Here is a 57,037-nt window from a genome sequence, read left to right as displayed (position 1 = left end):
ACGTCGGGATCACTGTGGGGCCGTGGGTGGGCGGCCTGGCGATCGGAGCGGGGTTCGGGTATCCGGTGGTGGCCTGGATCGGAGCCGGGCTTGGGGTCGCCGCGCTCGGGACCGTGGGGCTGTCCGCTGTACTGGACAAGAGGCTGATGCGTATGAGCGCCCCGGCCGCCCCCGAAGCCGTCAGCCGATTCGGTCGGTGACTACGCCGTCGGTTTCGCCGCCCCAGACGTCGTCGTCCTCGGTCAACCAGGTGCCGCCCTCACTGGTGCTCTCCTGGGCACCGGCGCCGGCGCCGCCCATGGGCATGAACGGCATGCCCATCCCGTTCCCGGCGCCTGCCTTGAGCCCGGCCTGGGCGTTCGGCACGGCAGAGGCCATGCCGCCGCTGCCCCCGGTGCTCGTGAGGGGACCACCCGATGAAGGAGAGGAGGAGTTCGGGGAGCTCGGGAAGTTGGCGTTGGGGCTGGTGCTCGTGGGGTTGGAAGTGGGGGTGGGGGTGTTGGTCGGGTTCCAGTCCGAGGGGCGCTGGAAGTCCTCCAGTTGGGTGGAGGTGGGGGTGTTCAGGCCCTTGGTGGGATCGGTCAGCCCCTTGGTGGGGTCTGTCATGCCCTTCGTCGGGTCTGTCATGCCCTTGGTGGGGTCCGTGACGCCGCCCGTGGGGACATTGGCACCATTTGTCGGATCTGTCGCCCCTGGGTCCGTGGCGCCCTTGGTCGGGTCCGTGGTGCCGTTGCCGTTCGGGTCGGGGGTCTGCGTGTCGGTCGGCAGCCTGGGTGTGGTGGGGGTGTCGACGCCGTTGCGGTTCGAGCCGTCAGAGCCGATGCCGCCGTTGTCGCCCAGGCTGCCGTTGTCACCCGTGCCGTTGTAGCCGCCGGTGCCGTTGTAGCCGTTTCCCGATCCGCTGCCCGGGCCCCCGGGGTTGGAGAAGTCCGTGTTCAGGGGCGTGACGGGAGGGGGTACGCCGGCGGGGTCCTTGATGTCGGGGACCTCTTTGTGGAAGGAGTCCGGCAGTTGCTGGTAGGTCAGCGTGAGGTCGTCGTTCAGGAGGCGCAGGTGCTTGCCGGCGAGTTCGTCCTGGGAACCCCACTCGACGCCTTTGTCCATGGTGCGATACCAGCCGGGGCTGGAGTCGTCGAAGGTGAAGGTGTTGTCGCTCCAGGCCAAGCCCGACTTGTCCATGAACTCCTGGTGCTCGACGAGCCTGTCACCGAGGGACTGCAGCGGGCGGCCCATCCAGTTGAGCTTGTCCGACAGCTCGCGGACCGTCGCGTGCAACACCCGGAGGGCCTCCTGCGCCTCGACCGACGCCTTGCCGTCCCAGCACTTGGCCATCTCGACGTTGATCTGCTCGATGACCTTCTGAGCGCCGGCCAGGGTCGAGCAGGCGTCGAGGTAGGCGTTGCCCGCCTGCTTGACGGCCGTCGCGTCCAGGGACTTGACGAAGTTCTTGACCTCGGCGACGCTCCTGCCGTCGTCGTCCACCTCAAGAGGCGGGCACGACGTCTTGATCATGTGCGTCTTCTTCTGGACCTTGAGCTGCTTGTCCTCGGCCATGGGGGCTCCTACACGTCCTTCGAGCCGATGTGCGCGATGTCGACGCGCTCATAGTTGCCCGCGCCCGCGTTGATCAGCTCGATGGCGATCCGCGTCTTCTCAGCGACCTCGCGGTATGCCTCGGTGAATTCCTTGTGACCGTTCTGGAGCGTGGCGACGAAGGTCTGGCCGCCTTCCCAGCGCTTGATCTGCTCGACGGCCACCTTCATGCCGACGAGGTTGGCCTTCATGTCCAGGTCGTTGACGGACCCGGGCTTGTCCCCGGCGAACTTGGCGAATTCCTCGGTGAGCTGCTCGGCGAGCTTCTTGAGCTTGCTGGCGCTGTACGTGACGCCCTCGCGCTCGGGATCGAGCCCGGCCCAATCCGACTCCAGACGCCAGCCCTGGGCCGGCGGCGGACTCAACTTATCGGGATCTGACACAGCAACCTCCCCGAACACCACTGGCCACAAACTTTACTCGTATATCACGATCTCATGCCCCATTTGGGACATAACCCCCCGCCGCTTTCATGCTCCTATGCTGTCCTCAGGCCGGACCGAAACGGAGTGGCATGCAGACCCGCAAGGATCTCTACCAGGCACATCGGCTCATGACCCAGCGCCTGGGTATGGCCCTGTTGCAGGGCGAGCCAGACCTGCCCGAGTCGCCGATGCGGCGGCACAACGTGGCGACGTTCGCCGGGATCATGGTCGGCGTTCTCATCATCGCGGGTTTCGGCATCTGGGGCATGCTCAAACCGGGCGGGGCGACCAACCTGAGGGACGCCGGTCAGCTCATCGTCGAGGAGGAGACCGGCGCCGCCTACGTCTACAGCCAGCAGACCGGCCGGCTGCTGCCCGTGGCCAACTATGTCTCGGCCCGACTCCTGCTGGACAGCGACGCCATCAAGGTCAAGACGGTGTCCGCGGAGTCGCTGGCCGGGTTCGCGCGCGGCGGGCAGGTGGGCATCGTGGGTGCTCCCGACTCGCTGCCCAAGCCCGAGCGGCTCATCAAGTCGCCCTGGTCCGCCTGCGTGGTGGAGGCGACGGACCCCTCAGGGGGGCGCAGGTCGTACGTGACGCTGGTGGGCGGGACCGACGTCGGCGGCAGACCCGCCGGGAACGACGCGCTAATCGTCAGCGACGGACGGCAGAACTGGGCGCTCTGGGGCAACCAGCGCATGGCCGTGCGGAACGTGGACCGGCTCACCGACCAGACGCCCCGGCGGGTGCCGATCTCGTGGATCAACGCCATCGCCGAGGGATCGGACTTCGCCGCGCCGCCGATCCCCCAGCGCGGCCGCAACATCCACGGCCCCGGCGGCACGACGTTCAAGGTCGGGCAGGTCTTCAAGGTCGCGGCGGTCGCGGGGGCGCCCGCGCGCTGGTACGTCATGCTCGCGGACGGCCTCGCGCCGATCACCCAGACGCAGGCCACGCTGCTGATCCAGGATCCGGCCAGCCAGACGGCGTACGGCAAGCAGCACGTACGGGAGATCCTGATCGACGCGGCGAACGCCAACGCGGCGAAAGTCTCGGCCCAGCGGATCACCGGCGGCGGCATGCCGGCGACGATGCCGCGTTTCCAGGTGCCCGCCGGCTCGGCACCGCTGTGCATGGTCTACGCCAACACCGTGAAGGGATCCGTGAAGGGCACGCTCACGGTCGGGAGCCGGATCGACATCCCGACGCCGGGGTCGAGCGGCAACCCGGAGCGGTTCGACCAGGTGATGCTGCCCCCGGGCGCGGCGGCCCTGGCGGGGCTGCTGCCCGGCGAGAACCAGCTCTCCAACGTGCAGCAGTTCTACCTGGTCACCGACCAGGGGAAGAAGTACCGGCTGGCCACGCCCGACGTGCTGACCAAGCTGGGCTACGACGCCTCGAACGTGGCCCCGCTGCCCGCCCACCTCCTGCGCCTGATCCCCGAAGGACCGACGCTCGACCCGGCGGCCGCCAGGACGCCGGTCTCGGACACCCCGGCCATCCGCCCGACGGGCTCCTGAACAGGAGCCCAACCGGCTCGTAAACAGGGGGTTTCCTGGACGCAAATACTTGTAAACATTAGTATCAAAGGTGCAGTTAGTACTTTGTGATACCTGGGGGGCTCATGGGGGACAAGGCCGATGGATATGAGGTCATACCGCCGGACCTGAAGAAGGCCATGGAGACCTGCGCCCAGCAGGCCCCGATCGTCCGCAACGCCATGATCGCCTTCGGGCCCGCGAAGCTGCACAAGAGCGACTTCGGCCTCGCGCCCGGCGCCGACGAGCTGGGCGCCGCGTACGTCGACGGCACCGCGGAGAACGAGCATAAGGACAAGCGGTACGAGTCCGTCTACGGCTACCTCGGCGACCTGGCCGATGCCCTGGAGTTCATCGCCACGGCCCTTGAGGTCTCGGCGTACAACTACAAGGCGGCTCACCAGGCCAGCGACGTCGGAGGCACCAGATGAGCCAACACGGCAGCATCAACCCGCTCGAATGGGACTGGACGGCCTGGCACTTCGAGATCAACTGGGGCTCGCTGCTCAACCCCGCCCCACTGCTCGACACCATCAGGTCCATGTGGCGCGCGCTCCCCACGCTCATCGGCGGTGATGAGACCGAAGGACGCCTCAAGGCCGCCGCCGCGGCGCACGACAACCTCGCCACCAACCTGAACAAGGTGTTCGAGGTCCTTGACGCGCGCGCCCATGGCCAGCACGACGGCTACGTCGACAAGATCGTGAAGGAGTGGAAGGGCAAGGCCGCCGACGACTTCAGGAAGGTCTGGGGCCTCGTACTCAGGCACGACAACCGCGTCGCGCTCATAAAGAGCTGCACGGAGATCGCCAACATCCTGAGAATGGTCGCCGAATCGGCCGCCCACACCAGGAAGGCCATCATCGAGCTGCTCAAGACGGCGATCATCTGGTACGTCGCCTTCTATGCCCTTCGGTGGGCGGCCGGCATGTGGGGCGGCTGGCTGGCCGCGGGGGCCGCCTACATGCGGACGACGAAGATCGTGCTGCTGGCGGCCCAGGTCCTCACCAGGTTCGCGTCCGTCCTCAGGGTCTGCGCCGGCGCCCTGAGAGTCCTGCCCGTGGTCGGCCGGCTGAAGTGGGTGGCCAAGCTCGGCAGCGCGACACGTACCGCCACGGCCATGACGAAGACGGAGTTGACGGTCGCGAAGTTCAAGAAGTACTCGGCCTACGCCGAGAAGTTCGGCGCGGCGAGCTTCAAGACGTACGCCAAGACCTCCGGCAGCGTGTACGGCGGAGTCATCGGCACGCAGATGGCGGGCCAGGGCATCAGCGGCCACAGCATCTTCAACCTCAGCCCCATGACCTTCACCCAGGCGGCCCGCATCAGCGCGGGCGCCACGCTGGCGGGCACCTTCGCCCCCATGTCCGGTTTCTTCGGCAAGGGATTCGTTCAGGGCGAATCGGCGGCGAGTTGGGCGGCGACCCTGACCAAGTCCGGCGCCGCCGTCGGAGAGTCCGGCATGGCCTTCGGCGGTTTCGTCGCGATGCGGAACTGGGCGTACGAGCAGGTCAAGCACAAGCTGCCCGGAGCCAAGATCGCGGGGAAGCCGGGCAACTTCCACAAGCAGCTCTGGGGCGCTATCCCCACCTCCGCTTTCCGCGTGTGGCGGTCCCTGGCCACCAACCCGGACTACGGCGACCTGCCCAAGTCGGATGTGCCCGTCGCCAACGGCCACGCGACTCCGCCCGCGCGGGTCGGCACGGCGAAGGTCGGCTATTGGCCGGTCGACAACGGCTCGCTGGCCGACATCGCCAAGAAGGTGTACGGGGACCCGAACCGGTGGCCGGAGATCTACAACGCCAACAGGGACATCATCGGTGACGACCCGCGCAAGCTGAGGCCCGGCCAGGTGCTGCGGATCCCGCTGGACGAGTGAGAGTCAGACCTCGGCCGTCTTGCCGGAGCCGCCGGGCAGCTTCCCGGTCAGGGAGTCGTCCATCTTCACGGTGAGGCCGCCCATCTTCTCGTCGTACGCCATGCCGGCGTCGGAGAAGGGCGGCATGCCACCTGACTTCATCGCGCTCATCTCGGTGGGGATGGAAGCCTCCAGCATGGGGAAGAGCTTCCCGGTCATCTCGGTCTGCTGCATGGACATGTAGAGGACCATGCCGAGGCCTGCGACGATCAAGCCCTGCTTGGCGATCAGCTTCCTGATGGACTGCAGGGTGAGGGAGCCCCGCACGGCTACCAGCGCCTCGCCCACGGCCTTGGTAAACGGGGTGGCGGACGAGAGCAGCTTGTACACAGCAAAGCCCATCATGCCGACGGCCGCCAGCATGACTACCCCGGAGCCGACGTAGTAAGCCTTGGACGCCGAGTGGACGGCCTCCCCAGTGTCGTTACGCGTCTCCTTGAGGGACTTGACCCCATTCTTGAAGGCCGTGTGGATGCCCTCGAAGGTGTCGAAGGCCCCGCCTTCCCACTTGCCCGAGGTCTTCAGCTGCTTCTTGAGCTGGTCCAGCCCGTCGTCCAGCTCGTCCAGCTCGGACATCAGGCCAGCGTGGTCGACACTCTGCCAAGCCTTGGCGGCGTCCGCCATCGCCCCGGGGTTCGACACCAGCGTGCCGATGCCGGCGGCGGCGTAGAAGGCCCATGGCTGCTGGATCACGAAGGCGGCGGAGGACGCCATGGCCGCCGCCGCCAGGTAGAGCCCCGCGCCTAGCTCACTCATCTGGAATCCCGCCCAATCACTTCAGGTGCGATCTCATCGTCGCCGCCCCAGACGCCCTCGTCCTCGCCGAGCAGCGCGTTCTGGCGCTCGTTCTCCTTGTCGCCCCCGGTCCCGGCGCCGCTCATGGGCATCATCGGCATCATGGGCATCCCGCTCGTACCGTTCACACCTCGCAGACCGGCCGGTACGGCACCCGCACCCGCACCCACGCCTCCGCCGATGCCCGTGCCGAACCCGGTACCAGTGCCGGTGCCGCCGCCGCTGCCGACGCCCGAGCCGGGGCCGGTCCTGGTGGCGGAACCGTTCAGGTCCGGGGACAGGGTGCTGAGGTCCGGGTTCTTGACCTGCGGGGTGTTCAGCGAGTTGGGGTCGAACTGGGACAGCTGCGTCCCGTCGGGGAGCTTGCTGTCGACGTCGGGCAGCTTCGGGTCGGGGATTTGCGGCTGGCCGTTGAGCGCCGAGTCGATACTCGGGACCTTCATGTCGGGCTGGTTCCCCAGGGAAGCCGACGGCAGGTCCGTCTTGGGCAGGTTCGTCGAGGGGAGGTCGCTCGACGGCAAATCAGTCTTCGGAAGGTCGGTCTTCGGAAGGTCGGTCGAGGGAAGGTCCGTCTTGGGCAGACCGGTATCGATCCCCGGCGGCTTGCCTCCGCCGGACATGTCAGGCAGCCCGGCGCCGGTGTTCGGCAGGCCGGAGTTGCCGAGGTTCCCGAGATTGCCGAGGCCGTTGGGCCCGCCGCCGAGGCTGTTCGGGTCGAAGCCGATGTTCTTGACCCCGTCGCCGTTGGCATCATCGGCCGTCTGGTAGTTCCTGGCGGCCTGCTTGAGCGCGGTCTTCCAGCTCTGCAGCGCCTTGCGCCCCTTGGCCAGCGCATCCGCCTGCCGTTCGATCGCCTTTTCGTGGACGCTGCTGGCGCCGATGCCGATCACCCCGAAGTGCGGCCACTGGACGCGAAGGTTTTCTGTCTTGCCCTCTAGCTGGGAGAAGAACCCAGCGTGTTCGTCTATCGACTCGCTGTTTCTATCGAGCGCACTGGCCTTGAACGAGACGCCGGACGTCATCGACGGCAGTTGCCCACCGTTCTGCAGCTGCGCCAGCGCGGCCGCCTGGCTGGAGTTCTGCGTCGAGTCGCCCATCCCACTCCCTCTAGCCTGGTCAGCAGATGACCGGGTCGGTCACGTCGTGCGCTGAGTTCCAGTCGTCCTTGTCCGCGGGGAGCCAGGTCATCCGCTCGAAGTCCCCCTGGTCCTGGCCCGCGCCGGCGCCGGACATCGGCATGAACGGCATGCCGGACATGCCGTTGCCCGAGGTCCGCATGGCCGCCGTGAGCCCTTGGCCCGGGGCGCCCATGGCGCCGTTCGGCGAGCCGAGCACCGAGGGGACGCTGGGCGGCGTGCCAGTGGGTGAGAGGACGCCCACCGGGTTGGGGGCGATGGTGCTCACCGGATTGCCGGTCGGGCCGATGCCGGTCGGGGTGATGACCGGCGTGGTCGGCGAGTAGGACGACACTTCCGTCCCGTTCGGGTCCAGGCCGCCCTTGGGGTTGTCGCTGCTGGTCTTGTCGTCCTGGCCGAGCACCGGCGGGACCGTCTGGTCCTGCTTGCCGGAGTCACCGGTCTGCGAGGGGTCCTGGCTGCCGGTGCCGTCGCCCGGCGTGGTGCCGCTCTGGTCGCCGGTGCCGTTACCGCTCTGGTCGCCACCGTTCTGGTCGCTGCCGGGCTGGCCGTTACCGTTCTGACCGTTGCCGGTGTCCGAGCCAGGCTTGCCGCCCGAGTCGGAGCCGCTGTGGTCACCGGAGCTCGAGCCGCCCGTGCTGCCGCCGCGCGAGCCGTCGGAGCCCGTACCACCGCTGCCCGTGGAGCCCGTACCTCCGGAAGAACCGCCGTAGCCGTCCGACGACCCGTTCCCGCCGCTCCCGGTTCCGCCGGCGTTGATGCCCGCGCCGGTCGGGTATCCGGGGTCGCGGTACGTACCCGTACCGCCCGGAATCGAGACGGCGGGCAGTTCGTAGGACACGTCGTGCGGGACCTGCACGTTGTAGAGATCAACGATCTTCTTGTTGAGCTCCTGCATCGCCTTCTGGGCTTCGCGGTCCGCGGCGGCCTTCGCGGCCTTCGCGTTGGCGGCCTCGTCCACCATGATCTCGGAGCTGGGAACGTCGTTCCCGGAGCTCTTGTTCGCCGAGATGCCCTCGACCTTCGCGATCGTCTCGGGGAGGTAGCTCGCGTACTGGCGCAGGGCGGAGCCCATCATCTCCAGCTTGGTGGACAGCTCGCCGCCGGAAGCGTGCAGCATCTGCAGCGCGTGGCGCGCCTTGCTGGCGTCGGGGCCCTTCCACACAGTGAGGATCTTGCCCGCGTGCTCTTCCAGCGCGTTGACGGCCGACTCGATCGCGCTCGACGCCTTGTCGTACGCGAACCCGGCATCCTCGATCTGGCTGGGCTGGGTGTTGTTCAGCATCGTCAGGATCTCGTCCTTGGATGCGTTTACCGTCCCGCCCTCTGGCATCTTGTCGAACGACAGGATGACGACGACCTGCCGGCCGCCCTTGCCCTCGGCCATCAGCCCTTGCCCTCGTTGGCCTTGTCGCCGGCGCCATGGTTGGCGGCGCTCGCCTCGACGGCGGCGATCACGTCCTTGTAGGCGTCGACGAATTCCTTATAAACCTGTGCGAACTTCTTGCCGCCGCTGTTGGCGCCGACGGTCTGGCTGAAGGCACTGGCGTCGTGCCACGTGCCGATCTGCGCCTCGGACAACTGGCAGTGGTCCAGCAGGCCGTTCACGGAGCCGTTGGTGTAGCCCTCCGCCGAGCCGGGTCCCGTCATGCCGCCGAGGTACGACTTGAGCTCTTCGGCGATCGCCCGCATCTGGGTGGGGGAATGCTCCCGCCCCGCTCCCGAGTCGAACAGATCAGGATCGATGTACAGAGGGTCTTGGCCCTCCATTGCGTCCTTCTGGGTCATCCCCATCCCCCTTAGAAAAAGGAACCCGGCCGGCGCTTCGAGGCACCGGCCGAGGGAGGCACGATCGCCGCGACGAACTGCTAGTCGGTCCAGATGTTGATGTTGCGCCGCTCAGCGGTCTCGTAGTTACCCTTGGCGATGCTGACGGCCTTGGCGGCTTCGAACAGCTGCTTGCCCATCTCCACCTCAAGGGCGTCCCACTGGGCCTTCTTGCCGTCGAAGAACGTCTTCGCCTCACCCTCCCAGTCGGTGCCGAGGGTGGTCCTGACGTCGTTGTAGAGGTCGTCCGTCGCCTTGTCCAACTCGGTGACGATCGACTTCAGCTGCTCGTACGCCGCTTCCATGTTGGGGAAGTGGGCGTAGGTGTAGTCCTCTGGGGTGAACGTGTCGGCCATGAGTGTCTCCGTCCTACCTACGTACTGGGGGCTTAGCGCGACGCGTTGATCAGCGAGTCGATACGACCGCCGACGCCGGCGGAGTTGAGCCCGCTGGAGATGTCCATGTTCTGCTGCGCGGCGTTGGAGTACACGCCCGCGTTGATGTTCAGCTTGTCGTAGATGTCCTCGAGGATCTTGATCACCTGGCGGAAGTCGACGTCCCAGGCGTCGAGAGCCTTGCCGAACTGCCCGGCGGCGCCACCCTTCCAGCCCGCGGCCATCAGGTCGCCCTTGATGGTCTGCACCCGCTGGCGCATGCCCTCGATGTACTGGGCAGTGACCTCACACTGGCCGGCGGCTTTGGTGAGCTTCGACGGAGCGGTACCCATAAGTGTTGCCATTGGACCTCCAGGTCAACAAGGTCTGGTTCTGTACGGCGGCGCCGTAGGTCCGGTCAACCCGGGTACCCCCGCAAACAACATCAAATGGCATGCTAGCCCCCATCTGCCCCAGAAATAACAGATACTTAACATAACGGCTAGATCACTGTTAGGCGACTTTTAGGTAAACGCGCAGGTAGGCAGCTCGGCGATTTCTGACTCCGGCCGCTGGCCTGCGGTCGCGGCTGGTCGTAAACCTCACAACCTGTACGGCTCAGCAGCCTCACGGCTACGCTTTTGTCGCTTCTGTGTTGATTGCTGGGAGGGCGACAGGGTGGCCGATTTCGGGAGTATGGGGCGGCCGAGCATCGACAGTCTGCTCAACTGGAGCTCTCCCCCGCCGCAGGACGGGCCGGGTGAGGTTGAGGTGGGCGGCGCGCCCCCAGGCTCCGTCGACGGCAATACGACCGTCCTTATCGCGGGTGGCGGCGACTCTCCGCGGCCGGATCAGGCGGGTCCCGTCGACGATCCGTCGATCCCGCCCGACCAGGTAGGGCCGGCCAACGACCAGATCCCGCCGGATCAGGTGGGGCCGGCCGACGGTCAGGGCGATCCGACGGTGGCCGAGATCCAGTCCGACCAGCTGAGCTTCGGGCCCGAGTCGGTCGACGACGTGACCGACGGCGAGCCCGGCTCGGTCGATCCGCAGGCCGCCGAAGGTGACCCGGCGTGGGAGCCCTCGGACGCCGACGAGAGCGGAGACCCGAACGATCCCGACGCGTCGGACGACGCGACCGAGGACCCAGATGCGCCGCAGAGCCAGGACGACACCGGGAACCCGGACAACCCGAGCGACCAGGACGGCACGGACACCGGCGATCAGGGCGACACCTCGGACCCGCAGCAGACCGACCCCGGCACCTCCGACGGCCAGCAGGACCCCTCCGGCTCCGAGACCGACCCCCAAGACCAGACGGACCCGAACGGCCAGCAAGACCCCGCAGACCCACAGACCGACCCGAGCCAGACCGATCCCGGCCAGACCGACCCCAGCCAGCCCGGCGGCCAGGACGACACGACCGTCCCCGAGACTCCCTCGACGGACCCGCCGGCCGACGGCGGCGCCGAAGACCCCAGCTCCAGCCTCCCGGAAACACCGGAAACACCCACTCCCGAGACGCCGAGCACCGAAACGCCCACCCCCGAAACGCCGAGCACTGACATGCCGGCTACCCCGACCCCGGAAACGCCCAGCGCCGAGACCCCCGGCACCGGAGGCGCCGACACACCGTCCATCCCCTCTCCCGGCTCCTCCGGAGGCGGCGGTGGCGGAGGCGACCAGGGCGACGGCAAAACAGACGGCAAAACAGACGGCAAGACAGACGGCAAGGACGGTAAGACAGGCGACAAGGACACCGGCGGCACCGCGAAGGACGACAAGTTCGCCGGAAGCGAGCTCGGCGGCGGCTGGCGCAAGGCCCGCCCCGAGGTCATGGAGAAGCTCGGCAAGCAGATCGGCCCCAGCAAAGACGGCGACGGCGACACCCCGGGGGACCACATGGGCGCCGCGGAGAACACCGCCCGGAACATCGACATCGGCTTCCCGGGCTTCGGCCTGATGGGCGCGATGGCGTTCACCCCCGCGTACCATTCGGCCCGCACGTCGGCCGCCGACTATCTCAAGAGCGCCAAGAACCAACTGGGTGTCTGGGACGAGCAGCTCCACCTGGGAGCCGACGTCGTCCGTCAGGCCAACGACAAGAGCACCGCGAAGAATTGATCTCAGGGGCGACATGGATCTCTACTCGAACGGGTCGACCTACTACTCCATGGCGATGGGTTTGTGCCTCTATGGCGCGGTCCTGCCGTCCAATCCCGCACTGAAAATGATCTGCAAGTACACCGGGACGATAATCGGCACGATGTACTCCAGCCCCAGCGACATCCGCGAAGCGGCCAGGAACACCCGCGGCATGACCACGACGGTCAACAACGCGGCGGCGTCCATCAAATCGGCCCTGGACACCATCGACCATGACGACTGGGAGAAGATGGCGCGTCCGGACGTCGACAGCGCGGTGAAGAAGTTCACCGCCGAGGCCGAGAACAGCTCGCAGTCCTACGAAGGGCTCGCGGGAGCGCTCGACCAGCTCGCCAAGCATTCCTTCCAGATGTCCGTGGCCAGCGTGTCCGTAGCCACAGTTCTGGTCGCCCTCTCCCATGCCAGCGCCGCGGGCAAGCTCTTCCCTCCCGCCACCGCGGCGACGGAGCTCGCCACCACCGCCTCTGGCGGGGCGGCGCTCGCCACGCTGAGGACGATCGCGGGCAACGCCATGAAGGTCTTCGTGGCGGCCGCGAGCGTCGCCGGAGCGGCGGCCATGTACCTGGGCCAGAGCGCCTCGCAGAACATGAGCAAGGCCGTCACGCCCACGGATCCCAAGTCGGTGCCGGCGTTCGAGCAGGTCTACATCCCCAACCTGCCGACCTTCGGCAAGGACGGCCAGCCCCTCGGCATGAAGAAGGACGCCTAAAGGTCAGAGGTCCAGGCGGCGGCGGATGCGGTCGAGCTCGCCCATGACGTCCTCGAACGTCCGGTTGTAGGCGGACTCGGCCTCCTTGATCTTGCTCAGGGCGGCGTCGGGGTCCTCGACGTACTTCATCGGGTTGTCCTCGTCGCCGAACGCCTGGCCCATGGCCTCGGTGACCTGGTGCTGCAGGTCCGCGGTCGCGGCCTGGAGCTGCTCCTTGATGAGCTCGGCGAGCTCGCCCGAGCTCAGCCGCATCGCCTTGGGATGCAGCTGGAGCTCGCGCAGCCCCTCACTGCCGTACTCGATCGTGACCAGGCCGTCGTCGTCCTGGGCCCGCCCGACGAGGTCGGTCATGTTCTTCTGGAGCTCTTCGATGCGCGCGAACTGCTCGTCCGCGCCCTTGAGAAGCTTCTCGATGTCGATGTTCGCGAAGTCCCCAAACTCCTGCATCTTCACTCCACTCTCACAACACTGTTAAATCGCGCAGCAACCTATCACCCGGACAAACCCCGCACCCAGGAATAGACCTCGAGAACGCCCAGCGCCAGCGGGAAGAGCTCGACGATCAGGATGACGTCCACGATGTCCGCCGCGCGGCCCCAGAACGGCGACGGCTTGCCCGTGGGCAGCCAGAGGCCGATGCCGACGGCGGTCAGTGCCAGCCACAGCATGCCGATCGCCACGGCCACGGCGCCGATGACGCCGGATTTCGGGCCGAGTGTCACCGCGAGCAGGCCGAACGCGGCAAGACCGACGGTGATCAGCCACAGCCGCTGGCGCACCCCACGGAAGACCCGGGCCCGCATCATCAGCGTCAACCCGAGCGTCCCGGTCATGAGGGAGGCGATCCAGCCGCCGTACGTGGCCAGCAGCACCTCGGAGACCAGCGCCACCAGACCGACCGCGATGATCATCCCGGTGGCGTAGCGCTGGGCGATGACGGTCCGCTCCTGGATGGCCGCGCTGTTCAGGCGCTGGTTGTCGGCCCGCAGCTCCTCCGCGGTGGTGGGCATGGCCGGGAGCGGCACCTTGGCCAGGCGGAACGACAGCGTGGGGACCAGCGGGCTCAACGCCAGCAGGATCGACACCGTCACCGCGGCCACTCCGGCGGGTGGCGGTCCCCACACCATGACCACGGCCGCGCCTATCGCCCCGAACGTCGTGGCGATGGCCGTACCGAGGAATCCCGGTACGCCGTCGGAGATCAGCGCGCCCGCGACGGTGGCCACCAGCGCGGTGCAGGCGAGCGCGGCCAGCAGGTGGGGAGCGCCGACACCGGCCAGGGTGCCGCCGCTGGCCGGCGCGAACAGGCCCGCGATGAAGCCGTACGGCAGCGCCCCGTGCCCGATCAGGGCGCCCGCCAGGGAGTCGCCCACCGCTCTCGACAGGGCCGCGCCGGTGGCCACGACCACGAGCGCCATCAGCCCGGCCACCACCGTGACGACCAGCGCGGGCGCTCCGGACAGAGCCAGGGCGATCGCGCCGAGGACCAGCAACCCGAGCGCGCCGCTCGCGCCCATCATCCGGGTGTGCCTGGTCTCCCAGGTGCCCGACGAATTCTTGACGCCGGTCGCGACCACGTCGGCCACGTCGTCGTACAGCGCGGGCGGCAGGATCGCCTCGCGCGGCCTCAGGTAGAGCACCTCGCCGTCGAGAATGCCCAGCGCGCCGAGGCTCTGGCCCAGGTCGAGCGGGGAGCCGCCGAGCCGCTGCAGCGTCCAGCCGGGCGCGGCGGCGGACTCGCCGCCCAGCTCGTCCAGGGCGCGCAGCAGGCCGGGCAGTACGTGCGGCAGCGGGATGTCGGCGGGCAGCGCCAGGTCGGCCTTGCGCCGCGGTCCCACGATCGTCACGTGGCACAGCGCGGGCAGCGGCACGTGCACCTGGGCGAGCGAGCTCACCTGCATCGGCCCCTGCGGATGCGGGGGTCCCTGCGGGTGCGGCGGGCCTGGCAGGCGCGGGGGACCCTGCGGATACGGCCCTTGAACGGCCGGTCCGTGGACCATCGATCCCATGGCTGGTCTCCGTCCCACGAGCATCATGGACAAGAGAGAACATATCGGGTCGCTTCTGGTAAGAAGGTCAGCAACCGATACGGAGGACCATCCCACGGTGAGCATTGTCGTTGTCCGGCGGCCCGAACGCCGTCCCAGCCCCAAGCCGCCACGCGGGGAGATCCTGCTCGAATCGCCGCCTGAGATCCCCGAGGTCCAGGGGCAGGGCTTCATGCTGGTGCTCACGTACCTGCCCATGGTGGCGGGCGCCGCGGCGATGGCCCTGATGTTCACCGCGGGCGGCAACGCCAACCCGATCATGTACGTGGCGAGCGGCATGTTCGCGGTGTCCATGCTCGGCATGACGCTGGGACAGATGGGCCGCCAGTCGGGCGAGCGCAAGCACAAACTCAACGGGGCCCGCCGCGACTACTTCCGCTACCTGTCGCAGGTGCGCAAGAAGGTCAGGCGGGCGGCCAAGCAGCAGCGCGAGGCGCTGGAGTGGAGCGGCCCCGAGCCCGACGCGCTCTGGTGGATCGCGATGGGCCCCCGCCTGTGGGAACGCCGGCCGCGCGACGACGACTTCAGCACGGTACGGCTCGGCACCGGCGTACAGAAGCTGGCCATCCAGCTCATCCCACCGGACTCCAAGCCGGTCGAGGACCTCGACGCGCTGTCCGCCGGCGCGCTGCGCAGGTTCGTCAGGGCGCACGCGACCGTGTCGGAGCTGCCCGTGGCCGTGGCGCTGGGCTCGTTCGCGCGCATCAAGCTCAGCGGCGACCCGGCGGCCATGCGGGAGCTGGTGCGGGCCATGATCGGCCAGATGGCGGTGTTCCACTCGCCGGACGACCTGCGGATCATGGTGTGCGCCGGTCAGGAGTGGATGGGCCACTGGGACTGGGTCAAGTGGCTGCCCCATGCGCTGCACCCCGACGAGGTCGACGCCGCCGGGCCGGTGCGGCTGATGGCCGAGAACATGAGCGAGCTGGACCGCCTGGTGGGCGCCGAGCTCAAGGAGCGGGCCAGGTTCCGGCCCGGCTCGCCCGCGGACGCTCTGCCGTACCACGTGCTCATCGTCGACGGCGGGCACGTGCCCCACGACTCGCAGCTCGGCACGGACGCCATCCAGGGCGTCACGGTGATCGACCTGTCCGGGGCCACGGGACCGGTGGAGGAGAAGGCCATGCTGCGGCTGGAGATCCAGCCCGACGGCTTCCACATGATCAAGCTGGACCACGCCGGCAAGGAGAACAAGACCCGCCTCGGCAACCCCGACAAGCTCGACTACCTGCGGGCGGAGGGGCTGGCCAGACAGCTCGCGCCGCTGCGCGCCTCGGCCACCAGCGGCGGCGAGGTCGAGGACGTGCTGGCGGTCAACACCACGCTGACCGACCTGCTCGGCATCGGCGACCCGATGCGGCTGGACCCGGCGCTGACCTGGCGGCCACGGGCGGGCCGCAACCGGCTGCGGGTGCCGATCGGCCTGGGCGCCGACGGCCGGATGGTCGAACTGGACATCAAGGAGTCGGCGCAGGGCGGCATGGGCCCGCACGGCCTGGTCATCGGCGCGACCGGCTCCGGCAAGAGCGAGCTGCTGCGTACGCTGGTGCTCGGCCTGGCCGTCACCCATTCGTCGGAGATTCTGAACTTCGTCCTGGTCGACTTCAAGGGCGGCGCCACCTTCCTCGGGCTCGACACGCTCACCCACGTCTCGGCGGTCATCACCAACCTGGAGGACGAGCTCCCGCTGGTCGACCGCATGTACGACGCGCTGCACGGCGAGATGGTGCGCCGCCAGGAACTGCTGCGCTCGGCCGGCAACTACGCCTCACTGCGGGACTACGAGCGGGCCCGCGAGCAGGGCGCCGCGCTGGCGCCGATGCCGACGCTCTTCGTGGTGCTGGACGAGTTCAGCGAGCTGCTGTCGGCCAAGCCGGAGTTCATCGAGCTGTTCGTGATGATCGGCCGGCTCGGCCGCTCGCTCGGCGTGCACCTGCTGCTGGCCTCCCAGCGGCTGGAGGAGGGCCGGCTGCGCGGCCTGGACACGCACCTGTCCTACCGGATCGGCCTGCGTACGTTCTCCGCCATGGAGAGCCGCGTCGTGCTCGGTGTGGCCGACGCCTACGAGCTGCCGTCCGCGCCGGGCAACGGCTTCCTCAAGTTCGACACCACCGGGATGACCCGGTTCAAGGCCGCGTACGTCTCCGGTCCCTACCAGAGCGACCCCCGCAGCGCGACCGCCGAAGGCGACGACAAGACGATCCGCCAGGTCGTCGAGTACGGCCCGGCCTACGCGCCGCTCCCGATCGTGGAGGAGCCGGCCAAGGAGGTCGCCAAGCCGGACGACGAGCGGGGGCCGCGGAGCAGCCTGCTGGACATCGTCGTACAGCGTCTGGCCGGTCAGGGCCCCGCCGCGCACCGGATCTGGCTGCCGCCGCTCGGCGAGCCGCCGACCCTCGCGCACCTGCTGCCTCCGCTGTCGGTGACCCCGGAGCTCGGCCTGTCCACGCCCGGCTGGGACGGCAGGGGCCGCCTCGCCGGAGTCGTGGGCATCATCGACAAGCCGTTCGAGCAGCGTCGCGACCCGTACTGGCTGGACCTGTCGGGCGCGGCCGGCCACGTCGGCGTCGCGGGCGGCACCCAGAGCGGCAAGAGCAACGTGCTGCGTACGCTGGTGACCAGCATGGCGCTCACGCACACGCCGCGCGAGGTGCAGTTCTACTGCCTGGACTTCGGCGGTGGCGCGCTGGCCGCCCTGGACGGCCTGCCGCACGTCGGCGGCGTGGCCACCCGCATGGACGCCGACCGGGTACGCCGGACCGTCGCCGAGATCGCCACCGTCCTGCAGCAGCGCGAGCGCGACTTCGCCGCGAGCGGCATCGACTCGATCGCCACCTACCGCCGTCTCGTGGCGGCCGGAGAGTACGAGGGCGACGGCTGGGGGGACATCTTCCTGCTGATCGACGGCTGGCTGACCATCCGCCAGGAGTTCGAGGCACTGGAAGGGGTCATCACCGACCTCGCGGCCCGAGGGCTCGGCTACGGCATCCACATCGTCGCCTCCACCAACAAGTGGTCGGAGTTCCGCGCGGGGATCAGGGACCTGTTCGGGACCCGGCTGGAGTTCAAGCTCGGTGACGCCTACGAGTCGGAGGTCAGCCGTAAGGCGGCGCTGGCCGTACCGGAAGGCGTGCCCGGACGCGGGCTGACCAAGGAGGGCATGCACTTCCTGTCCGCGCTGCCGCGCATCGACGGGGTGCGCGGCGCCGACGACCTGTCCGCCGGCGTGCGGTCGCTGGTGGAGGTCGTACGGGCCTCCTGGCAGGGTCCCACCGCCCGCCCCGTGCGGCTGCTGCCGTCGCTGCTGCCCGCCACGGCGCTCCCCGAACCCGCCCTTACCGGGCCGAACCGGATCGCCATCGGCATCGACGAGGCCGCCCTGGCGCCGGTCGCGATCGACTTCGAGGCGGACCCGCACTTCATCGTGTTCGGCGACACCGAGTGCGGCAAGTCGAACGTGCTCAAGCTCATCATGGAGGGCCTGGTCGCCAGGAAGACGCCCAAGGAATGCATGATGATCGTGCTCGACTACCGGCGCGCCCTGCTCGACACCGCGGTCACCGACCACCGCATCGGGTACGCGGCCTCCAGCACCGCGGCGGCCGAGCTGATCCAGGACGCCCGCAGCGCGCTGCTCAAGCGGCTGCCCCCGGCGGACCTCACGCCGGAGCAGCTCAGGGAGCGCAGCTGGTGGCAGGGCTCCGACCTGTACATCATCGTGGACGACTACGACCTCGTCGCCACCTCGAACAACCCGCTGGCGCCCCTGGCCGAGCTGCTGCCGCAGGCCCGCGACATCGGTCTGCACCTGATCATCTCCCGCCAGATGGGTGGCGCGAGCCGGTCCATGTTCGACCCGGCCGTCCAGCGGCTCAAGGAGATGGCCAGCCCGGCGCTGATCATGTCGGGCAACAAGGACGAGGGCGCGCTGTTCGGCAATGTGCGGCCGCAGCCGCTTCCGCAGGGGCGCGGCTTCTACGTGGACCGGAGGTCGGGTGCGCGCCTGATCCAGACAGCCTTCCTGGACGCGCCGTAGGTTGTCACCCGTGTCACATGTGCGCTACCGGCTGACCGGCACGTCCTTCCCGGGCACCGTGGAGCTGACGGTCTGGGCTGACGGGCGGGCCCGGCTGGAGCACGCGCGAGCGGGCGGGGTCCGGGCCTGGACCGCCGAACTGGACCAGGCCGTGTGGCCGTGGCTCGTGGACGGCCTGCGCTCGGGGGGCTTTCCGCACGTGGCGGCGCCCACACCGCTACCGGGCTCCACGCTGCGCGAACTGACCGTGGACGGTGAGGACGGACCGGACGGGGCGCTGGGCGGGTCGTTGCTGTTCGGGTGGCGTGATGGTGGCGAGCTGGGGCTGGAGCCGGTCCTGCGGATACTCGACGCGCTGGTGTACCAGGTCGGCGACGGTGCCGTCCGGGAGACGGCGAACGAATTGCCGAGGCTGGCCCACCGCTCCGCTCCGGACCGCGCGCTGCCGCCGCCGGATCCCGGCGCACCGGCCGCCGCCGCCTTCGGGACCGTCGGCGGGCGGCCGGCGTACGCGCTGTCCCGTCCCGGGCGCACTTTCAGCCTGTACGGCCTGCCGTACGGCGAGGACCTGGGCACCGCCACCGTCACCGACGCGCCCACCCGGGCGGTCGCGCTCGGCACGGCCGGTGGCCGGGAGATCGTCGCGACCGGCGGCGACGACCTGGTCATCAGGGTCTGGGACACCGGCACCGGGCAGCAGCTCCACGCCACGGCCGGCCACGACGGCCCGGTCCTGGCGCTGGCCGCGTCCGGTGGGCTGATCTACACCGGCGGCGCCGACGGCGTGCTGCGCGTCTGGGACGCCGCAGGGGCGCTGGGCGCGCTGGCGGACCGGCACGAGGGCTCGATCAACGCGGTGTGCGTCGATGGCACGCTGCTGGTCACCGGCTCCGACGACGGGGCTGTGCGGCTCACCGACCTCTCGGACGGCCGCACCCTGCACTCGCTGCCCGGCCACCCGGGCTGGGTGAACGCGGTCGCCGCAGCTGACGGACTCGTCGCGTCGGCGGGCTCCGACCGGTTGATCCGGCTCTGGGACGCGAGCACCGGGCAGGAGCTGCGCGTACTGGAGGGGCACGAGGCGAGCGTGACCGGGCTGGCCTTCCTCAGCGTGGCGGCGCGCCCGGCGCTGGCGTCCTGCGCGCTGGACGGCCGGGTCACCGTCCACGACCCGCACACCGGAACACTCCTGGCCACCTGGCACTCAGGCCAATGGGCCACCGCCATCACCACCACCCCCGAAGGGCGGGCCACCACCGGAGCCGACGTCGCATCGGGAGGACCGGCCATCACTCCGGAAGGGCGGCCCACCACCCCATCCGCCTCCACACCCGAAGGGCGGGCCGCCACCGCGACCGGTGCCGTGTCGGAGTGGCTGGTTACCGCGGGTGATGGGGTGCGTGTCTGGGCGGTCGATGGCACCCTGTCGCGGGAGCTCACCGGCGCCGTCGCGACCGCGGTCGCCAGCGACGGGGCGCTCGTGGCCGCCGGGTCTCCTGGCGGCACGCCGTGGTTCTGGCGGCCGGCCGATGGCAGTTTCCTGCCCGAAACGCCCACAGCCTCCGGGGACGGCGGTGTCACAAGCCTGGCCTTCGACGGCGGCAACCTGGTCTGCGGCACCGACAGTGGCACCGTCCGCGTGCATCATCCGGTGGACGGCGTGGTCGCGGTGCCCACCCCGCACACCGGTCAGGTGCTTGCCCTCGCCCTAGACGGCGATCTGCTGGTGTCGGGTGGCATGGACGGCACGGTCAGGACCTGGGACGCGGTCTCGGGCCGGCCGCTGCGCCGCCTGGCCGGCCATACGGCGGGCGTCACGTGCCTGGCCACGGGCCGGGTCGGCGGCCGGGTCGTGATCGCGTCCAGCGGGTACGACCGGGCGGTCAGAACCTGGGACGCGGCGACGGGCCGGCCGCTGTCGGTGGTGCATGGGCATCCGCTGCCGGTGTACGCGCTGGCGTTCGGCACGGTCGGCGGCCGGGCCGTACTCGCCGCCGGCAGCTATGACGGGCAGGTGCCGGTGCGCGACGCCGAGACGGGCGAGGACGTCGTTGTGCTCAGCGGCAACCCGGGCACGGTCCGGTGCCTGCGCTTCCACGAGCCCGATGTGCTGGCCGTGGGCTGCGACGACGGCACCGTACGGCTGTGGCGCCTGCCGGACGGCGAGCGGGTCGGCGAGACCCGGCTGGGGGACGTCCCGCTCGCCCTGTCCAGCGATCTGTACGCGGTCACCCATAACGGGCTAAGCCGCCTAACGCCCCCAGAATCGCAGTGACCCATAACGGGCCGAACCGCCCCACGTCTACGGCGGGCCGAGAACGTCGTCCACGCCCAGCTGATCGAGGACCTTGAGCGCCAGCTCGACGTATGACGCCTCATAGTGGAAGTCGAACGGCCTACTGCCAGGTGCCTCGTCGAGGTGTCCGATCGTCACACCGCGGTGTCCTGAAGGCACGAACTCCGCCCGGACGAGCAGCGCCGAGCCGTCCGGCAGCACGTACCTGCCGTCGACGAACCGGCTGAGAGCCGCCCGCACGCGCCTGCCGAAGTAGCCCATGTCCGCCCGCGACATATCGGAACGGTAGGCGAACTTGACGGTGTACTCGGTAACGCGTCGCACCACTCCGTCTTTTGGTTTGAGGGTCAGGTCGCGACGCTCGATGGACGCGACCCCCGGGTCGCGTGCCCCCATGTTCACCGGCTGAACCTCCCTGCGCGCGGCCACCAGCTCGGCCGGACGGAAGGTGTGCGGTTTCTCCCCGTGCGGCGTGGCCCCCCAGTCGGTGACCGCCTCGCCCACCCTTCGCGCGTCCCATGCCGCCTGCTTGCGGGCGGCTACGGCGTCCGGCTTGGAAGCCGCTTCGGTCGAGGCGGCCTCGGCCGTCCGCGGTGGGCCGAGCGTGTCGTCCACGCCCAGCTGATCGAGGACCTTGAGCGCCAGCTCGACGTGTGACGCCTCGTAGGGGAAGTCGAACGGCCTGCTGCCAGGTGCCTCGTCGCGGTGTCCGATCGTCACACCGCGATGTTCCGCCGGCACGAACTCCGCCCGGACGAGCAGCGCCGAGCCGTCCGGCAGCACGTACCTGCCGTTGACGAACCGGTCGAGACCTGCCCGCACGCGCGTGCCAAGGTGGCCCAGCGGCGACGTATCGGAACGGTAGGCGAACCTGACGGTGTACTCCGTGACGGGCCGCATCACTCCGTCACGTGCCTTGACGGTCATGTCGCGACGCTCGATGGCCGCGACCCCCGGGTCACGTGCCCCCATGTTCACCGGCTGGGCCCGCTTGCGCGCGGCCACCAGATCGGCCGGGCTGAAGGTGTGCGGCTTCCCCCCGTGCGGCTCGGCCCCCCAGTCGGTGACCGCCTCGCCCACCCTTCGCGCGTCCCATGCCGGCCCCGTGTTGTGCGAGCCCGTGTGCGGGCGCTCCCCAAGAGCCTTGGGCGGCCCCGCGGGCTGCCCGGATCCCGGGTCGTCGTACAGCCGTTCCACGAGCTGGGCGAAGTCCGCACCATCGAACGCCCGGCCGCGCCATTCCCCCGCCTGCTTGGCCCGCAGTTCGGTGGTGACGCGGCCGAAGTCCACGGCTCCCTCGGCCAGTACGGGCGAGTGCTCCGCCGCGTAGCTGAACACGGCCGAGGCGCGGCGGACGGCGGCCTCGCTCGGGGGCTCGCCGAGGAACTCTCCGGCCGCCCTGCGCAGGGCCGGCGCTCCTGCCTCGCCGGGATGCGGCTGTCCGCCGGTGTAGGCGAACCATTCAGCGAGCCTCGACAGGCCCTCGACGCTCCTCGGGTCGGAATGGCCGCGGCCCAGGACCGCCTCGGTCTCCGCCTTGAGCCACGCCGCGTCGGGCAACCCCGAGTCCGGCCCCCTGCCGAGGAACTTGACCAGGCCGTGCAGGCGGCGCAGGTCTCGTACGGTCGGGGTGTCCACGACGGCACCGTAGAGCGAGTGGGCGGCGTCGAAGAGTTTGGCGGTGTAGTCGACGTGGCGCTGGGTGACCCGATCGCCGAACAGGGAGTGGGCGCGATCCAGCACCTGCACGTGGTCGAGCAGGTCACCGCCTCTATGGGGGAACTGGACGAGCAGTTCGCGCAGGTAGCGGGGAAGACGCAGCGTCTCGGGGGTGTGGACCGGCCGGGTCCACTCGTCGACCGGCTGCCGGAACCCCGCGTCGCCCTCGGCGAAGCGGTCGGAGCGGGGCAGCAGGTCGGAGAAGTGCGCCAGGTGATGGTCAAGCAGCGTCGCCCGTGGCGGGACCTCGTGGCCCGCGTGATCTAACAGGATGTTTCCGGCCGTGCGCACGCGGGACGCGTCACCCATCAGGTTGGCGCCTGGTTCGAGGCCCCGGTCGGTGAGCGTCCTGCGGCCGTGAGTCTGGTATTCGCGATACTCGTCCGGAAGCCCGAGATGGTGTCCGATCTCGTGGGCGTGGAGGTGCGGGTCGGTGTTGGCGCACCAGTTAACGATGTCGGGATGGCCGCCGGCGCGGAAGCCCACCACGTTGGTGTCGGTGGGCCGTGCGTGGCGCACCTCCTCGAATTCGAGCCGGACGTGCAACTGGCTGCCGTCGGAAAGCCGGTGCTGGTGGTTGTAGTACAGGTCCATGCCGTCGAGGGCGTTGGACTTGAGCCGCATCACCTGCTCGGCCGTCATGCCTTCCTTGGCGACGTACCGAATCTTGATCGTGAACTCGGTGACCCGCCGGACCTCGCCACCGTCACCCCGGATCGCGAAGCGGCGCGCTTCCACGCGGGCACTGGCGTCGAGATCCGGGTACCCCACGCGGTTCTCGATCCGGTGGACAGTCGCTCTGCTCCTGAGGTGGGCCCACTCGCTCGCCCTGGCCGCCTGCCTCGGGTCGATGACGTTGGCCATCACACCGCTGTTGACGCTGTCGCCGTGGACGGGCAGGAGCGGCGTCCGATAGTCCGGGTTGAGCTCCTGGCTGCGTGCCGGGTGCGCCTTCATCTCGCCGGAAGCGTTCTGCGGCGAGGGCTCCACGGCCCGCGGCGGGACGGCTCCCTCGAACGTCCGAGGCCGCTCACCGAACGCCGGGGCCGCCGCCCGTGGCTCCACGATCACGGAGCCGGGGGGCGCGTCCAGCACCGAGACCGTGCCGCTGGCGTTCCTCGCGATCTTCTCGAAGGCGAACTCGACGCTGCTGTACCAGTCCGTGTGCCCGAGCGCCCGGAACTCCTGCCGCAGCGCCTCCACGCGTGGCCGGAGCGCCTCGATGTCGGCCTTGCTGAGCGGGTTGGGCGCCCAGTCGGCCATCTCGCCCTTGTCGCGGAAGAAGTGGCGGCTGAAGGGGTTGTTCGTGTCGGGTAACCGCCCGGAGAAGGTCTTGTCCCCGTCGTAACCCTTGACCCTGCCGTCGGTGCCCTCCAGGAAGTCCTGCTGGACGCGCTTCGGGGAGAAACGATCGTGGTTGCCGGTCAGCGCGTCGAGCAGGCCGAGGAGGATCCCCTCGCGGGTGTTGTGCAGCCGCGACAGATGCCACTTGCCGTCGGGACCGCGCTGGACCGGCACCTGCTTGCCGTCGACCCAGTCGATCAGCAGCCGCCGCTCGCCGATGATGTGGGTCGCGGCGACGTCAGCGCCGACCGCGCGGCCGAGCCGCGAGCTGAGATGGTCGCGGTCCCGCCGATCCGTCCCGGAGAACTCCTTGTCGACGGCGTGACTGCCGTCGGCCAGCCTGACCTTCTCCACCTTCACCGTCTCGCCGCCGGCGCCGGCCAGCGGTTCGCGCGCGACCACCCCGCGACGGGCGCTCTCGGCGAACGTCGCGTGGTCCCTGAGCCGGACGGGTCCGGTCTCGGCCGGGCGCGCCCAGTTGATCAGGTGGTCGATGCTGCGGCGGAAGATGTTCCGCTCCTCGTACGGGTGCGGCCGGGCTTGCTCACCGTCGGCCAGGGCACGGGTATCGCCGGCGTCAGCCAGCCTCGTCCGCCCGTTCGCGTCCGCGTCGTCCGGCCCCGTGCCGTTCCGTGGGCCGTGGTCGCCTGGATCGTCGAAGCGCGCGTGCTCGTCCAGCCCCCTGGGCCCGGGGTGGCCGCCGCCCGGGCTCCAGCTCGCCCAATGCGCGTCGGCGCCGCCCGCCACGCCCGACGACAGGCCCTTCAGCACCAGCGTCCAATCGACCGACCCGTCACCGCTCCACAGCTCCGTGCCCAGCACGGCGCCCGCGTTCGCCACCCCTGACTGGCCCATCAGCATCCACAGCGAGCGCGTCGGGAACGCCCACGCCAGCCCGGTCAGCAACCCACCGGTCAGCGCTCCGGTGGCCGCCGACGAGCCCACCTGCCGCCAGTCCACCCCCTCGCGGCGCGACTGCGTCAGCTGGACCAGGAGGTCCATCCCGCCGAGCAACCCGCCGAACAGCGCGATGTTGATCATCAACCGGCGGGCGAACTGGCGTACCGTCCACCGCGCCGCCTGCGCGCGTACGCCGATCAGCCGCACCGCCAGGCCGCCCGCGGGCGACACCAGCGCCCACGTCAGCCACGCCAGCTGCACCACCAGCAGCAGTACGGCCAGCCGCATCATCCGCTTGGTGAACTGGAGCTGCACGCCCAGCTCGTTGCACGCGAACGCGAGGTCCACCAGGGACTGCACCAGAGCCGCCTGGCGACCGCCCACCTCCTTGGACACCTTGCGGGTGAACGCCCGCAGCGCGGGCCCGTCCCACCCGTCGGCGTGCAGCCGGATGCCGTCCCCATCAGCCCCGGCGGCCACCCTCCGGGCCGCCTTCACCAGCGCGTCGGCAAGCCGGAACAGACCACCCTCATCACCTTTGGGCCAGTCCGTCCCCAGCGCCCAGCCCGCCCACGGACGGGCCCAAGCGGGCACGGGTATCCCATCGAGCAGCACGAACGTCAGCCCTGAGTGTCGATCTCAGCAGCCTCGTACGTGTTGGCGTTGACGTGCATCCCGTCCCGTACACCTTCCAGTTCGTCGATGTAGTCGTCGAAGCCCTTGAAGATAGCCTTTGTCCGGTTGGGAAAGGTCTTCTCGAACTCCGCGCCGTACTGGTCGTCACCCATGGGCCGGCCCTCGGCGACGAACACCTGGCGCAGCTCCTCACGCACCTCACGCACGTGATCGGCCTCCTCCCGCGCCATTTCGGCCCCGTGCCGGATTTTTGCCCAGTGCGCGGAGTAGCCGTCATGCTGCCCCAATAGTTTCTCCTTCCTCAGGGACATCCCCGATAACTGTCCACTATGCTCATGTTTCGTGCACTTCGCAGCAATACGTCTGGGGGTCCGATGAGCGGCTGGGTCGATGTGCACTACCAGGCGCTCGAAGAATGTGGGAGACGGGCCCGCAAAGTGGCGAACATGTTCGACCTGGACGACGCGTTCGAGGGCACCAAGTCCGCCGCGCCGACCGGGGGGACCTCGTCGAAGACCTTCGGCGACCTCAAGGACTCCGGTGGCCTGGCCACGGACGTCGACAAGGTCTGGCGGGCGCTCAAGGACGAACTGCAGGCGGGCAAGAGCCGCCTGAACAACGTCGAGAAGGCCATCGACCAGGTGGAGACCAATCTGCGCAAGGCATCGAAGGCCTCCGGCGGATGAGCGGCGTCGGCGACCTGCCCGGTGGTGACCGGCTGGCCGCGCTCCTCGCCAAGGTGACCGGCAATCCGCAGGCGATCAGGAGCACCGCGAACGCGTGGCGGACGGCCGCCGGTCACGTCGCCAGGTCGACCAACTCCCTGACCAAGTCCGTCGGCGAGGTGGACAAGGCCTGGCAGGGCGGCTCGGCCGACGCCTTCACCAAGCACATGGCCGCCTACCCGCGGGCGAGCACCGGTCTCAATGACGCGCTGTCGGCCTGCGCCGACGCTCTCGACAAGGCGGCCACCTCGCTGGAGGACGCCCACGGTAAGGTGAACGCCCTCTGCCAGGACGCGGTCCAACGCGCGGCGGAGTACAAGACCCAGTACGCGAAGCTGAACCCGAAGGCCACCGCCCAGGACGCCGAGGACGCTCTGGCCAAGACGACGATCGTCAGCGGCAACGTCACGAAGGCCGAGGCGCTGGTGGAGAAGGCCGAAGGCGACCTGGAGGACGCCAAGAAGGCGCTGGCCAAGCAGCTCGGCGCGGACGGCGAGTTCGGCTTCTTCACCAAGGTCCCCCAGCCGGACGGGGCCGACTTCGAGCCGGGCGACCGCAAGGTCGAGTGGGTCAGGACGCCGTTCGAGGACAAGCGCACCTCGCTGGAGTCGGCGGCCGCCGCCGGTGGCAGCGACGGCGGCGGAGCGAGCGGCGGCGCCGGCTACGCCTACAGCGGCGGCGTCTCCTCGGCCGGCAACACCCCCGCGCCCAAGGCCGAGGTCGTGGACTGGATCAAGGAGGCCCTCCGGGTCATCAAGTCCCCGGAGATGGCCGACGAGCTGCGGAAAAGGGGGCTGCTGGACAAGCTCCAGGACCTCGACCCGAACGACCCCAAAGCCATCGAGCGGATCTGGACCATCATCTACCACGAGTCCGGGGGCAACCCGAGCGCCATCAACAACTGGGACATCAACGCCAAGAACGGCGTGCCGTCGCAGGGACTGATGCAGACCATCCCGCCCACGTTCGACCACAACAGCCTGCCGGGATACAAGCAGATCCTGGAGCCGGTGGACAACATCATCGCCGGGGTCCTGTACACCTACGACCGGTACGGATCGCTCGCGAACCACCCGGGCATCGAGTCGATGGAGCAGGGCGGCCCGTACCGGCCCTACTGAGTGGTCTGCTCGGGCTCCACCCAGTCGAACTTGTCGGAGCCCGGAGGCAGCTGACCGGGCTTCGCCGGCGCCTGGAACGACGGGAACTTCGCGGCGTTGATGGTCGCCTGCTTGAAGTCGATCTCGGCGCCGTTGCCCGGCGTGATGTAGCCGAACTGGTGCTCCTTCTTGATCACCGTGGACATGACGTCGCCCGCCCCGCGCAGGCCCGACACCAGCGTCAAGGTCAGCACGGCCACCGCGCCGTTGGTTCCGGAGGCGATGAACTTCTCCAGCAGCCCGCCGTACAGCTTGGTGTGGGGGAAGGCCTGCAGTTGCTTGGCGAACAGCAGCAGAGTGGCCGTCGTCACGCCCAGCGTGGCCAGCTTGACCCAGTAGCTCCGGTACCCCGCGGCCACCTCGTCGACCATGCCGCCGACGTCGCCGAGCACACCGCGCAGCGCGCCGATCTCCCGGTGGAAGATCCACACGACCCGCTCGAACTCCTGCTGGTCGAGGGCGATCCAGCCGCTCCGCGACGTGGCGACGAGCTGGGGCAGCAGTTGCTTGACCCCGTCGTCGAGCCGATTGGAGATGCCGTTCTTCCAGTTCGCGGCCGCCTGTGCCATGCCCGGCTCGTTGGCGATGGCCGTACCCGCGACGATCACGGCGGGGACCAGCCAAGCCGACATCCGGCCCAGCCGCTTGATCGACTCCAGCACCTTGGGCCCGATCGGCTCCGGCATCTGCGGAGGCGGGCCGAAGGTGGGCGGCTTGTAGGGGTTGTAGCCCGGGGCGTTGGGCGGGTTGTAGCCGGTGTACCTGTAGGGCGAGTAGCCGGAGTTCGCGGTGGAGGGCGGGTTGTAGGCGGGGTGCGGGAAGTTGCGCAGGTTCCCGTATTCGCTCATTTGCGGTACCTCACGGCGCTGGCCTTCTCGGCGGCGCGCCAGTTGCGCTCGCCCTGCGCGAGCGCCCCCGACCAGCTGTCGATCGTCTTCTCCGCCTCGCCCAGCGTGCTGTCGGCCCACCGGCACATGCCGTCGTAGGTGCCGCCCAGCACTATCTCCCCGAGTACGCCGAAGCCCGGGGACTCGACCCCGACCGTACCGACCAGGCTCCTGACGAAGGACATGGCCACCTTCAGCTCGTCATCCACCCGATCGCGCAGGTGACCGATGGCCGTGGAGGTGACGTAGATCTCCTGTCCCGGCGCAGCCGCTTTCATCGTCATATGTACGAATTCTTCCTGATGTCGGGTCTCGTCTCCCCGCTCTCATGGCACTCTTCATGATCAGTTAGACGACTGGACGGCTCCCGATTGGCGTTCGTTAACCTGCTGCCGGTGGCGTGGGGCGCATGGATTCCAGTGACCCCCGCCTCGTGGAGCTCGACCGGCTCGTACAGGCCAGCGAACGGACGATGCGCGAGCTCGAACAGGCCACGCGGGAGCTACGTCAGCTGAGCGGCTCGGGTGAGAGCCGTGGCGGAACGGTATCCGCCCGCGTGGACGCCGACAGCCGGCTGGTCGACGTGCAGATCACCCACCGGGCCATGCGGCTGGATCCGGAGGAGCTCGGCCGTGACGTGGTCGAGGCCGTACGCGCGGCTCAGGAGGACCACGAGCGGCAGGCCCGCGACCTGCTCGGGCTCGGGACAGTGCCCGGCGAGCAGGATTTGCTGGGCACCTTCAAGCGCGACCTGGACGAGCTGCAGGACGCCTACGCCCGCGAGACCGGCGAACGGCTCGAAGGGATGCGCCGCACCCAGCGCGCCTGGGAGGACTGACCCCCGGACAGCAGCGGGGCCGGTGAGGAGTGATCCTCACCGGCCCCGCTTTTCGCGCTGTCTCAGCCGCAGTTGCCGTACGGGGCGCTGGTGCTGCCCGAGGCGGTGCTGCCCGAGTACTTCACGCACTTGCCCTTGGCGGGAAGCTTGACCGGACCGGCGTAGTAGTCGAACATGCCGGAGTCGGTCTTGCTCCCCCCGCCCTGCACGTCGAGGGTGGCGCTGACCTGGCTCTTCACACCCACGTTCGTGGTCTTCATGGTGACCACGCAGTTCTCACCGCTGCCGCTGTTGTAGAGCTGGTAGGTCACCCCGCCCGCGAACGAACCGCTGCGCTGCACGCTGAACCCGGATCCGCACACCTGCGTCGGCGTGTAGGGGTTCGTCTTGGGCGGCGTCGGCGTCGGCTTGGCCGTGGTCTTCGTCGGCGTCGGCTTGGCGGTGGTCTTGGTGGGTGTCGGCTTGGCCGTGGTCTTCGTCGGCGTCGGCTTGGGCGACTGAGTGGTCGGCTTCGGCGTCGGCTTCTGAGTGGTCTTCGTCGGCGTCGGCTTCGGCGCCTCAGTCGTCCTCGTCGGCTCCGGCTCCGGCTCCTTGGTCTTGCTCGGCTCCGGCGTCGGCTCCGGCTCCTTGGTCTTCGTCGGTGTCGGCGTCGGGTCCTGCTTCGACTCGGTCGGGGTCGGCGTCGGCGTGTGGCGCTTCCTGCCCTTGCGCTCGGTCGTGGCGCTCGCGGTCGGCTGCGTCGCCGTCGGCTGGGCGGCGGGCTGCGTCACCGTCGGCTGGGTCACCGGCTGCGTGAGGATCGGCTGCGGCGTCGGGACCGTGCTGAACTCCGGCGCCGTGGGCGCCTGCGAGGGATAGTCGGTCGGCAACACCAGCGGGACCACGTCCGTCGGGTCGGGGCTGGCCGACGCCCAGGGCACCGTCACGTCCGGCTGCGACTGCTGCGGATCGGGCTGGCCGGGCTGCTGCTGCTGTTGCTGCGTGGAGGAGTCACCGCCGCCACCGCCGATCGCGAGGGTGCCACCGCTCTTCGTGGCCTCCGACGCGGAGTTGGAGACGGGCTCCAGCTTGGCGTAGTGACCGGCGCCCCACAGCCCCACACCGGACAGCAGCATGACGGCCGTGACGGCCGCGGCGAGCCCGATGGGGAACGACTTGCGCCGGGGGGCTGCGGCGCCGCCCTGGGCCGGTACCTGCCACACCTGCGCGGGCGGCTGCCCGCCGGGCGGCCCTTCCCACGTGGCTCCCTGCTGCTGCGGTACGGGCGGCGGACCCCACGTCTGCTGCGGGACCGGCACCCCTTCGAGCGGCTGCTGGTGCTCGACCGGCACCTGCAACGGCGGGAGCTGGATGGTCTGCGGCGGGAAGAGCTCGTCCTGTGGCGCCGGGATCGGCTCCGGCGGCGTCACGGTGGCCACGACGCCCACGCGCGGCGCGGCGGCCCCGCTCTTGTCCCCAAGGAGCTGCAGCAACGCCGTGTACGTGGTCGGCCGCTGGGTGACGTCCTTGGACAGCGCGGAGAGGACCACCCGGCGCAGCGGCTCGGCGAGCGCGCCGACCTCGGGCTCCTCGTTGAGCACCGCCTGGGCGTCGTGCCCGAAGGGCGGCTGCCCGGTCGCGGCGAAGACGATCGTCGCGGCCCAGGCGAACACGTCGGCGTAAGGGCCGTAACCCAGTCCGCTGAGCTGCTCGGGTGAGCGGTAACCCAGCTCGCCGACGGCCTCGCCGAGGTCGATGTCCGTCACACGCGGGCCGTCCGCGGCGAGAAGTACGTTGTGCGGGGTGAGCCCGCGGTGCGTGACCCCGGCGAGGTGGACGGCGGTCAGGGCGGTCAGCACGCCCACGGCCACCCGCTCCAGGGTGTCGCCGTCGAGCGGCCCTTCGGCCGCCACCGTTTCGGCCAGGCTGCGGCCCTCGATGTGCTCGCGCACGATGTACGGCTGCTCGCCGTGCATGCCGGCGTCCAGGGTCCTGGCGACGTACACACTCGAAATGCGCTGGACGCCCTTGTACCGCTCGGCGTCCTGCGGCCCCGCGTCCGGAACGGCCGGGAGCAGCTTGATCACTCGGGTGGGTCCGTCCTCGGACTCCTTGCCGAGGTACGCGACTCCGCGCGGGCCCTCGTCCAGCCGTCCAAAGAGGGTGTGAGCTCCTAAACGCTCTGGATCACCCGGCTGCAGAGGGTGCATCTCTTTCCCTTCACCTCAAAACGCGATCTACAGTACATTCAACCAAACCTGTCACTTTTGCATCAGTAGTTTCGGACGCAACCTGACATTTAACCGTCAGGACATCAAGCCGCCGGACGACCGGGACGCCATCCGCGCCGTCGACCCAGCGGGACGAGCAGCGCGCAGGCCGCCCCGACGGCGGCGATGGCCAGCGCGCCGACCGTCACCAGGAGAGAGATGTTCGTCGCGTGCTCGTCGGGCGCCGGGACCTTGGCCACCACGTCGGCGGGCAGCGGCGAGGGCGGTGGCGCGGCGACCACCGGGGCGCCGGCCGGGTCGAAGGACAGCGTCGCGGTGACGGCCAGCAGCGGGTTGACCATCCCGGCTCCGGTGCCCGTGCCCACCGAGCCGTCGGCCGTGGCGGTGATGCGCTGGCGTACCTGCTCCTGGTCGAGCTTGGGGAAGCGGGCGCGGACGAGCGCGGCGACCCCGGCCACATACGGCGCGGCGAAGCTGGTGCCCTCCAGGCCGCGCATGTAGCTCTTGCCCGTCCACGGGGCGGTGATGTCCACACCCGGCCCGAGCACGCCGACCGGCGTGGCGGTGTTGGAGGAGTCGGCCCGTTGGCCGTTGCTGTTGGCGGAGCCGACGGCGAGCACGCCGTCGTAGGCCGCGGGGTAGGCGGGCTCGGGCGGCCCGTCCTCCTTGGTGATGTTGCCGGCGGCGGCCACGACCACGATGTCCCTGGACAGCGCGTACTGGATGACCGCCCTCAGGTCGGGATGGTCGGCGGCCCGCACCGAGACGTTGATCACGTCCGCCTTGCGGTCCACCGCCTCCTTGATCCCCTTGACCAGGTCGGCGACCTCGCCCTCCTCGCTGTTGCTCTGCTTCACCGAGATGAGCTGGGCTTCGGGGGCGACGCCGTGGAAGGGGACCCCCGCGAGGTAGCGGCCGGCGATGATGCCCGCGACGGCGGTGCCGTGCCCCACGCAGTCGCGGTAGCCGGTGTGGGTGATGTCGATGAACTTGGAGATCTGGATCTGCGGGTGCTGGTAGTCGACGCCGCTGTCGACGACGGCGACCTTCACGCCCGCGCCCCGGGTGAGGCGCCACACGTTCTTGATGTCGAGCCTTCGCTGTGCCCACGGCTCGGTGCCGGGCAGCTGCGTCGTCCCCTTGCGCGGCTTGCACTCGACGGGCGCTGACCTCTCCGCCGGCACCGCGGCGAGGGCGGGGGCCGAGGTGAGCTGCAGGGCGAGCACGCCCGCCGCGAGAGTCCGTCCGATCATGGCGGAAGAGCGTAGCCTGCCAACCTGAACGTTGTCGTGAACGAAAGGAAGCCCCGGCGCTCAGGCCGGGGCCCCTCCGCGAGACTCAGCGGGTCGCGGACTCGATGTTGCCCCGGTAGGTGTTGATCACCCGGGAGGCCTCCTGGAGCTCTTCCGTCATGCGCTGGAAGGCCGTCCGGTAGTTCTGCCAGGCCCCTTGGAAGCGCTCGGCTCCCGGGCCCGTCCAAGCGGTGCCGACCTTGGCGGCCTCGCGGTCCAGCGCGGTCATCGTGGTGCGCACCGCCTCGGACTGCTGGGTGAATTGGGTGGCCATCTGCTGCATTTCCGCGGGGTCGCCACCGAGCAGGCTCTGGCTCATGCATACCTCCTGGATCGACTGAAAGCGCCCTCAACATAGACGCGTCACTCACACCTCGCTCCTGTTATGCCGAGCGGCTATGGTCTTCCAGAGGAATATTCGGATCTAAGGAGCATCCGGCCATGCGCGAGGTTGTGGTCACCGGCGGTGGCACCGGGATCGGCTACGCGGTCGCGGCGGCGTTCGTCTCCGCGGGCGACCGGGTCACGATCACCGGGCGGCGCGAGCATGTGCTGAAGGAGGCCGCGTCCCGGCTCGGCGCCGACTTCCTGCCCTTCGACGCCGCGAACCCCGCCGCCGTGAAGGAGGCGGCCGGCCGTCTGCCCGAGCGGGTCGACGTCCTGGTCAACAACGCGGGCGGCAACACCAACCTCGACCGGCGGCAGTCCGACGACCTGCTGGACGTGGCCGAGGGGTGGCTGGCCAACCTCAACGCCAACCTGCTGTCCGCCGTGCTCGTCACGACCGCGCTGCTGCCGCGCTTCGCCAAGGGCGGGCGGATCATCACGATCGGCTCGATCGCCGCCCGCGGTACGGGCTCCGGCTCGTACGGCGCGGCCAAGGCGGCCGTCGAGGCGTGGACCGCCGACCTGGCCGCCCAGCTCGGCCCCCGGGGCGTGACCGCCAACGTGGTCTCCCCCGGCCTGGTTGTCGACACCGAGTTCTTCCGCGGCCGCCTGACCGAGGAGGGCATCAGGGCTCGCGTCGAGAACACCCGCAACGGCCGCCCCGGCACCCCATCTGACGTGGCCGACACTGTTCTGTTCCTCGCCACTCCGGGTGCGCGGCACCTGACGGGGCAGGTGCTCCATGTGAACGGCGGGGCGTACTTGGGTCGCTGAGGGTCGGCCGACAACAAGCACTTACACTCCGTTCAGTGTCTGTCGTCGAAGGGCGTCGGAAGGACGTAGGTCGGTGCAGAAGGTTCTGATCGCCAACCGGGGTGAGATCGCCGTCCGGATCGCGCGGGCATGCAAGGACGCCGGGATCGGCAGCGTGGCCGTCTACGCCGACCAGGACCTCGACTCCCTGCACGCGAAGATCGCCGATGAGGCGTACGCGCTGGGCGGCCAATCCCCCGCCGAGACCTACCTCGACATCGGGAAGCTGCTGGAGATCGCCCGGCGCTCCGGCGCCGACGCCGTCCACCCCGGTTACGGTTTCCTGGCCGAGAACGCCGGCTTCGCCCAGGCCGTCATCGACGCGGGCCTGATCTGGATCGGCCCGCCGCCCGCCGCCATCGCCGCGCTCGGCGACAAGGTCCAGGCCAGGCACATCGCGCAGAAGGTCGGCGCGCCGCTGGTCGCCGGCACCAAGGACCCGGTGTCGGGGGCGGCGGAGGTGGTCGCCTTCGCCGAGGAGCACGGGCTGCCCATCGCGATCAAGGCCGCCTATGGCGGCGGCGGCCGGGGCATCAAGGTCGCCCGCCGACTGGAGGAGGTCGCCGAGCTCTACGACTCGGCCGTACGCGAGGCGACCGCCGCGTTCGGCCGCGGCGAGTGCTTCGTGGAGCGCTACCTCGACCGCCCGCGGCACGTCGAGACCCAGTGCCTGGCCGACCGCGACGGCAACGTGGTCGTGGTCGGCACCCGAGACTGCTCACTCCAGCGCCGCCACCAGAAGCTGGTGGAGGAGGCGCCCGCGCCGTTCCTGTCCGAGTCGCGGGTCGAGATCCTCTACACCAGCTCCAAGGCGATCCTGCGCGAGGCCGGTTACGTCGGCGCGGGCACCTGCGAGTTCCTCGTCGGCCAGGACGGCACGATCTCCTTCCTGGAGGTCAACACCCGTCTGCAGGTCGAGCATCCGGTCAGCGAGGAGGTGTCGGGCCTCGACCTGGTCCGTGAGATGTTCCGCATCGCCGACGGCGGGACACTCGGCTACGCCGACCCGCGGCCGCGCGGCCACTCGATCGAGTTCCGCGTCAACGCCGAGGACGCCGGCCGAAACTTCCTGCCCGCTCCGGGCACCCTCACCGTCATGCGGCCGCCGTCGGGTCCCGGAGTGCGGCTCGACTCGGGGTTCGAGGCCGGGATGACCGTGCCGCAGACGTTCGACTCGCTGGTGGCCAAGCTGATCGTGACCGGCCGTACCCGTACGGAGGCGCTGGAGCGCTCGCGCCGCGCACTGGCCGAGTTCGAGATCGGCGGCATGCCGACCGTGCTGCCCTTCCACCGCGCGGTCGTGTCGGACCCGGCCTTCACCGCCGAACCGTTCGCCGTCCACACCCGGTGGATCGAGACCGAGTTCGACAACACGATCCCGCCTTACTCGGGCGACGGCTCCGCCGACGAGCCCGCCGCCCGGGAGTCGGTGACGGTCGAGGTCGGCGGCAAGCGCCTCGAAGTGGTCCTCCCCTCCGGCCTCGCTACGACCGCCAGAGGCTCCGCGCCGCCCGCGGCCAGGAAGCCCAGACGCGGCGGCGCGAACAAGCCCGCGGCGGGCGGCGACGCGCTGGTCAGCCCGATGCAGGGCACCATCGTCAAGATCGTCGCGGCCGACGGCGACACGGTGGCCGAGGGCGACGCGATCGTGGTGCTGGAGGCCATGAAGATGGAGCAGCCACTGACCGCGCACAAGGCGGGCACCGTCACGGGCCTGACCGCAGCGGTCGGGCAGACCGTCACGTCGGGCGCCACGATCTGCGAGATCAAGGACGCCTGACGACGTTTTACGTCGCTCGACGTCGCTCGACGTCGCTCGACCTCGCCTGACCTCGCCTGACGTCGCTCGACCTCGCTTGACGTCGCTCGACCTCTCGCTTGATCGTGCCGGAGTCTCGAAGAGACTTGACCACGCCCCGCGCTCGACCGACTCCGTACGGGTAACGTGCGCTGTAGAGGAACTTTGTCGAGTGCCCGTTCGTCATCCTGGGCGAAGGAGGCTTGCTGCCAATGACCCATTCGCTGCGCCGAGCAGGGGCCGCGATCGCGGCTCTGATCGCCGGTCTTTTCGTCGTCCTTGCGCTGTCCCCTGCCGCCAACGCGGCGGCCGCACCCCCTGACGCATCGAGCGTTGTGTCCTATTGGAAGGACAAGAAGGATCCGCTATTCGTGCAGTCGGGCTCGCCGCTGACCTCGGACCAGCAGTCCGAGATCCGCGACACGTTGAAGGGCTCCAAGAGTGACATCTACGTCGCGGCCCTGCCCGACGGCACATTGACGACGGCCAACGCCAAGCAGTACCTCGACACCCTTGGCACGGCCACCGCGGCCGCCAAGAACGGGGGCCGGGTCACCGTGGCGGTGCTCGACGGCAACTCCCTGTTCGCGGAGTCCAACTTCGGCAAGCCCGGTCTCACCAACCGGCTGTCCCAGCTGGCTGTGCGAAACCACGACGACGTCGTGTCCGGCATGAATGACTTCGTCGAGCGCATCAACCTCGCCTCCGAGGGCAAGAAGGCCGCGCTCGACTCCGGCCCGGTGGGCGGCAGCGGCGGCGGCAGCGGCGCGCTGATCGCCCTGGGCGCGCTCGTCGTGGTCGGCGGCGGCGGCTACTTCGTCTACTCCAAGAACAAGAAGAAGAAGCAGGCCATCCAGGACGCCAAGGACCTGGCCGCGGTCAAGCAGACCGTGGAGGAGGACGTCACCAAGCTCGGCGAGGAGATCACCGCGCTGGACACCGACGTGGCGCTCTCCGGCCAGAGCGGGCAGCACATCACCGAGTGGCAGCAGGCGCTCGACTCCTACGAGAAGGCCAAGACGCAGCTCGCGGCGGTGCAGCGGGCCGACCAGGTCCGCGAGGTGACCCAGACGCTGGAGGACGGCCGCTACGCGCTGGCCGTGGTGAAGGCCAAGGTCAACAACCAGCCGGTCCCCGAGCGGCGGGCGCCTTGCTTCTTCAACCCGCAGCACGGCCCGTCCGTACGTGACGTGCGCTGGGCTCCGCCCGGCGGCGCGGTGCGCGACGTACCCGCCTGCGCGAGCGACGCCGAGGCCGTGGAGCGCGGCTTCGACCCGCAGATGCGGGAGGTCATGGTCGACGGCCAGCGGCGTCCCTACTACGACGCGGGCCCGGCCTACCAGCCCTACGCCTACGGCTACTACGGCGGCTTCGGCGACATCATGACCGGCATGTTCATCGGCACGATGATGGGCAGCATGCTCGGCGGCGGTTTCGGCGGCTACGGCGCCGGTTACGCCGAGGGCTTCTCCGACGGCGGTGGCGGTGGCGGCGACTTCGGTGGCGGCGGCGACTTCGGCGGCGGAGGTGGCGGCGGCTGGGGCGACTTCGGCGGCGGCGGCGACTTCGGTGGTGGCGACTTCGGCGGCGGCGACTGGTAAAGCGACCAGCGAGTGACCGGGCGCGTTCCCTTCGGGGGGCGCGCCCGTTTCTTACCGGCGGCGACCCTCTCGGTGCGCCCGGTTTCGTGGAAGCCGGGTCAGATCCCGATCTGCGCCTCAGGCTGCATCAACCGCCGGGCTGCCTCGGTGATGGATCCTGACAAAGACGGATATACCGCGAAAGTGTGGGCCAGCTGATCCACCGTGAGCCGCTGTTGCACCGCCACCGAGAGCGCCAGGATCAGCTCCGACGCGCGCGGCGCCACCACGACCCCGCCCAGCACGATGCCGGTGTGCGGACGGCAGAACAGCTTGACGAAGCCGTCGTTGAACCCCTGCATCTTGGCGCGAGCGTTGGTGGCCAGCGGCAGCTTGACCACGTTGGCCTCGATCTCGCCGGCCTCGATCGAGCGCTGTGCCACGCCGACCGCGGCGATCTCCGGATCGGTGAAGATGTTGGAGGCCACCGTGGCCAGCCGGAGCGGCTGGACGGCCTCGCCCAGCGCGTGCCAGACCCCGATGCGGCCCTGCATGGCGGCGACCGAGGCGAGCATGAGCACGCCGGTGCAGTCACCCGCCGCGTAGACGCCCGGCGCGGAGGTGCGCGAGACCTTGTCGACCTTGATGAAGCCGTTCCTGTCGAGCTGGACCCCGGCCTCCTCCAGACCGATGCCGCTCGTGTTGGGCACCATGCCGACCGTCATCAGCGCGTGGGAGCCCTCGGCCGTGCGGCCGTCTTCGAGCGTGACCACGACGCCGTCGGCGGTCCGCTTGACGGAGGCGGCGCGGGAGCGGCCCATGACGTTCATGCCACGGCGCCGGTAGACCTCTTCGAGCACCTCGGCGCCGTCGGCGTCCTCGTTGGGCATCATCCGGTCGCGGCTGGAGACCAGCGTGACCTCGGCGCCCAGCGAGCGGTAGGCCCCCGCGAACTCGGCGCCCGTCACCCCGGAGCCCACCACGATCAGGTGCTCGGGCAGCGCGTCGAGGTCATAGAGCTGACGCCAGGTAAGGACGCGCTCGCCGTCGGGCTCGGCCCCCGGCAGGATGCGCGGCGTCGCGCCGGTCGCCACGATGACCACATCGGCCTTGATCGCGCGGTCGCCCGCCTTGACCAGCTGCGGGTCGACCAGCCGCCCGCGGGCCTTGATGATCTCGACGCCCTCTGCGGCGACCCGGGTCTCGATGTCGGCCGACTGGGCCTGCGCCAGCTCCTTGACCCGCTTGTTGACCAGCGGCAGATCGACGCTCGCCACGCCGACGTCGCGATCGAGCCCGCCGGTGAATCCGACGCCCAGTGAGGGCGCGTCGAGGAGGGCCTGTTTACGCACGGAGGTGGCGATGAGCGTCTTGGACGGCACGCAGTCGGTCAGCACGCAGGCGCCGCCAGGCCCGTCCTGTTCGACCATGGTGACCTGCGCGCCTAGCTGCGCCGCCACCAGAGCCGCCTCGTAGCCGCCTGGTCCGCCACCGATGATCACGATCCTCGTCACGTGCCTATTGTCCCGCATGGCGCGCGCTGACGACGAACGGGGCGGCCGGTCGCGCGCTACTCTTATCAGCTGTGCCTGTATACGCGGCCTACGGCAGCAACATGGACCCCGAGCAGATGGCCATGCGTGCCCCTCATTCCCCGATCCGGGGCGTGGGCTGGCTGCAGGGTTGGCGCCTGACGTTCGGCGGCGAATACTTCGGCTGGGAGGGCGCGCTCTCCACCATCGTCGAAGACCCCGACGAGCACGTCTTCGTGGTCCTCTACGACGTGCCCGAGTTGGACGCCAACTCCCTCGACCAGTGGGAGGGCGCGGTCCGCGGCCTCTACCACAAGGTGCGGCTGCGGGTGCAGACGCTCGACGGCGAGCAGGTGGCCTGGTTCTACGTGCTCGACGGCTATGAGGGCGGCCTGCCCTCCGCCCGCTACCTGGGCATCCTGGCCGACGCCGCCGAGCGGGCGGGCGCCCCCGACGACTACGTCAAGGAGCTGCGGGGACGCCCCTGCAAATCGATCGGCGACTAGCTGAGCGGCTGGTCCTTGGTCTCCTTCAACGCGAAGACGTACACCAGTGTGGAGACCAGGGCGAGCGCCGACATGTACCACGGGAAGAGTCCCGCGTTGCCCGCGTCCTTCAGCGCCGTGCCGATGAGTGGCGCGGTGCCGCCGAAGATGGCGACGGTCAGCGAGTACGGGAAGCCCGCCCCCGCCGCCCGCACCCGGGTCGGGAACAACTCGGAGTTGACCGCGGCCGAGACCGAGGTGAAGCAGCCGAGGAAGATCATGCCGAGGCACTGGATGAACAGCAGGCTGGAGAAGGAGTTCGTCAGCATGCCGAGCAGCGGCACCGGCAGGATCGTGAACGCCAGGCCGAAGGTGATCAGCATGGGCCGGCGCCCGACCCGGTCCGACAGCATGCCGAGCAGCGGCTGCAGGACCATGAAGAAGACCAGCGCGATCGTGCTGACCGTGAGCGACTGACCCTTGTCGAAGCCCACGTTCTGCTGGGCGTAGGTCGGCAGGAAGGTCGTCCAGGTGTAGTAGGCGACCGTGCCCGCCACGGTGATGCCGACGATCAAGGCGGCCTTGGTCGGGTAGCGGACCAGGAACTCGAACAGGCCCGGACGCTCGGTCTTGCCCTCCTGGATCTCGCTGACGACCGCGCTGGTCTCCTCGGCGCCCTTGCGGATCCACAGGCCCACGAGGCTGATCACCGCGCCCACCACGAACGGGATGCGCCAGCCGTACGAGCTCATGTCGGCTTCGGCGAGGTTGGCGGCCAGCAGGGCGGCCAGGCCGGAGGCGAAGAGCTGGCCGATGGTGGTGCTGACGTACTGGAAGCTCGAGAACAGCCCGCGACGCCCGGGAGGGGCCGACTCGACCAGGAACGTGGTCGCCGCGGCGAACTCACCGCCGACCGAGAGGCCCTGGATCAGCCGCGCCAGCGTCAGGATGATCGGCGCGAGCACACCCGCCGCCTCGTACGTCGGCGTGATCGCCAGCAGCAGCGAGCCGCCACCCATCAGGATGATCGTGAAGGTCATCGCAGACTTGCGGCCGAACCGGTCGGCGAACGCGCCCACCAGCAGGCCGCCCAGCGGGCGCATGAAGAAGCCGACCGCGAACACCGCGAAGGCGCTCAGCACCGGGACCAGACTGTTCGTGCCGGACTTGGGGAAGATCTGCTCGGCGAAGTAGACGGTCAGGAAGCTGTATGTGTACCAGTCGAACCACTCGACGACGTTGCCGATGCTGGCCGCCATGAGCTGTCGGACACGGCTTTTGGGGATGCCGAGTGGCGATGGCGCCACGGGGGAGGTCGCCACGGGGGGCTCCTTTGCTGACAACTGCGATGATGGCCTACTGTGCATTCGGGCGACCGAAACAGTCAAATGCCTGGCAACATATTTACAAACCCGACATAGAGACGGCTCCCCGTGGATGTTCTCGACCGGCGCCTGGTCGCCGCTCTCCAGATCGGCCCCCGCGCGTCGTGGGGCGAGATCGGCAGGGCCGTCGGCGAGCACGAACGCACGGTCGCGCGCCGGTTACAGCGGCTGATCGCCGACGGCATGGTGCGCGTCACCGCGATCTATGACGACCTGCGTTCGGGCCACGGCCGGCCCGTGCACCTGCATGTCCAGGTCCGTCCGGGTACGGCGGCGCAGGTCGCCAAGGCGCTGGCCGACCGGCCCGACACGCGCTCGGTCTACTCGCTGACCGGGGCGGCCGACCTCGCCTGCGAGCTGGTCGCCCGGTCACGGGAGGAGCTGCACGACATCCTCACCGCGGAGATCAGTGAGATCGACGGGGTGCTGCAGACGCAGACGCAGGTCGTCCTGCACACCTTCAGGACGGTCGCCGAGTGGCACGCGCCCTACCTCAGCGAGCAGGAGGCAGCCCAGCTGCGTCCGCCCCCGGTCCTCGAAGTCCTTCCCGACGAGGACGGTCTTTCGCCTCTGGAGCAGGAGATCGCCGAACTGCTGGCCGGTGACGGCAGGATCGCGTTCACGGCGATCGCCGAGCGGCTCGACATCTCGGTGCCGACCGCCCGCAGGCGGGTGTCCTCGCTGCTCGAACGGCGGCTCCTGCTGCTGCGGGCCGAGGTCGAGCCCGCGCTGCTCGGCCTGGAGGTGGAGGGCAAGCTCTGGCTCAAGGTACGGCCGCACGGGCTCGACCTGGTCGGCCAGCGGCTCGCCGCGCACCCCAGCGTGCGTTACTGCGCGGCCACCTCGGGCACCCATTCCCTGATCGTCCAGGTCGCGGTGGCCCATGAGGCCGATCTCTACCGTTTCCTGACGGGTGTCGTCGGCCCGCTCGACGAGGTCACCGACATGGACGTCACCCTCATCACCCGCGCCTACAAACGCGGTCACCTCCACAAGTCCGGCCTGCTCACCCTGGAGAGGACACCATGACGCCCGCCGAGAACGAAGTCGCCGAACTCTGTGCCGAACTCATCCGCGTCGACAGCAGCAACTACGGGGACGGCACCGGCCCCGGCGAGCGGGCCGCCGCCGAGGCCGTCATGGCCAGGCTGGACGAGGTCGGCATCGAGGCCACCTACATCGAGAGCGAGCCGGGCCGGGGCAACGTCATCACCCGCGTCGAAGGCACCGACCCGTCGCTGCCCGCGCTCCTGGTCCACGGCCACCTGGACGTGGTGCCCGCCAACGCGGCCGACTGGTCCGTCGACCCGTTCGGCGGCGAGGTACGCGACGGCTACATCTGGGGCCGGGGCGCGGTCGACATGAAGGACATGGACGCGATGATGCTGGCCGTACTCCGCCAGCTCACCCGCGAGGGCCGCAAGCCGCGCCGCGACCTCGTCTTCGCCTGGGTCGCCGACGAGGAGGCGGGCGGCAACTACGGCGCCAAGCACCTCACCGCGCACCACCCGGAGCTGTTCGAGGGCGTCACCGAGGCGATCAGCGAGGTCGGCGGCTACTCCCTGGAGGTGGACCCGTCCCTGCGGCTCTACCTGATCGAGACCGCGCAGAAGGGTCTCGGCTGGATGAAGCTCATCGCCGACGGCACCGCCGGGCACGGCTCGATGCTCAACACCGACAACGCGGTCACCGAGGTGGCCAAGGCCGTGGCCAGGGTCGGCGCCCACGAGTGGCCGATCACCCTCACCCCGACGGTCCGCCAGTTCCTCACCGAGGTCGCGGACGCGTTCGGCCTGCCCTTCGACGAGGACGACCCGGCGCCCATCCTGGACAAGATCGGGCCGCTGGTCCGCTTCGTCGGCGCGACGCTGAGCCACACCGCCAACCCGACCCAGCTCAACGCCGGCTACAAGTCGAACGTCATCCCCGGCCAGGCCACCGCCGTGATCGACGGCCGCTTCCTGCCGGGCCACGAGGACGAGTTCTTCAAGACGATCGACTCGCTGATCGGGTCGAACGTCCGCCGCGAGTTCGTGCACCACGACATCGCGCTGGAGACCACGTTCGACGGCGCCCTGGTCGAGTCGATGATCGCGGCGCTGAAGGCCGAGGACCCCACGGCGCGGGCCGTGCCGTACTGCATGTCCGGCGGCACCGACAACAAGACCTTCTTCGCCGACCTGGGCGTACGCGGGTTCGGGTTCGTGCCACTGCGACTGCCCGGGGACATGGACTTCGCGTCGATGTTCCACGGCGTGGACGAGCGGGTGCCGGTGGACGCGCTCCAGTTCGGGGTACGGGTGCTCGACAGGCTCCTCCTAAACTACTGACGTGAGCAACGACCCCTACTCCCTGGCCAGAGCCGCCGCCGAGGCGCTGAAGAGCGCCTGCGGCCTCGACACCTTCGACGTCGCCCTCGTCATGGGGTCCGGCTGGGTGCCGGCCGCGGACGCGATCGGCGAGACGGTCACGGAGATCCCCTTCACCGACCTGCCCGGCTTCTCCGCTCCGGCCGTGGCCGGGCACGGCGGCAAGATCCGTGTTCTGCGCACCCCCGGTGGGCGGCACGCGCTGGTCTTCCTCGGTCGCAGCCATCTGTACGAGGGCCGCGGCGTCGACTCCGTCGTCCACGGCGTACGCACCGCCGCCGCCGCGGGAGTCGGCACGATCGTGCTGACCAACGCGGCCGGCGGGCTGCGCCCCGAGACGCAGCAGGTCGGCGACCCGGTGCTGATCAGCGACCACATCAACATGACCGGGGCCAACCCGATCACCGGCACCACGTTCATCGACCTCACCGAGGTCTACTCGCGGCGGCTGCGCGCGCTCGTGCAGGAGGTGGACCCGACCATCGCCGAGGGCGTCTATGTGGCCTTCCGCGGCCCCACCTACGAGACGCCCGCCGAGATCCGCATGCTGCGCACGCTGGGCGGCGACATGATCGGCATGTCCACCGTCCTGGAGGCCATCGCGGCCCGCGAGGCCGGTCTCGAGGTGCTGGGCGTCTCCCTGGTCACCAACCCGGGGGCGGGGCTGGCGGACGAGCCGCTCAACCACGAGGAGGTCCTCCAGGTCGGCCGCGCGACGGCCGCCCGCATGGGCACCCTGCTGGCCAAGATCGTGGACCGTCTGTGACCGACGACCCGGCACCCTCGTCCCCCGCGGCCGGCGAGCCTGCCAGCGACGCCTCCGCGACCGCCGAACCGACCGCAGACGCCCCCGTGTCCGCCGACGCTCGCGCAGCCGCCGACCTGGTCCCGGCGGCGCGTCTCTGGCTGGCGCAGGATCCTGATCCTGAGACCCGGGCCGAGCTGTCCGCCCTGCTCGACTCCGGCGATATCGAGGCGCTGCGCGACCGCTTCGGTGCCGGGCTCGAGTTCGGTACGGCCGGTCTGCGCGGTGAGCTGGGCGCGGGACCCAACCGGATGAACCGGGTGACCGTCATGCGGGCCGCGGCCGGTCTGGCCCAGGTGCTCGGCCCCGGCAGGCATGTCGTCATCGGCTACGACGCCCGCCACAAGTCCGACGTGTTCGCCCGCGACACCACGGCCGTGCTGACCGGCGCCGGACTGCACGCCTCACTGCTGCCCTGCCCGCTGCCGACTCCCATCCTCGCCTTCGCCGTACGCCACCTCGGCGCCGACGCCGGTGTGATGGTCACCGCCAGCCACAACCCGCCCCGCGACAACGGCTACAAGGTCTACTGGGGCGACGGCTCCCAGATCGTGCCGCCGATCGACGCCGAGATCTCCGCCGCCATCGAGGCGGTGGGCCGCGTCGACCAGTTGCCGATCGACGCGCCCGGCACGCTGACCGAGCTGGGCGAGAGCATCATCGACGACTACATCGACGCGGTGACCGCGCTGCCGCTCGGCGACGCCCGCGAGCTGCGGATCGCCTACACGCCGCTGCACGGCGTCGGGTCGGGCACGCTGACCGGGGCGTTCCTGGCCGCCGGGTTCGAGACCCCGATGGCGGTCGAGGAGCAGCGCAACCCCGACCCCGCCTTCCCGACGGTGGCGTTCCCCAACCCGGAGGAACCCGGCGCGATCGACCTGGCTGTGGCGCTGGCCAAGAAGATCAACGCCGATCTCGTCCTGGCGAACGACCCCGACGCCGACCGATGCGCCGTGGCCGTGCCGCTGGGCGACGGCTCCTGGCGCATGCTGACCGGCGACGAGGTGGGCGGCCTGCTGGCCGAGCACGTGATCACGCACACGTCCGGCGATCGCCTGGTGGCCACCACGATCGTCTCCTCGACGCTGGTGAGCAAGATCGCCGCCGCTCATAGCGTCCGCTACGGGGAGACGCTGACCGGCTTCAAGTGGATCATCAAGGCGGGTCCCGGGCTGGTCTTCGGCTACGAGGAGGCGATCGGCTACAGCGTCGGCTCCGACGCCGGGCTGCCCGTACACGACAAGGACGGCATCGGCGCCGCCCTGACCGTGGCCGGCATGGCCGCGGCGGCCAAGCGTGCCGGCCGGACGCTGCTCGACCTGCTCGACGACCAGGCCCGGCGCTACGGGCTGCACGCCACCGCGCAGCTGTCCGTCCGGGTCGAGGACCTGTCGCTCATCGCCGGCGCGATGGCCCGGCTGCGCGCCGACCCCCCGGCCGCGCTGGGCGGCCGGGCGGTCGAACGGGCTGACGACCTGAGCCTGGGTGACGGCGGGCTGCCGCCGACCGACGGGCTGCGGTACGCGCTGTCCGGAGACGCCCGGGTGGTGGTCCGGCCTTCGGGGACCGAGCCCAAGCTCAAGTGCTACCTGGAGGTGGTCGTTCCGGTGACCGGTCCGGTGGCGGATGCCCGAGCGCTGGCCGTACGGGAGCTTGACGCCCTGAAGGCGGACGTCGGCGCCGCACTCGGCCTCTAGGCACCGCCCCCTCAGGCACCCGCCCCCTTACGCACCGACCCTCCGGCGCCGCCCCCTCCAGGCACCGCCCGATCCGGCGCCCGCCCCCTCGGGCGCCGCAGGGGGCGGGCGCCGAAGGGTCAGGTCAGGCGGAACTCCAGGTCGGTGTCCCAGTTGTTGAGGTCGGGCTCGACGCGGGGATCCGTCTGGTAGAGCTCCAGGCGGCAGCCCCACAGCTCGGTGTCGCCGTCGCGCGTCATGTCCCACTTGAGGCCCTGCTCGGCGCCCCAGGTCAGGAGGTTCTCGATGACGCCCCTGAGCTGGTCGGGGTGGCCGTGGTGGCGTACCGTCGCGTAGCGCCCGGCCGGCAGGTGGGCGGCGAAGATGTCCCTTTCGACGGTCACCGGGGCCGCGACCGGCACGCCCGCCTCGACTTCCAGCCGGTCGGCCGGCATGTCGATGGCGAGGTACCTGAGGAACGGCGCCCCGGCGGGTGCCACCCCTCGCTCGGCCAGCCAGCCGATCAGCTCACCGATGCGGTCGGCCACCAGGCCGAAGGTGGTCATGCTGATGGTCCCGCGGACCCCCACGTAGGGGCGGTCGGGATGGTCAATGATGTTCGGCATTGTTTGCCCTCCTTCACTCACCTATACGAGGCGGGCCCGCGAAACTCATCGGCAGGCCGAAGAGCGGGAACAACCGCGGGTCCAGATACGTGGTCGTCCCGCTGACCCGGTCTCCCGAGACCTCGACGACCAGCAGCGCGAACGGCTCGCCCCCCAGGTACTGCCCGAACGCCGGAGAGCCGTTGGCCGTGCCCGCCGGGACCAGGCGGGAGCCGCCGCAGGGCGCGTCCGCCGCGAGCATGGCCTTGCGGATGTCCTCTCTGCCCCGCAGCCACCACGCGAACGGCGGCATCGACATCGTCGCGTCCTCGTGCAGCAGCGCGACGAGCCCCGACACGTCATACCGCTCGAACGCGTCCACATACCGCGCCAGCAACCGCCGGTCCACCTCGCCACCGTGGCCGGGCACCCCGGAAAGACCATCGCGGGCGGGCACCTCGGAAAGCGTCGCCCTGGCCCGCTGCAGAGCGCTGTTGACCGAGGCGACGCTGCCCTCCAGCAGCTCCGCCACCTCGGCCGCGCTCCAGCGCAGCACGTCGCGCAGGATCAGCACCGCCCGCTGCCGTGGTGGGAGGTGCTGCAGCGCGGCCACGAACGCCAGGCGTACCGTCTCCCTCTCGACGGCGAGCTCGGCCGGATCGGAGGGGAGCACCCGGCGGTCGGGAATCGGCGTGATCCAGGCCTGGCCGGGCAGCGGCGGGCCGAGGTCGGGGCCCGGTGACCCGGCGGGGCCGAGGTCCATGGCCCGCGCCCGCCGCTGAGCGCCCCGCAGCATGTCGAGGCAGACGTTGGTGGCGATGTGGAACAGCCACGAGCGGAGCGGCGCCCGGTCAGGGTCGTAGCGGTCGAGGCCGCGCCATGCCTTGACCAGCGTCTCCTGCACCGCGTCCTCGGCCTCGAACCCGGAGCCCAGCATCCGGTAGCAGTAACCGGTCAGCTCGGCACGGTGCCGCTCCAGCTCCTCCACTAGACCGGGGTCACCTCGATCTGGAGCTCCGTCACCCATTCGGCCAGGTCGTCCGGGCAGTGCAGGGAGATCTCCCTGGCCAGGCCGCTGGACCGGTAGCCGTTCGCCTCGATCCAGTGCGCCAGCGCCTGGAACGTCGGGCCCACCTCCTCCATCGGGCCATGATGGATGATCGTCGCCGCCGTCTCGATGCGCGGCAGAGTGACGAACTGGACGTCGTACTCGTCCTTCTCTTCCGCCGTGAAGGGGAACGCGACGTGCACCATCACGGCGCCGTCGTCTTCGGGGATGTAGTACGCGATGCCGGGCCCCGCTATGGTCACCCGCGCCGACTCCAGCCGCCCGCAGAGCTCGACGAACAGCGGCTTGATGACCGGCCCGATGTCCTCGCCCTCGTAGCTGGCGGCCCGCGCGCTGAGTTCGGCGACCCTGGTCGCGGCGACCTCCTTGAGCACGACCTCGTCCGTCTGCATGTGCCCCTCCGTCTCGATGGTCCGGAGCCTCGCCTCGACGCCGCGCAGCCTGGCCAGGTCGGCGCTGATCCGCGCCTCCAGCTGGGCGCGGCGCAGGCGTACCATGCCGTGCAGCTCTTCCGTGCTGACCTTGTCGTCGAGGATCGCCCTGACCTGCTCCAGCGTGAAGCCGAGGTCCTTGATCGCGACGATGCGGTTGAGCCTGGACAGCTGCGCCGCCTGGTATGAGCGATAGCCGGTGGCCGGGTCCACGTGCGCGGGGCGCAGCAGCCCGATCGCGTCGTAGTGGCGCAGCATGCGCACGGACACGAGCCCGAGCCTGGCGAAGTCTCCGATACTGAACATGACCCCTCCAGGTGTAGGGCCTGACACGGTGTCAGGGTCAACAACCTCGGCCGGTCAGCCCATCACGACCGTGGCTCGACGGCTCACCCCATCACGACCGTGGCTCAACCGGGTCAGCCGATCACGACCGCCATCACCACGAGCGCGATCGCCGCGGCCAGCACCGCGAACGAGTCGATCGCCCAGCTGGCGCGGGCGGGCGGGGCCTCCACATCGCGGCGCTTGGCCGACTCCGCCCGTTCGGTGATCTGCTGCCCCACCCAGTCGGCGTGCGTCTTCCCGGCGAACGCCTCCGCGGCCGCCTGCTCCGCCTTGCTCAGCGTGGGCTCGGTCTTGAAGCGACCGCGTTCCTGCCTCGGCGTGGCCCGGCGCTGCGCCCTGGCCCGCTCGCGCGCCGTGCTCATCGGCGTCCACAGCCGCAACACCTGCTCGGCGCCGTAGCGGACGTTGATGGTGTGGGAGACCACCACGTCGTTCACCGACGCCCACGGCACGAACGTCGAGCGGAGCGGGTTGCGCCCCACCAGCCCCTCCTCGGTCACCACGGTCGCGGGGCGGAGCGCGACCAGGTAGACCACGGCGGTGAGCGCTCCCAGCACGGCGCCCGCCACCAGCGAGGGCTTGCCGTTGTAGCGGGCGGTCAGATCCCAGATGTTGAAGGCGACGAACGCCAGCCACACCCAGCCGAGCACGAAGGCGGTCTTGGACCGGTAGGTCTCTTTCACGGCTGCCACTTCATCCGCGCGAATCCGGGCTTGATCACACCGTTGATCAGGGCCAGCCGCTCATCGAACGGGATGAACGCCGACTTCATCGCATTGACCGTGAACCACTGCAGATCATCCCAGCCGTAGCCGAACGCCTCCACCAGCTTGTCGAACTCCAGCGACACGTTGGTGCGGCTCATCAGCCGGTTGTCGGTGTTGACCGTCACCCTGAAATGCAGGCGGCGCAGCAGCCCGATCGGGTGGTCGGCGATGGAGTCGGCGGCTCCGGTCTGCAGGTTGGAGGTGGGGCACATCTCCAGGGGGATGCGCTTGTCGCGGACGTAGGCGGCCAGTCGGCCCAGCTTGGCCGAGCCGTCCTCCGACACCGAGATGTCGTCGATGATCCGCACCCCGTGGCCGAGCCGATCGGCGCCGCACCACTGGATGGCCTGCCAGATCGACGGCAGCCCGAAGCCCTCGCCCGCGTGGATGGTGAAGTGCGCGTTCTCCCGCTGCAGGTATTCGAACGCGTCGAGGTGCCTGGTGGGCGGGTAGCCGGCCTCGGCCCCGGCGATGTCGAACCCCACCACCCCGCCGTCCCGATAACGTACGGCCAGCTCGGCGATCTCCATCGACCGCGCCTGATGCCGCATCGCGGTCAGCAGCGTGCCGACCTTGATCCCGCGCCCCTCGGAGCCCTGCCGGAACCCGTCCAGCACCGCCTCGACCACCTGATCGAGGCTGAGCCCCGTGGTGGTGTGCTGCTCGGGCGCGAAGCGCACCTCGGCGTAGACGACCCCGTCGGCCGCCAGATCCTCCGCGCACTCGGCGGCGACGCGGGTCAGTGCCTCGCGCGTCTGCATGACGCCGACGGTGTGCTGGAAGGTCTCCAGGTAGCGTTCGAGCGAGCCTGAATCGGCCGCCTCCTCGAACCACTCGCGAAGGTTGTCGGCGTCGGTCGTGGGCAGTTCGCCGTAGCCGGAGTCGCGAGCCAGCCCGACGATGGTCTCGGCCCGCAGGCCGCCGTCGAGGTGGTCATGCAGCAGCACCTTGGGCGCCCGTTGGATCTCGTCAAGCGTGGGCCTCATCCGCCCATGATATGCGTCTTCCGCCGACGAACTCCCGGCTCCAACTGGGCCGACATCGGCCCGTGTCGCCGTTCACCCCACGGCTTTGAGGATCGCGTCGAACTTCTTGGTGAGCTTGATGGCGGTGGTCTTGTCGGCGTTCACGAAATAGACGTTCACCAGCCGGTCAACGCTCTCCACCAGTCCCTCCGCCACGGCGCCGTCACGGTCGCACACGATCGCGCCGTCAGCGGCCGACGATTCGCGCACCTTGCCGTCGTACCCGGTGCACGACTCGGTGAATTCCTGGCGAACGGCGGCGACGTCCTTCCCGCCGACGGTGTCGGTCCTCAGCACCAGCGGATCCGACCCCGCCTGCGGAGCGTCCGCCGCCGTGTAGAGACACACGCTCGCCTTGACCGATTCGAGGGTCTCCAGCGGGTGGTCGTCCCGCTTCTCCTTCAGCTCCCAGCTCAGCCCCGTGGCTTTGGAGAGCTCTTCCACGGTGAGCGAGCAGCCGCTCGCCGGCTTGGTTCCGCCGCTTCTGGCCGTTTCCGCCTGGGGTCTACATCCGGCGAGCAGCACAGCGGCGATGGCTAAGCCGAGCACGTACGCGCGAGCGGCGGTCGGACGTGTCATGGCGGAGCCTCCAGATCACTTGGGCGCCCCGGCGACCGGTGCCTCCCGTATTGCGTTCTTTCAGCCCATTAATAGAGGCATCGGCTTACATCCCTCTTGATCAACGCTTGCCACGCGCTCCTCTGGGAGGCGGTCAGATATGGCGTGGAGGACGACTTCCAGTGCCTGGGAATACGGAAACCGTCAATCCTCGGCGCGGTTGGCCCCGTCCGGGGAGAAGGCGGGCAGGCAGACGGCGATGTACTCGGCGCCGTCCGGGCCGGTGCTGTAGCGGATCTTCTCGCCCGGGTCCGTGACGATGGACTGGCCCGCCGTGACCTCGGTCGTGCCGTCGGCATGTTCCACCAGGAGCGTGCCGCGCAGGACGACGGTGTATTCGGTGAACGAGGGCGTTTGTGCGGGCTCGTCCCAGCCGGGCGGGGCGACCATGTGGGCGATGGAGATCGCCTCGTCGCCGCTGTTGACGCGGCCTACGTGCTCGTCGATGAGCTTGCCGCCGGGCACCGGGATGCGGGTAGCCGCTTCGATCTTTCTAACCACCAGGTCAGTGTGCCACGTCGATGACCAGCCGGTCGGGATCGGACTGCTCCTTCAGCTCGAACGCCGCCTGATGGTTGAGCACGAGGCCGACACCGACGCGGCCCTCGAAGTCGCCGGTCTTGACCACATGGGTCACGTTGCCGAGGTTGGCCGGGAAGATGGGCCCGCCCTTCCAGGTGGGCCTGCCCTTGGCGTCGTGGGCGTCGGCGGGCGCGAGGATCAGCTGGAGGTACGCGCCACCGGGCAGGTCGAACTCCTCGCCCGAGCCGTCCTGCAGCAGTTTGTCTACCCATTTGACGTTGTAGCCGGGCATGGAGCCCTTGATGTCGATCACCACGCGGTCGTAGGTGTCGTGGGCGGCGTAGCGGACGTTCTGCACGACCGCCGGGTCGCCGATGTTGTGCTGTACATCCACCTCGACCGTGCTCGTCGGCGCCGCCTTCCGCGTGCCCGTGTCGACAGAGATGGAGGACGAGGAGGTGGACGTGGACGTGGACGTCCGACCGCGTGACGTCGATGGGGTAGCGACCCTCGGTGGGGCGGTGGGCTCGGCTGACGCGCTCGTGGTCGCGCCGCTCCCAGTGCCGCCTGGCGAGGCCGTACCGCACGCGGTCAGTACGAGGAGACAGGCCAGAGCGGCGGCGTGGGCCGGGCGGCGTCGCGACGGATGCCCGAGCGCGGGTGGCGGGCGCATAGCAGATTGATTCCCCAGTTCAGAGGATCACAAGCGGCGCGGCGCGCGAGTGGCACGAACATGGGCCACCCATAGCCGACGCGTGGGGAGCACAAAGAGCGAGAAGGCCCCGCGCGGTACGCGGGGCCTTCTCAACGAATCGGACGCCTAAGTCAGACCGTCTCGTACACCTTCGCCTCTTCCTGCGGGGCTGCCACCGGCTTGCGCACGCGCAGCCCGGTGGCCGAGATCGCCACCCCGACCAGCGCCAGCACCAGCGACACCACGATCGCCGAGCGGAGCGACTCGATCGACAGAGTGGTGCCGTTGGAGGTGAGCACCGCCGAGACCACGGCGAGCACGATCGCGCCGCCCACCTGGCCGGAGGTGTTGAGCAGCCCGGAGGCCAGCCCCTGCTCGTCGTCGTGCACGCCGTTCGTGGCCTGGATGTTCAGCGGCGCGAAGGACAGCGCGAACGCGATTCCCAGCAGCAGCATGCCGGGAATGACCAGACCGCCCAGGCTGGGGTGCTCGTCGATGCCCAGGAACATCGCGTAGCCACCGGCCAGCGCCGCCGCGCCGATGATGGTCAGCTTGGTAGTGCCGAACCTGTCGGCGAAGTCGCCCATCTTGGTCGAGGTGATCGCGACGAGCACCCCGGCGGGCAGGAACGCCAGCGCGGTGCCGAGGGCCGACCAGCCGAGCAGGTTCTGGAAGTACTGCATGGCCACGAACTGGAAGGCCACGTAGGAGCCCATCAGGATGAGCAGCCCCAGGTTCGCCCGGACGAGCGAGCCGGAGCGCAGGATGCCCAGCCGGACCAGCGGGTGCCTCATCCGCAGTTCGGCGAGGACGAACAGGCCGAGCAGCGCGGCGACGGCGACCAGCGAGCCGATCGTGCGCAGCGAGGTCCAGCCGGCCTCGGGCGCCTGGACGACGGTGAAGACGAGCAGCAGCATCGAGGCGGTGATCAGCACGGCGCCGATCAGGTCGTGGCCGCCTTCGGCCCGCTCCTCTTCGCCGCGCGGCAGCACCCTGAGCGCGGCGATCAGCGCGATGATCGCGACCGGCACCGGCATCAGCAGCGTCCACCGCCAGCCGATCTCCGTCAGCAGGCCGGACAGCACCAGCCCGAGTGAGTAACCACTGGCGCCACACGCGGTGAAGATGCTGAGCGCCTTGTTGCGCTCAGGCCCCTCGGGAAACGTGGTGGTGATGATCGAAAGGGCGGCCGGCGCGGTGAAGGCGGCGCCCACTCCCTTGATGAACCTGGCCGCGATCAGCAGAGCGCCGTCGTCCACCAGACCACCGAGCAACGACGCGACGGCGAAGACACCCAGCGCGACCAGGAACACCCTGCGTCGCCCGAGCAAGTCGGCGGTCCTGCCGCCCAGCAACAGAAGACCGCCATAACCGAGCACGTAGCCGCTGACAACCCACTGCAGAGAAGAGGTAGAAAGGCCCAGGTCGTGCTGGATGGCGGGCAGCGCCACGCCGACCATCGACACGTCAAGGGCGTCAAGGAAGATCACTGCACAGAGCACGGCGAGCGCGCCCCAACGGGATGAGTGAGAGGACATGGGTCAGTACACTACATGCATCCGCATCTAATGCAAACGCATTTAATTCCGTTGCATCAGTTTTAGCGAAGTGGTAACCTCCGCGACATGGACGAGGAGTTCGTGGTCGGGACCTGGCACTACGTCCTGGCGAAGCGCGCCAAGGCGATGTGCTCGCTGGAACGCGAGCTGGGTGACAAGCACGGCCTGGGGCCGAGCGAGTTCGAGGTGCTGGACCGGATCGTCCATCACGACAAGAAGCTGCGGATCCAGGAGCTCTGTGACGAGGTTCACCTGAGCCAGAGCGCGCTGTCCAGGGTCGTGGCGCGGCTGGAGAAGGCTCAGCTGGTCTCGCGCGGGGTATGCGACCAGGACCGCCGTGGCGTCTTCGTCTGCATCACCGAGGCGGGGAGAGCGCGCCACAAGGAGGCCCTGCCGACGCAGCGCGCCGTCCTCGCCGACATCTTCGCCGACGCGCCCGTCCTCGTACGCTGAAGCCGCGGCACAAAGCACCGACGCCCGAAGCCGCCGGCGCCCGTGTACTAGGCCGTGATCCGGTCCAGCACCAGAGGCAGCACCTCGGCGCTCCCCGTCCCGACCTCGTAGCCGCCCTGCAGTGCCGCCAAGGCCCGCTCGAAGCGACCCGTCTCGTCCGCGTGCAGCGTCATCAGAGGCTGCCCCTCACGTACGAGGTCGCCCGGCTTGGCATGCAGCACGATGCCCGCCCCGAACGACACCGGATCCTCCTTACGAGCCCGCCCCGCCCCCAACCGCCAGGCCGCCAGCCCGACGGCATAGGCGTCCAGGCGTGACAGGACCCCTGAGGCAGGCGACTCGACCACCATGGTCTCCGCCGCCCTGGGCAGGATCGCGTCCGGGTCGCCGCCCTGGGCGGTGATCATCCGGCGCCAGGCGTCCATGGCCGAGCCGTCCGCCAGCGCCCGCGCCGGGTCAGGACCGGAGATCCCGGCCGCCTCCAGCATCTCCCGCGCCAGCCGTACGGTCAGCTCCACGACGTCCGGCGGCCCCCCGCCCGCGAGGACCTCGACCGACTCCTCGACCTCCAGGGCGTTGCCCACGGCGCGGCCCAGGGGGCGGTCCATGGCGGTGAGCAGGGCGACCGTGCGCACGCCCGCGTCGGTGCCCAGCGCGACCATCGTCTCGGCCAGCTCGCGGGCCCGCTCCGGCGTCTTCATGAACGCGCCCGAGCCCACCTTGACGTCGAGCACCAGCGACCCGGTGCCCTCGGCGATCTTCTTCGACATGATCGACGACGCGATGAGCGGGATCGACTCGACGGTGCCCGTGACGTCGCGCAGGGCGTACAGCTTCTTGTCGGCCGGGGCGAGGCCCGAGCCGGCGGCGCAGACGACCGCGCCCGCCGAACGGAGCACCGAGAGCATCTCGTCGTTGGACAGCGAGGCCCGCCAGCCGGGGATCGACTCCAGTTTGTCCAGCGTGCCGCCCGTGTGGCCGAGGCCGCGGCCCGAGAGCTGCGGGACATAGGCGCCGCAGGCGGCCACCAGCGGGGCGAGCGGCAGCGTGATCTTGTCGCCGACGCCGCCGGTGGAGTGCTTGTCGGCGGTGGGCCGGTCCAGCGCGGACCAGTCCATCCGCTCGCCCGAGCGGATCATCGCCTGCGTCCAGCCGGCGATCTCGCGCCGGTTCATGCCGTTCAGCAGGATGGCCATGGCCAGCGCGGACATCTGCTCGTCGGCCACCTCGCCGCGCGTGTAGGCGTCGATCACCCAGTCGATCTGGGCGGCCGTCAGCTCGCCACCGTCCCGCTTGGCGACGATGACTTCGATGACGTCCATGGACATCAGGCGGACCTGGACAGATCGTCCGGGCCGAAGGCGTAGGGCAGGATCTCGGCCATCCGCTTCGGCCCGTCCACGGTCTCGACCAGCAGCTCCTCGCCGCCGAACTCGAAGAGCAGCTGCCGGCAGCGCCCGCACGGCATCAGCAGCTCCCCGTGGCCGTCCACGCAGGTGAAGGCCACCAGCCGGCCGCCGCCCGAGGAGTGCAGCGCCGAGACCAGGCCGCACTCGGCGCACAGGCCCAGGCCGTAGGAGGCGTTCTCGACGTTGCAGCCGGTGATGACGCGGCCGTCGTCAACGAGCGCCGCCGCGCCGACGGGAAACTTGGAGTAGGGCGCGTACGCGTTGTGCATGGCCTCGATGGCCTCCGTGCGCAGGCCGTCCCAGTCGACGTTCAATGCTGTTCCCCCCGGCGATAGCGCACGCCGTCGGCCTTGGGCATCCGCAGCCGCTGCGAAGCCACCAGGAGCACGAGCAGCGTGAGCACGTGTGGTGTGATGAAGACGAATTCGTTCGGCAACTTGTCGACGGTCAGCCACAGCCAGATCAGCACGATCGTGCCCGCGGCGGCCGCCGCGATCAGGTTGTACTCCCTGGCGCCCCTGGTGACCATCTCCGCCGGCTGGTCGGACGACAGCAGCGCGCGCACCTTGGTACCGATGTAGATGAGCAGCAGGATGGCACCGAACAGGAAGAACGCCGTCACGGCCCCGGAGCTGCGCAGTTGCAGGCCGCTGGCGTAGCCGAACAGCGAGGCTCCCGCGGCCAGCCCGCCGGGCCGCCAGTTACCGAAGATCATGGCGGCCAGGCCGATGAACCCGCGGCCGGCTGTCTGGCCCTCGACGTACTTGGTGGAGATGAAGACCAGGAACACGCCGCCGAGCCCGGCGAACGCGCCGGAGATGACGACGGCCACGTACTTGATCAGGTAGACGTTCACGCCCAGCGACTCGGCCGCCCACGGGTTCTCGCCCGCCGAGCGCAGCCGCACGCCGAACGCCGTACGCCAGAGCACGAAGAACGTCAGCGGGAGCAGCAGCACGGCCAGGATGACCAGTACGTTCACCTCGTGGGTGAGCCCGCGCAGGATGCCCGCGACGTCGGAGATCAGGAACCAGTGGGTGCGCTCCAGGCTGCCGAGCCAGTCGGGGCCCGCCGAGAACAGCGGCAGGCTGGGCTCGGGCGCCTCCGACGACATGGCCGGCGAGGTGGTGATGCCCGCGCCCGCCGCGGCCGCGCGGGTGCCCTCGCCATAGAGGACCTCGGACAGGAAGCGGGTGATGCCGGGGCCGAGCAGGTTGATGGCGACGCCGCTGATGATGTGGTCGACGCCGAACGTCACGGTCGCGACCGCGTGGATCAGCCCGCCGAGCGCGCCCGCGATCAGCCCGGCGACCAGCGCGGCCATGAAGCCCCACTGGTATCCGGCCCAGCCGGCGAACCAGGTGCCGAGCACCATCATGCCTTCGAGGCCGATGTTGACCACGCCCGCCCGCTCGGCCCACAGGCCGCCGAGCCCGGCCAGGCCGATCGGCACCGACAGCATCAGGGCGGCGTTGAACGTGCCGGACGAGGTGATGTCGTCCTGCCCGGAGACGACGCGGACCACCGACATGACCAGGATGAGCACGGCCACGCCGATGAGCGCCAAATGGTACCGGCTGACCTTTGTCATGCTGTCACCTCAACGGGAGTGTTCCTGCCGAGCTGCTGAGCGGCCCGCCGTTCCTCGCGCCGCAGCGCGATCCTGCTGGTGATCTCGTTGGCGATGACCACCAGCAGCACGATCGTGCCCTGCATGATCATGATGACCGACGGCGGTACGTTGGCGAACTGCAGCGGGCCCTGCGCGTGGTCCAGGAAGCCGAACAGCAGCGCCGCGATCGCGATGCCACCGGGTTGGTTCCGGCCGAGCAGCGCCACGGCGATGCCCAGGAAGCCCAGCCCCGGGGTGAAGTTGGAGCCGAAGGAGTGCTTGTCGCCGAGGATCTCCGGCATGCCGATCAGCCCGGCGATCGCGCCGGAGAGCACCATCGCGGAGATGACCATCTTCTTCGGGCTGACGCCGGAGGCCAGCGCGGCCGAGGCGTTGAGGCCGCTGGCCTTGACCTCGAAGCCGAACCGGGTCCGCTCCAGCAGCACCCAGAGCCCGATGCCCAGCAGGACGGCCACCAGGAGGAAGCCCCACAGACCGCCACCACGGGGCGCCGGCAGCC

52 protein-coding genes (2 of these 52 running past the window's edge) are annotated in these 57,037 nt (G+C 69.8%); 20 read left to right on the top strand and 32 right to left on the bottom strand.

Annotated elements, in window-relative coordinates; translation table 11 throughout:
- On the top strand, window positions 1-200 hold the 3' portion of the coding sequence (locus tag AB0C30_RS25915; protein WP_357948766.1) for a Cmx/CmrA family chloramphenicol efflux MFS transporter. It extends 1,003 nt beyond the left edge of the window; 200 of the gene's 1,203 nt are visible here — the last part of the coding sequence; its start codon lies off the left edge, out of view; it ends in the stop codon at window positions 198-200.
- On the opposite strand, the gene AB0C30_RS25910 is transcribed toward AB0C30_RS25915, so the two are convergent.
- Complete coding sequence (locus AB0C30_RS25910) at window positions 181-1,554, bottom strand: hypothetical protein (protein ID WP_357948763.1); 1,374 nt, start codon at window positions 1,552-1,554, stop codon at window positions 181-183. The genes AB0C30_RS25915 and AB0C30_RS25910 overlap by 20 nt on opposite strands.
- Window positions 1,555-1,562: 8 nt before the next feature.
- Window positions 1,563-1,976 carry a hypothetical protein gene (locus tag AB0C30_RS25905; protein ID WP_357948761.1) on the bottom strand — a complete coding sequence of 138 codons (414 nt, stop codon included), beginning with the start codon at window positions 1,974-1,976 and terminating at the stop codon, window positions 1,563-1,565.
- A 131-nt stretch (window positions 1,977-2,107) separates the two neighbouring features.
- Between AB0C30_RS25905 and eccB the strand changes: the two genes are divergently transcribed.
- From eccB to AB0C30_RS25890, 3 genes are all read left to right on the top strand, one after another.
- Window positions 2,108-3,538, top strand: a complete 1,431-nt coding sequence (gene eccB, locus AB0C30_RS25900) for a type VII secretion protein EccB (protein ID WP_357948758.1) — start codon at window positions 2,108-2,110, stop codon at window positions 3,536-3,538.
- 104 nt (window positions 3,539-3,642) lie between these two features.
- Window positions 3,643-3,987, top strand: a complete 345-nt coding sequence (locus AB0C30_RS25895) for a hypothetical protein (protein WP_357948756.1) — start codon at window positions 3,643-3,645, stop codon at window positions 3,985-3,987.
- Window positions 3,984-5,435, top strand: coding sequence for a hypothetical protein (locus AB0C30_RS25890; protein ID WP_357948753.1), 1,452 nt, complete (start codon window positions 3,984-3,986; stop codon window positions 5,433-5,435). The genes AB0C30_RS25895 and AB0C30_RS25890 overlap by 4 nt, the downstream gene beginning before the upstream one ends.
- Before the next feature lie 3 nt (window positions 5,436-5,438).
- On the opposite strand, the gene AB0C30_RS25885 is transcribed toward AB0C30_RS25890, so the two are convergent.
- The 6 genes from AB0C30_RS25885 to AB0C30_RS25860 form a co-directional block, all read right to left on the bottom strand.
- Window positions 5,439-6,230, bottom strand: a complete 792-nt coding sequence (locus tag AB0C30_RS25885) for a WXG100 family type VII secretion target (protein ID WP_357948750.1) — start codon at window positions 6,228-6,230, stop codon at window positions 5,439-5,441.
- The gene (locus tag AB0C30_RS25880) at window positions 6,227-7,366 is read right to left on the bottom strand and encodes a hypothetical protein (RefSeq protein WP_357948747.1); all 1,140 of its coding nucleotides are present in this window, start codon (window positions 7,364-7,366) and stop codon (window positions 6,227-6,229) included. Before AB0C30_RS25880 ends, AB0C30_RS25885 begins: the two co-directional genes overlap by 4 nt.
- A gap of 19 nt (window positions 7,367-7,385) precedes the next feature.
- Entirely contained in the window at window positions 7,386-8,792 is a 1,407-nt protein-coding gene (locus AB0C30_RS25875; protein ID WP_357948745.1) for a hypothetical protein, read from the bottom strand.
- A complete protein-coding gene (locus AB0C30_RS25870) occupies window positions 8,792-9,193 on the bottom strand; it encodes a hypothetical protein (RefSeq protein WP_357948742.1) in 402 nt (133 codons plus the stop codon). The genes AB0C30_RS25875 and AB0C30_RS25870 overlap by 1 nt, the downstream gene beginning before the upstream one ends.
- An 80-nt stretch (window positions 9,194-9,273) precedes the next feature.
- Window positions 9,274-9,588, bottom strand: coding sequence for a WXG100 family type VII secretion target (locus tag AB0C30_RS25865; RefSeq protein ID WP_357948739.1), 315 nt, complete (start codon window positions 9,586-9,588; stop codon window positions 9,274-9,276).
- 32 nt (window positions 9,589-9,620) lie between these two features.
- Entirely contained in the window at window positions 9,621-9,971 is a 351-nt protein-coding gene (locus AB0C30_RS25860) for a WXG100 family type VII secretion target (RefSeq protein WP_357948736.1), read from the bottom strand.
- Between the two features lie 313 nt (window positions 9,972-10,284).
- On the opposite strand from AB0C30_RS25860, the gene AB0C30_RS25855 reads away from it, so the two are divergent.
- Both AB0C30_RS25855 and AB0C30_RS25850 read left to right on the top strand, forming a co-directional pair.
- A complete protein-coding gene (locus AB0C30_RS25855) occupies window positions 10,285-11,730 on the top strand; it encodes a hypothetical protein (RefSeq protein WP_357948733.1) in 1,446 nt (481 codons plus the stop codon).
- Window positions 11,731-11,743: 13 nt separating this feature from the next.
- Complete coding sequence (locus AB0C30_RS25850; RefSeq protein ID WP_357948730.1) at window positions 11,744-12,481, top strand: hypothetical protein; 738 nt, start codon at window positions 11,744-11,746, stop codon at window positions 12,479-12,481.
- Window positions 12,482-12,484: 3 nt separating this feature from the next.
- Here the strand turns inward: AB0C30_RS25850 and AB0C30_RS25845 are convergent, their stop codons facing one another.
- Entirely contained in the window at window positions 12,485-12,928 is a 444-nt protein-coding gene (locus AB0C30_RS25845; RefSeq protein WP_357948728.1) for a YbaB/EbfC family nucleoid-associated protein, read from the bottom strand.
- Window positions 12,929-12,972: 44 nt separating this feature from the next.
- A complete protein-coding gene (gene eccD / locus AB0C30_RS25840) occupies window positions 12,973-14,490 on the bottom strand; it encodes a type VII secretion integral membrane protein EccD (protein ID WP_357948725.1) in 1,518 nt (505 codons plus the stop codon).
- Window positions 14,491-14,587: 97 nt separating this feature from the next.
- On the opposite strand from eccD, the gene eccCa reads away from it, so the two are divergent.
- Both eccCa and AB0C30_RS25830 read left to right on the top strand, forming a co-directional pair.
- On the top strand, window positions 14,588-18,565 hold the full coding sequence (eccCa, locus tag AB0C30_RS25835) for a type VII secretion protein EccCa (protein WP_357948722.1): 3,978 nt from the start codon (window positions 14,588-14,590) through the stop codon (window positions 18,563-18,565).
- Between the two features lie 10 nt (window positions 18,566-18,575).
- Entirely contained in the window at window positions 18,576-20,840 is a 2,265-nt protein-coding gene (locus AB0C30_RS25830; RefSeq protein WP_357948719.1) for a WD40 repeat domain-containing protein, read from the top strand.
- Between the two features lie 27 nt (window positions 20,841-20,867).
- On the opposite strand, the gene AB0C30_RS25825 is transcribed toward AB0C30_RS25830, so the two are convergent.
- Together AB0C30_RS25825 and AB0C30_RS25820 are read right to left on the bottom strand one after the other, a co-directional pair.
- A complete protein-coding gene (locus AB0C30_RS25825) occupies window positions 20,868-25,418 on the bottom strand; it encodes a hypothetical protein (protein WP_357948716.1) in 4,551 nt (1,516 codons plus the stop codon).
- Window positions 25,419-25,444: 26 nt separating this feature from the next.
- The gene (locus AB0C30_RS25820; protein WP_357948713.1) at window positions 25,445-25,747 is read right to left on the bottom strand and encodes a hypothetical protein; all 303 of its coding nucleotides are present in this window, start codon (window positions 25,745-25,747) and stop codon (window positions 25,445-25,447) included.
- 87 nt (window positions 25,748-25,834) lie between these two features.
- Here AB0C30_RS25820 and AB0C30_RS25815 point away from each other — a divergent pair, with 87 nt between their 5' ends.
- Both AB0C30_RS25815 and AB0C30_RS25810 read left to right on the top strand, forming a co-directional pair.
- The gene (locus tag AB0C30_RS25815) at window positions 25,835-26,146 is read left to right on the top strand and encodes a hypothetical protein (protein WP_357948710.1); all 312 of its coding nucleotides are present in this window, start codon (window positions 25,835-25,837) and stop codon (window positions 26,144-26,146) included.
- Window positions 26,143-27,306, top strand: a complete 1,164-nt coding sequence (locus AB0C30_RS25810; RefSeq protein WP_357948707.1) for a WXG100 family type VII secretion target — start codon at window positions 26,143-26,145, stop codon at window positions 27,304-27,306. Before AB0C30_RS25815 ends, AB0C30_RS25810 begins: the two co-directional genes overlap by 4 nt.
- Here AB0C30_RS25810 and AB0C30_RS25805 read toward each other — a convergent pair.
- Entirely contained in the window at window positions 27,300-28,193 is an 894-nt protein-coding gene (locus AB0C30_RS25805) for a hypothetical protein (protein WP_357948704.1), read from the bottom strand. The genes AB0C30_RS25810 and AB0C30_RS25805 overlap by 7 nt on opposite strands.
- A complete protein-coding gene (locus tag AB0C30_RS25800) occupies window positions 28,190-28,516 on the bottom strand; it encodes a hypothetical protein (RefSeq protein ID WP_357948701.1) in 327 nt (108 codons plus the stop codon). The genes AB0C30_RS25805 and AB0C30_RS25800 overlap by 4 nt, the downstream gene beginning before the upstream one ends.
- A gap of 125 nt (window positions 28,517-28,641) precedes the next feature.
- Between AB0C30_RS25800 and AB0C30_RS25795 the strand changes: the two genes are divergently transcribed.
- A complete protein-coding gene (locus AB0C30_RS25795) occupies window positions 28,642-29,070 on the top strand; it encodes a YbaB/EbfC family nucleoid-associated protein (protein WP_357948698.1) in 429 nt (142 codons plus the stop codon).
- A 62-nt stretch (window positions 29,071-29,132) separates the two neighbouring features.
- Here the strand turns inward: AB0C30_RS25795 and AB0C30_RS25790 are convergent, their stop codons facing one another.
- From AB0C30_RS25790 to AB0C30_RS25780, 3 genes are all read right to left on the bottom strand, one after another.
- Window positions 29,133-31,259 (bottom strand): serine/threonine protein kinase, encoded by a 2,127-nt coding sequence (locus tag AB0C30_RS25790; protein WP_357948695.1) that lies wholly within the window; start codon window positions 31,257-31,259, stop codon window positions 29,133-29,135.
- 104 nt (window positions 31,260-31,363) lie between these two features.
- Window positions 31,364-32,533, bottom strand: a complete 1,170-nt coding sequence (locus tag AB0C30_RS25785; RefSeq protein ID WP_357948693.1) for a S8 family serine peptidase — start codon at window positions 32,531-32,533, stop codon at window positions 31,364-31,366.
- Between the two features lie 85 nt (window positions 32,534-32,618).
- Window positions 32,619-32,891, bottom strand: a complete 273-nt coding sequence (locus AB0C30_RS25780; RefSeq protein WP_214633406.1) for a WXG100 family type VII secretion target — start codon at window positions 32,889-32,891, stop codon at window positions 32,619-32,621.
- 122 nt (window positions 32,892-33,013) lie between these two features.
- Here AB0C30_RS25780 and AB0C30_RS25775 point away from each other — a divergent pair, with 122 nt between their 5' ends.
- The 3 genes from AB0C30_RS25775 (at window position 33,014) to AB0C30_RS25765 (ending at window position 37,171) form a co-directional block, all read left to right on the top strand.
- Entirely contained in the window at window positions 33,014-33,733 is a 720-nt protein-coding gene (locus AB0C30_RS25775; protein ID WP_357948690.1) for an SDR family oxidoreductase, read from the top strand.
- Window positions 33,734-33,806: 73 nt separating this feature from the next.
- Entirely contained in the window at window positions 33,807-35,552 is a 1,746-nt protein-coding gene (locus AB0C30_RS25770) for a biotin carboxylase N-terminal domain-containing protein (RefSeq protein WP_357948687.1), read from the top strand.
- Window positions 35,553-35,782: 230 nt separating this feature from the next.
- Window positions 35,783-37,171 carry a hypothetical protein gene (locus AB0C30_RS25765; protein WP_357948685.1) on the top strand — a complete coding sequence of 463 codons (1,389 nt, stop codon included), beginning with the start codon at window positions 35,783-35,785 and terminating at the stop codon, window positions 37,169-37,171.
- 98 nt (window positions 37,172-37,269) lie between these two features.
- Here AB0C30_RS25765 and AB0C30_RS25760 read toward each other — a convergent pair whose 3' ends face one another.
- Window positions 37,270-38,664, bottom strand: a complete 1,395-nt coding sequence (locus AB0C30_RS25760; protein WP_357948683.1) for an NAD(P)H-quinone dehydrogenase — start codon at window positions 38,662-38,664, stop codon at window positions 37,270-37,272.
- A 71-nt stretch (window positions 38,665-38,735) separates the two neighbouring features.
- On the opposite strand from AB0C30_RS25760, the gene AB0C30_RS25755 reads away from it, so the two are divergent.
- The gene (locus tag AB0C30_RS25755; RefSeq protein WP_225293571.1) at window positions 38,736-39,188 is read left to right on the top strand and encodes a gamma-glutamylcyclotransferase; all 453 of its coding nucleotides are present in this window, start codon (window positions 38,736-38,738) and stop codon (window positions 39,186-39,188) included.
- On the opposite strand, the gene AB0C30_RS25750 is transcribed toward AB0C30_RS25755, so the two are convergent.
- Window positions 39,185-40,489 (bottom strand): MFS transporter, encoded by a 1,305-nt coding sequence (locus tag AB0C30_RS25750; protein WP_357948680.1) that lies wholly within the window; start codon window positions 40,487-40,489, stop codon window positions 39,185-39,187. The genes AB0C30_RS25755 and AB0C30_RS25750 overlap by 4 nt on opposite strands.
- Window positions 40,490-40,600: 111 nt before the next feature.
- On the opposite strand from AB0C30_RS25750, the gene AB0C30_RS25745 reads away from it, so the two are divergent.
- The 4 genes from AB0C30_RS25745 to AB0C30_RS25730 all read left to right on the top strand — a co-directional run bounded on the left by AB0C30_RS25745 (window position 40,601) and on the right by AB0C30_RS25730 (window position 45,426).
- Complete coding sequence (locus AB0C30_RS25745; protein WP_357948677.1) at window positions 40,601-41,581, top strand: Lrp/AsnC family transcriptional regulator; 981 nt, start codon at window positions 40,601-40,603, stop codon at window positions 41,579-41,581.
- Window positions 41,578-42,882 carry a M20/M25/M40 family metallo-hydrolase gene (locus tag AB0C30_RS25740; protein ID WP_357948674.1) on the top strand — a complete coding sequence of 435 codons (1,305 nt, stop codon included), beginning with the start codon at window positions 41,578-41,580 and terminating at the stop codon, window positions 42,880-42,882. The genes AB0C30_RS25745 and AB0C30_RS25740 overlap by 4 nt, the downstream gene beginning before the upstream one ends.
- Before the next feature lies 1 nt (window position 42,883).
- A complete protein-coding gene (locus tag AB0C30_RS25735; RefSeq protein ID WP_357948672.1) occupies window positions 42,884-43,687 on the top strand; it encodes a purine-nucleoside phosphorylase in 804 nt (267 codons plus the stop codon).
- Window positions 43,688-43,773: 86 nt separating this feature from the next.
- On the top strand, window positions 43,774-45,426 hold the full coding sequence (locus AB0C30_RS25730) for a phospho-sugar mutase (RefSeq protein WP_357949482.1): 1,653 nt from the start codon (window positions 43,774-43,776) through the stop codon (window positions 45,424-45,426).
- 119 nt (window positions 45,427-45,545) lie between these two features.
- On the opposite strand, the gene AB0C30_RS25725 is transcribed toward AB0C30_RS25730, so the two are convergent.
- The 9 genes from AB0C30_RS25725 to AB0C30_RS25685 all read right to left on the bottom strand — a co-directional run bounded on the left by AB0C30_RS25725 (window position 45,546) and on the right by AB0C30_RS25685 (window position 52,974).
- Window positions 45,546-46,031 (bottom strand): GyrI-like domain-containing protein, encoded by a 486-nt coding sequence (locus tag AB0C30_RS25725; RefSeq protein ID WP_357948670.1) that lies wholly within the window; start codon window positions 46,029-46,031, stop codon window positions 45,546-45,548.
- Window positions 46,032-46,044: 13 nt separating this feature from the next.
- On the bottom strand, window positions 46,045-46,998 hold the full coding sequence (locus tag AB0C30_RS25720; protein WP_357948667.1) for a sigma-70 family RNA polymerase sigma factor: 954 nt from the start codon (window positions 46,996-46,998) through the stop codon (window positions 46,045-46,047).
- Window positions 46,998-47,816, bottom strand: coding sequence for a MerR family transcriptional regulator (locus AB0C30_RS25715; RefSeq protein WP_357948664.1), 819 nt, complete (start codon window positions 47,814-47,816; stop codon window positions 46,998-47,000). Before AB0C30_RS25715 ends, AB0C30_RS25720 begins: the two co-directional genes overlap by 1 nt.
- A gap of 113 nt (window positions 47,817-47,929) precedes the next feature.
- Window positions 47,930-48,541 (bottom strand): PH domain-containing protein, encoded by a 612-nt coding sequence (locus AB0C30_RS25710; RefSeq protein WP_357948662.1) that lies wholly within the window; start codon window positions 48,539-48,541, stop codon window positions 47,930-47,932.
- A complete protein-coding gene (locus AB0C30_RS25705) occupies window positions 48,538-49,611 on the bottom strand; it encodes an adenosine deaminase (protein ID WP_357948660.1) in 1,074 nt (357 codons plus the stop codon). The genes AB0C30_RS25710 and AB0C30_RS25705 overlap by 4 nt, the downstream gene beginning before the upstream one ends.
- A 72-nt stretch (window positions 49,612-49,683) precedes the next feature.
- Window positions 49,684-50,229, bottom strand: a complete 546-nt coding sequence (locus AB0C30_RS25700) for a hypothetical protein (RefSeq protein WP_357948657.1) — start codon at window positions 50,227-50,229, stop codon at window positions 49,684-49,686.
- A 183-nt stretch (window positions 50,230-50,412) separates the two neighbouring features.
- Window positions 50,413-50,769: a cupin domain-containing protein gene (locus AB0C30_RS25695; RefSeq protein ID WP_357948654.1), complete on the bottom strand. Its 357-nt coding sequence runs from the start codon at window positions 50,767-50,769 to the stop codon at window positions 50,413-50,415.
- Window positions 50,770-50,773: 4 nt separating this feature from the next.
- Window positions 50,774-51,184 carry a hypothetical protein gene (locus tag AB0C30_RS25690; RefSeq protein WP_357948652.1) on the bottom strand — a complete coding sequence of 137 codons (411 nt, stop codon included), beginning with the start codon at window positions 51,182-51,184 and terminating at the stop codon, window positions 50,774-50,776.
- A gap of 431 nt (window positions 51,185-51,615) precedes the next feature.
- On the bottom strand, window positions 51,616-52,974 hold the full coding sequence (locus AB0C30_RS25685; protein ID WP_357948649.1) for an MFS transporter: 1,359 nt from the start codon (window positions 52,972-52,974) through the stop codon (window positions 51,616-51,618).
- Between the two features lie 135 nt (window positions 52,975-53,109).
- Here AB0C30_RS25685 and AB0C30_RS25680 point away from each other — a divergent pair, with 135 nt between their 5' ends.
- The gene (locus AB0C30_RS25680; RefSeq protein WP_357948647.1) at window positions 53,110-53,496 is read left to right on the top strand and encodes a MarR family transcriptional regulator; all 387 of its coding nucleotides are present in this window, start codon (window positions 53,110-53,112) and stop codon (window positions 53,494-53,496) included.
- A gap of 47 nt (window positions 53,497-53,543) precedes the next feature.
- Here AB0C30_RS25680 and AB0C30_RS25675 read toward each other — a convergent pair whose 3' ends face one another.
- The 4 genes in view from AB0C30_RS25675 to AB0C30_RS25660 are tightly spaced (at most 5 nt apart) and all read right to left on the bottom strand, a layout consistent with a single transcriptional unit that may run on beyond the window.
- Window positions 53,544-54,818, bottom strand: coding sequence for a thymidine phosphorylase (locus AB0C30_RS25675; protein WP_357948643.1), 1,275 nt, complete (start codon window positions 54,816-54,818; stop codon window positions 53,544-53,546).
- Between the two features lie 5 nt (window positions 54,819-54,823).
- Entirely contained in the window at window positions 54,824-55,219 is a 396-nt protein-coding gene (locus tag AB0C30_RS25670) for a cytidine deaminase (RefSeq protein WP_357650981.1), read from the bottom strand.
- Window positions 55,216-56,496, bottom strand: a complete 1,281-nt coding sequence (locus AB0C30_RS25665) for an ABC transporter permease (protein WP_357948640.1) — start codon at window positions 56,494-56,496, stop codon at window positions 55,216-55,218. The genes AB0C30_RS25670 and AB0C30_RS25665 overlap by 4 nt, the downstream gene beginning before the upstream one ends.
- A protein-coding gene (locus AB0C30_RS25660; RefSeq protein WP_357948638.1) for an ABC transporter permease crosses the window boundary here: on the bottom strand, window positions 56,493-57,037 show its 3' end. It continues 595 nt past the right edge of the window; 545 of the gene's 1,140 nt are visible here — the last part of the coding sequence; its start codon lies off the right edge, out of view; the stop codon is at window positions 56,493-56,495. The genes AB0C30_RS25665 and AB0C30_RS25660 overlap by 4 nt, the downstream gene beginning before the upstream one ends.

This window comes from Nonomuraea sp. NPDC048901, assembly GCF_040649695.1.
Lineage (GTDB): Bacteria > Actinomycetota > Actinomycetes > Streptosporangiales > Streptosporangiaceae > Nonomuraea.
The sequence above is the reverse complement of the archived record's forward strand: the minus strand, read 5'-3'. Positions and strand labels throughout refer to the sequence as shown.

Coding starts and splice junctions, on each gene's coding strand:
- AB0C30_RS25910 (WP_357948763.1), bottom strand. CDS start 1,554: ATGGCCGAGGACAAGCAGCTCAAGGTCCAGAAGAAGACGCACATGATC.
- eccB (WP_357948758.1), top strand. CDS start 2,108: ATGCAGACCCGCAAGGATCTCTACCAGGCACATCGGCTCATGACCCAG.
- AB0C30_RS25895 (WP_357948756.1), top strand. CDS start 3,643: ATGGGGGACAAGGCCGATGGATATGAGGTCATACCGCCGGACCTGAAG.
- AB0C30_RS25890 (WP_357948753.1), top strand. CDS start 3,984: ATGAGCCAACACGGCAGCATCAACCCGCTCGAATGGGACTGGACGGCC.
- AB0C30_RS25885 (WP_357948750.1), bottom strand. CDS start 6,230: ATGAGTGAGCTAGGCGCGGGGCTCTACCTGGCGGCGGCGGCCATGGCG.
- AB0C30_RS25880 (WP_357948747.1), bottom strand. CDS start 7,366: ATGGGCGACTCGACGCAGAACTCCAGCCAGGCGGCCGCGCTGGCGCAG.
- AB0C30_RS25875 (WP_357948745.1), bottom strand. CDS start 8,792: ATGGCCGAGGGCAAGGGCGGCCGGCAGGTCGTCGTCATCCTGTCGTTC.
- AB0C30_RS25870 (WP_357948742.1), bottom strand. CDS start 9,193: ATGACCCAGAAGGACGCAATGGAGGGCCAAGACCCTCTGTACATCGAT.
- AB0C30_RS25865 (WP_357948739.1), bottom strand. CDS start 9,588: ATGGCCGACACGTTCACCCCAGAGGACTACACCTACGCCCACTTCCCC.
- AB0C30_RS25860 (WP_357948736.1), bottom strand. CDS start 9,971: ATGGCAACACTTATGGGTACCGCTCCGTCGAAGCTCACCAAAGCCGCC.
- AB0C30_RS25850 (WP_357948730.1), top strand. CDS start 11,744: ATGGATCTCTACTCGAACGGGTCGACCTACTACTCCATGGCGATGGGT.
- AB0C30_RS25845 (WP_357948728.1), bottom strand. CDS start 12,928: ATGCAGGAGTTTGGGGACTTCGCGAACATCGACATCGAGAAGCTTCTC.
- eccD (WP_357948725.1), bottom strand. CDS start 14,490: ATGGGATCGATGGTCCACGGACCGGCCGTTCAAGGGCCGTATCCGCAG.
- AB0C30_RS25815 (WP_357948710.1), top strand. CDS start 25,835: ATGAGCGGCTGGGTCGATGTGCACTACCAGGCGCTCGAAGAATGTGGG.
- AB0C30_RS25810 (WP_357948707.1), top strand. CDS start 26,143: ATGAGCGGCGTCGGCGACCTGCCCGGTGGTGACCGGCTGGCCGCGCTC.
- AB0C30_RS25805 (WP_357948704.1), bottom strand. CDS start 28,193: ATGAGCGAATACGGGAACCTGCGCAACTTCCCGCACCCCGCCTACAAC.
- AB0C30_RS25800 (WP_357948701.1), bottom strand. CDS start 28,516: ATGACGATGAAAGCGGCTGCGCCGGGACAGGAGATCTACGTCACCTCC.
- AB0C30_RS25795 (WP_357948698.1), top strand. CDS start 28,642: ATGGATTCCAGTGACCCCCGCCTCGTGGAGCTCGACCGGCTCGTACAG.
- AB0C30_RS25790 (WP_357948695.1), bottom strand. CDS start 31,259: ATGCACCCTCTGCAGCCGGGTGATCCAGAGCGTTTAGGAGCTCACACC.
- AB0C30_RS25785 (WP_357948693.1), bottom strand. CDS start 32,533: ATGATCGGACGGACTCTCGCGGCGGGCGTGCTCGCCCTGCAGCTCACC.
- AB0C30_RS25780 (WP_214633406.1), bottom strand. CDS start 32,891: ATGAGCCAGAGCCTGCTCGGTGGCGACCCCGCGGAAATGCAGCAGATG.
- AB0C30_RS25775 (WP_357948690.1), top strand. CDS start 33,014: ATGCGCGAGGTTGTGGTCACCGGCGGTGGCACCGGGATCGGCTACGCG.
- AB0C30_RS25765 (WP_357948685.1), top strand. CDS start 35,783: ATGACCCATTCGCTGCGCCGAGCAGGGGCCGCGATCGCGGCTCTGATC.
- AB0C30_RS25740 (WP_357948674.1), top strand. CDS start 41,578: ATGACGCCCGCCGAGAACGAAGTCGCCGAACTCTGTGCCGAACTCATC.
- AB0C30_RS25725 (WP_357948670.1), bottom strand. CDS start 46,031: ATGCCGAACATCATTGACCATCCCGACCGCCCCTACGTGGGGGTCCGC.
- AB0C30_RS25715 (WP_357948664.1), bottom strand. CDS start 47,816: ATGTTCAGTATCGGAGACTTCGCCAGGCTCGGGCTCGTGTCCGTGCGC.
- AB0C30_RS25705 (WP_357948660.1), bottom strand. CDS start 49,611: ATGAGGCCCACGCTTGACGAGATCCAACGGGCGCCCAAGGTGCTGCTG.
- AB0C30_RS25700 (WP_357948657.1), bottom strand. CDS start 50,229: ATGACACGTCCGACCGCCGCTCGCGCGTACGTGCTCGGCTTAGCCATC.
- AB0C30_RS25680 (WP_357948647.1), top strand. CDS start 53,110: ATGGACGAGGAGTTCGTGGTCGGGACCTGGCACTACGTCCTGGCGAAG.
- AB0C30_RS25675 (WP_357948643.1), bottom strand. CDS start 54,818: ATGGACGTCATCGAAGTCATCGTCGCCAAGCGGGACGGTGGCGAGCTG.
- AB0C30_RS25665 (WP_357948640.1), bottom strand. CDS start 56,496: ATGACAAAGGTCAGCCGGTACCATTTGGCGCTCATCGGCGTGGCCGTG.